Below are 57671 nucleotides of genomic sequence, written 5' to 3'. Positions count from 1 at the left end.
CCTCTGGAATACTTCCTTCCAAGAATACAGGAGTTACACAAGTATTGGTATCTCCTATATTAAAACCTCTTGATCTGAGTCCATTCTGCAAAGCATGCACATTATCCCAAAGCTTTTGCTTAAGTTCAGGCATAGTTTGTAACATTTCCAAGCGCTTAAGTCCTCCTTTTACATAAATCATAGGAAGAGACTTAGCAAACATTTGAGAACGTAAGTTATACTTAAGGTACTCTATAATTTCCTTATCGCCTGCTACAAAAGCACCAATACCTGCCATGGATTTAGCAAAAGTAGAGAAATATAGGTCTATCTGATCCTGTACCCCCTGTTCTTCTCCTGTTCCTGCCCCTGTCTTCCCAAGTGTACCAAACCCATGAGCATCATCCACTAAGAGGCGAAAACCATATTTCTCCTTATAAGAAAGGATTTCCTTCAGTTTCCCTTGCTGACCACGCATTCCAAATACGCCCTCAGTGATAACCAAAATCCCACCTCCTGTAGTTTCAGCTAGGCGCTTAGCACGTATAATATTCTTCTCAAAGCTCTCTATATCATTATGTTGATAAGTAAATCTTTTTCCAAAATGCAAGCGTACCCCATCTATAATGCAGGCATGTGAATCCACATCATATACAATAATATCATTCTTAGTAACCAAAGCATCAATGATAGAAACCATTCCTTGGTAACCAAAATTAAGCAAATAAGAAGCTTCCTTTTGAACAAATTTTGCCAAGCGGCCCTCTAACTCCTCATGCAGGGTAGTATGACCACTCATCATACGAGCTCCCATAGGATAAGCAGCTCCATAGTCAGCTGCAGTCTGAGCATCTACCTTGCGCACCTCAGGATGGTTCGCCAGTCCTAAGTAGTCATTAAGGCTCCAGTTCAGGATTTCTTTCCCCTGAAACTTCATGTGAGGCCCTAACTCCCCTTCTAATTTTGGGAATACATAGTACCCTTCGGCATGTGATGCCCATCTCCCGATGTTTCCTTTGTTAGTCCTTATGTGTTCAAATAAATCTTTCATAATGTTCCTTTTTTAAAAACGATGCAAATGTACAAAATAAATATCAATTATCAAGGCTTATTTCCCTATCATTCATTATTGAATTGTGTAGACGATCTTTGAGTATTGAGCCACTCGAAAAGCTCCCAAAGGATTCTTATTAGGATCTGTTGTATTTACAACATTCCCTCTTACCCGATTAGGAATAGTAAAGAGCCCCGCATTATCCGCTGAGTTATTGGAAAGAACGCGGATAAAATCCTTATACCTTTTAGAAACCCTAAAAAGGGTAATTTCCACCGTGTCCCCTTTCTTGAATTTTTCATCTCCTTTGGAGATTCTACTGACAATTTGGGTAAAAAAGTGCCCATCTGCAAAATAGCGCCCATCAAAGCCATATAAGCGAATTACCCCATCGGAGGAGGCTTTTATACGCAATACAAAGTTATTTTCTTCCAATGGATTGGCATCAAAGCGCAAGTGTAATATAATCTCATCATGGGTAAAACCTCCATCATTCGTTTGCGTTATATTACTATTGGAGAGCTGTGGGACTTCTCTTATTATATCAGAGGATTCATATTGTTTCCCTTCATAAAGGATGGAAAGGGTATACTTCCTTCCCAATACAGGAGAAAAATTACGATTCTGATAGACTCCTTGCTCCCTTTCCGGAAAGGAAAAGGTATTTCCTTGGTCATCTGAGACAGAAACTCTCGCCCCTGTTGCTCCTTCTGGAGTTTGATTACTATAATAAGGTGAGGTGTAGGAGAGATTAATTGTTTGTATCTTACCCTCAGTTCCTTTTTCCCAATCAATATTGGCATCCACAACCAACTCCTTTTCTTGAGTATCCAAGTCCAATTCTATTACTTTCTCACAGGAAGAAAAAATAAAAAGAAAAGGCAATATTTTAGAGGTAAAAATAAGTTTTTTCATATCAAAAAGTAAAATTATATGTGATACTTGGAACAATACCAAAGAGGGAGAGCTTAACGGCTTCGCTCTGGTGTGTATCCCTGTTATTTGTGAAATAGATAGAGGCTGCATTATAGCGATTATAGAGGTTATACACCCCAAATACCCATTCTGATTTCCATTTCCTTTCAGGGTGAGGCGTATAAGAAAGGGATACATCTAACCGATGATATGCAGGCAAACGATAAGCATTACGCGTACTATAGTTAGAGATATAGACACCAAAATATTTGTATTTCCCTACAGGAAAATTTCCAGGAATACCCGATTGTAAGGTGAATACAGCGCTGGCATTCCATTTCTTATTGAAGGTATAAGTCCCTGTTAAGGATAAGTTATGAGGCTTATCATAAGCGGTAGCATACCATTGACCATTATTGATTCCTGTTTCCTGTGCCTTCCTTCCTGGGGTCTGTTGTTCAGATCTTGAATAAGTATAGGAGAGCCAACCGGTAAGCTTACCTGTATTCTTCCTTAAGAGTAATTCCCAACCATAAGCACGAGTATGACCTGCAAGTACCTCTCGTTCAATGGATTCATTAGCGATAAGATTCGCTCCATCTATATAATCCAACCGGTTTTTGACCGTCTTGTAAAAGACTTCTGTCTCTAAGCTATAGACTCCCTTCTTGAAGTTGGTGGCATAACCTAAGGCAAATTGGTCAGAATACTGAGGTTTTAGGAAAGAATCACTTGGCGCCCATACATCCAAAGGGGTAGGTGAAGAAGTGTTGGATATCAGGTGTATATACTGTGCCATACGTGCATAACTGGCTTTTATAGAACGATTGTCATCAAAGGCATAAGCCATACTTATGCGGGGTTCAAGGTGGGTAAATACATCTATAATCTCACCCCTCTTATAAGTTCTTTTTCCTATAGGAGTCGCTCGTTCATATATACGTTGTTGCGCATTGAAGATAACAGCTTCATCATTAATGTACTTATCCACCGTACGTTTCCCTAAATGATAAAAAGAACTCCACCTAAGTCCATAGGAGAAGGTCATATTATGACTGAGTTTGTGTTCCACATCTCCATAAATACCCATTTCTAAGGCATACTTATGAGCAAGCGCATTATAGCGAATGGTAGAATCCCCTATAGGAGTAATCTTTCCTGGATTGAAGTCATAATAAGTCCCTTGAACACCATAACTAAACTTCATTCTATCCGATAGATAATGCTTAAAGTCATACAAAAGGTTAAAGTTCCTTATCCATGAGTCCCATTGGAATCCTGAAATATCCACATTGAGCCCATAATAGTAATCACTATATATCAAGGAAAGATTAGAAAAGAGTTGGTCAGAGAAAAGATGATTCCACCTAAGATTCACCAACGCATTCCCATAATTATTCTTGATTACCTGATCCAAATCAAAAACATCCCTCCCAAAATATCCAGAAAGGTATAGGCTATTCTGTTCATCAATCTTATAATTGAGTTTAGTATTAAGGTCATAGAAATAAGCAGAATTATTATTATCGGTAAGTTTCAAGAATAGATGTGCATAGGAAGCTCGCCCTCCTACAAGGAAAGAGGCTCGTTCTTTTACAATAGGTCCTTCGGCAAGTAAGCGAGAGGAGAGTACTCCTATTCCTCCTGTAGTATGGAATTGGGTATTATTACCATCTTTCTGATATACATCCAACACGGACGAGATGCGACCACCATAACGGGCAGGTATTCCTCCTTTGTAGAGCTTCATATCACGAATCGCATCTGCATTATAAATACTTAAAAAGCCAAAGAGATGCGAAGCATTAAAAATGGTCGCCTGATCCAGCATAACAAGGTTCTGGTCTGCAGCACCTCCTCGTACATTGAATCCTGAAGAGGCTTCTCCCGCATTACTTATCCCAGGAAGTTGTTGAAGGGATTTGATAATATCTACCTCCCCTACCAGTACAGGAAGCCTCTTAATAGTTTGTATAGGAATGCTTGCTACACTCATCTGAGGAGAGCGAATTTCTGTTTTAGCGGTGGTCGGTGCAGAAATCTCTATTCCTTCCAATGAGATATCCTCCTGTGAAAGCTTATAGTTTCGGCGTTGGTTGGCTTTTAAGGAAATGGTCTCCTCTATAGTCCTAAAGCCTAAGTATTCTATAGAAAGCGTATAATTACCCTTTGGAAGCGTAAGCGAATAAAATCCATAAGCATTCGTGGTTGTTCCCATTTGGGTGCCCTTTATGATAAGATTTACACCCAATAGCTTCTCCCCGCTACTGGCATCGGTAATAGTGCCACTCAGTGTATATTTTCCTTGTCCCAATAAAGAAGAAAAGTTTAAGATACACAAAAAAAATAAAAGGCGACTTGACATTAGTAAATATTATTAGTGTGAGACTGCAAAGATAAACAAAACTTAATAAACAAAAGAAGTTTCTATATTTTTTTGTCTGCTATTTTTAAGGAAGATTCTATTTCTATAATCTCTCTTTTTAAGTTATTCCTAAAAGGAATACGAATGCTCCAAAAATAAAAAGGACTTACCACCACAGCAGACAAAATGAATTTAACATAAAAAACATGCAAGGAGAGTGCCTTCATAGCCCAAATGAACTTAGAAGAACACAAGATAGTACAAGGTATGGAGGCTGCCCTGTAATGACAAGAAAAGACACTGACAGAGCATAAGAATCTTAGCGAGAGGTCTGATAAGAACCTAAGTTAAAGTTCTGCTCTATGAGGCGCTCGCCATTCTCATTGGTGATAAGCAAGTCTTTAATACGTATTAAGTGCTTATACTTAACCGTTCCTGCTACAGTATCAACAATCTTTCGAGTGGCTATACTCACTGTACCTCCTTGTGCCTGTACCTCAGAGAGCACCTTAGGAGATACCGATGGAGGAGATGTACAGAAATAAGTATTATTAGGAGCATTATCAAAAGTACGATATAATAAGGTATAACCATTTCCTATGTTACCTGAAATAGAATCTACTTTATTGGAAAGTGTTCCATTAGGAAATTTCAAGATGAGAGCTTCTTTTCCTTGAGTTTTATATACAAAAGTCGTGGTAGTATCCCCTGTACAGGAATAAAGTTCTGTTCCTTGAAAAGTAATACGCTCTACCGTATAGTTACCATCATTACATGCCATGAGTAAGGATATACACAGCCCTAAGAATAATAAATATGATTTCATACCAAAAAAATATGGGGCAAAAATACAAATAATAATGATTATTTCCTCTATGAATCATGATTATTTTTGAAAATTAATTCGTACATTTGCGCATAAAATTTTCATAGAATGAACTTAGACAAAAAAGTCTATTTTGATAATGCTGCTACCACTCCTATGCGTGCTGAAGTAAAGCAAGCAATGTGTGACGCTCTTTCTTTTTTTGGAAATCCTTCTTCTACCCATAACTTTGGACGTTCTTCAAAGGCTCTTATAGAGAAGGCTCGTAAGAATATCGCTAAGGAATTAGGAGTTACTGCCCCTGAAATTATTTTCACTTCCTGTGGGACAGAAGCCATTAATATGATCCTCAAAGGAGCGGTACGTGATCTGGGAATTACCCAGATTATCACCTCCCCGACGGAGCACCATGCTGTACTGAATACTGTCCAATCTATTGAAGACGAATACGGTATTCGTGTTTCTTTAGTAAGGCTCAATAGCAAAGGAACACCTGATATAGAACACCTAAATAGGCTCCTCTCTGAATTTCTCCCCGATGAGAAGGTCTTGGTATCCCTTATGCTGGTGAATAATGAAATAGGAAATATACTTCCAGTGACAAAAGTATGTGAAATATGCCAGAAATATAAGGCTTATTTCCATTGTGATGCAGTACAGGCAGTTGGACATTACCCTATTGATTTATCCTCTCTCCCTATTGATTTCATTTCAGCCTCTGCTCATAAGTTTTATGGACCCAAGGGAATAGGATTTGCTTTCATACGTAAGGGACTGCCTATCAAGTCTTTCCTCTTTGGTGGAGAACAAGAGCGAGGTAAGCGAGCAGGGACAGAGTGCATTCATAACATCGTAGGCATGGAAGAGGCTTTTTTGCTTGCTTACCAACATTTGGACAAGGAACGTACTTATATAGAAGGACTTAAAAAGTATTTTATAGAAAAAATCCGCCAGGAAATACCTTCAATCCGGTTCAATGGGCAGAGTGATAACCTTCAAGAAAGTGCCTATACAATCGTTAATCTTACTCTCCCAGTGGATGAAAAGAAGGCAGATGTATTACTCATTTTTTTGGATATGCGAGGCATTGCCTGTAGTAGGGGCAGTGCTTGCCAAAGTGGTAGTCCACAGGGTTCTCATGTACTCAGGGCAATACTCCCTGAAAAAGAATGGAATCATGCTCATATCCGCTTTTCCTTTTCTATCTTTAATACTATAGAAGAGATTGATTATACCATAGAAGTCCTTAAGGAATTTCTAAATAGTTAAGAATAAAATAATTTTTTTACTCACAACTAAATATACTGATTTTTTATCTTTTTACTCAAGTAGGACATGAATCTCAATAACTTATTCCGTATTGCATGGCGGGCTATTCTACTGAACAAAACCCGCACCTTACTTACTATGTTAGGTATTATCATTGGAGTAGGCTCTGTAATTACAATGCTTGCCATAGGAGAAGGCTCAAAAAAAAGCATCAAAGAAAGCATCTCCAAAATGGGGACTAATATGCTAAATATCCGACCTGGAGCAGGTAGGTTTGGAGGAGTGCGCATGAGCATGAGTGAGATGCAATCCTTGAAAATGACGGATTACTTAGCTCTAAAGAATGAGGCAAAACTCCTCAAGTATATAACCCCTGTTGTTAGCGGAAACGGACAATCTATTGCTGGTGCCAATAACTGGCCTACCTCCATCTATGGAGTGAATCCAGAATACTTATCCATACGTGAATGGAGTGTGGCGGAAGGAGCTATGTTTGGTCAAGATGAAATAGATAACCTTTCCAAAGTAGCCATAATAGGAAAAACTATCCAGAAAAACCTCTTTCCCGACGGAGATTCCCCCATCGGTCAGACCATTCGTTTTAAGAATATCCCCTTCAAAATCATTGGTATTTTAACGCCTAAGGGAGAAAGTAACTTCGGACAAGATCAAGATGATATTATTATAGCACCTTATACTACAGTACAAAAGCGAGTATTGGCACAAACTTACTTGCAATCCATTGTGGCTTCTGTAATTAATGAATCTGAATCCGAAAATGCAGTCAATGAAGTCAAGACAATCCTTGAACGTACCCATAATATTGCCGCTGACCAAGAAAATGATTTCAACGTATTCTCTCAACAAGAGTTAATTTCTACCTTTTCCTCTACCTCTGAAATGCTTACAGTGCTATTGGTAGCTATCGCAAGTATCTCCCTAATTGTGGGAGGAATAGGCATTATGAATATTATGTATGTATCCGTAAAGGAACGTACCAAGGAAATAGGCTTGCGCATGGCAATAGGAGCCAAAGGAAAAGATATTTTGGCGCAGTTTTTGATAGAGTCTGTACTGATTAGTATTACAGGAGGGGTCGTAGGGGTATTCATAGGATTACTAGCTACTTATATAGTGAATACTTTTATAGGCTGGCCTGTAAGTATTACTTTTTATTCTATTGTGATTTCGTTCTTGGTATGTACTATTACAGGAATATTCTTCGGGTGGTATCCTGCTCGTAAGGCTGCCGATTTAGAGCCAATTACAGCCCTTAGATATGAATAATAATGACTCATGACAAAAGACTTAAATATTGATTAACTATTGATAATTAACCATAAAAAACGTGGATTTAGATACTTATAAAAAAATATTTTCAGAAGAAGATGCCGTAGGTTGGGATGTCATTGATGAGGTTGTGGATGCCCTTTACCCCAATCAGGAACCCACACACTACGCCCCCGACTTTCCTGCATCGCTGGGAGGTGATTCTTACTTGGACGGGATAAGTGTCTATCAGAGTGATAAGCAAGAACCTCATTTCCATTTTGTTACTTATGGATTTTCCAATTTGTATTATGATGAGAAATCTGCAGGAGGCGACTATAGTGGCTTTGGCTTTGAACTTACCTTCCGCCTAAAGAAAACAGGCGATAAGAATGTAACTTGGGCAATAAATTTCTTACAAAATATAGCCAAGTATGTCTTTACTTCTGGAAATTACTTTGAGCCTTATCATGTATTCCCTGCCAATAGTCCTATACGCTTAGACTATAATACAGAGCTCATAGCAGTAGCTTTTGTCCTTGACCCTGAATTAGGGGAAATAGAAACTCCTCATGGTACTGTACAATTCCTACAAGCGGTAGGTATTACCTCACAGGAATTCCAAATGCTTAAGAAGGATTTTTCCATAGGAAAAGTAGAAGAGCTTATGGGACACCTCAGAAAAGACAACCCGTTGCTCATCACTGATTTAGATAGGAAGTAATCAGGAGTGATCAACAACTAACGAACTATATTAAAAAACAATTAATAATTAAAAGAAGTGGATTTAGCTACTTATTACAAACAACACCCCGAAGAACGATATGAAAATATCTGTCGTATGGGTGAAATCCTTAGCCAAGTGGAGCAGACACTCTCTAAAGCAGAAGCACTCCTAGAGGAATGGAAAGCGCTTCAGTCAGACTTTGACTCCTTAGTCTCTTATTATGATAGTGAACTATGGCGAAATGATTATTTTGATAGCAATGCAGGAAAAATTCCTGAAGATGTCCCCCAATGGGTACTTACTCAGGATGCTATCTTTGATGCTATTGGCGACCAATTCCACATAGCTGATGCTTATCAAGAACTTTTACAAACCATAGAAAAGAAAAAATGGAAATCTTAAACCAAAATATAATGAAATTTAAATTATTTGTACTTATGCTAGGAATGACTCTTATGCAATCCTGTGGCAATCAACTCTCTAAAACTTCTGAAGAAGTTTTAAATGGACATTGGGAAGCTACCCAGATCAAGGGAAATGCAATTTCTGATAAGGTAACCCCTCCAACCCTTGATATTGATATAGAAGATCATAAAATATCTGGCAATGACTCTTGTAATGGTTATATGGGAGCTATCCAGAAAATTACTGATAAGGATTTTCTATTGGGAGGAGTAGCGGGAACACTCATGTATTGTGAACACATAGAAGTTGCTGATGCCTTTAATCAAGCTTTAAAGGAAGTAGCTACCTATAAAGTAGAGGAAGGAGAACTTCATTTGTTCTCTCAACAAGGAGAAAAACTCCTATCCTTCAAAAAGAATGACAAACAATAGGAGCAAGAAAATCATAATCCCATACCCTTTGACTAACATTAACGATTATGAAATTTCTATTTTTTTCAGCTTTTATAGTCCTCTCCTTGCCTATTATGGCACAGGAGAAGCCTATTTTTACCCAAGCTAAAATAAAACAAGCTACTGTATATTTTACAGGAGTAGACCTCACCCATACGGCTTCGGCAAATATTCCTAAGGGAACTAGTGAATTGGTAATTAAAAACGTTGCCAATTCTCTCTCGGAAGAAACTATACGCGTGATGGCTCCCTCCAATGTAACAGTACTCTCAGCACAATTCACTTCCCGCTATCTGGATGAATATGAGCATGAAAAAAACACTCCTGCTCTAAAGCGTGTACAGGATAGCCTTGCTCTATTGGAAAAACAACTTAAAAAGCTGAATAACCAACGTTATACAGAGGAAAAAACCATCCGACTCTTGGATGATAATGATGCACTCAAAGGAAAACAAGACGGTACCTCTATTGCTGATATTCCTAAAGTAACTGACTATTATACCACCAAACGTATAGAATTACTCAATAGTATAGATGTTATCAAGGAAAAAGAAGAGCAACTTACCAAGGCAATTACTAAGCTCAATGCTAAGCTGGATATTAATACCTCCAAGCAAGAGAAACTTTCTAATGGAAAAATTATCCTTCAGTTAATGTCCCCTGTAGCTCAAAAAGCAGATTTCCAAGTAAGCTATATCTCCAACCGTGCCACTTGGCATCCGTTCTATGAACTCCGTGCTGAAAAACTCTCAGCTCCTATTCATCTCCTTTACAAAGGACAAATATCTCAGAGAACAGGAATAGACTGGAAAGGAGTGAAACTCACCCTCTCCAGTGGAAACCCAAACAAGAGTAACCAATTCCCTATTCTCCAATCATGGTACTTATACTTTGGAAGAGCTAATAAGGATGATAACATGGCAAGTAATAGAGCTCCTTTAGCAAAAGTGAGATCAGACGTTGCTGAAGTAACAAGCTTGGAAAGAGCCGATGTGGAAAAAATGGATTTGGCAGAATCCTCCGTTTCTGAATATGTAGAGATTGCTGAAAATCAACTGAATGTATCCTTTGATATAGATACGCCCTATGATATTCCTTCCAATGGCAAGGCGCATAGTGTCTCCTTACAGGAATTTGACTTAAAGGCAAACTATAAGTACTATACTGCTCCTCGCGTGGATAAGGAAGTGTATTTAGTAGCTGCCATAGAGGATTATTCCAAGTATAATCTCTTAGTAGGAGAAGCAAACATCGTATTTGAAGGCTTATATGTAGGGAAAACCTATATAGACCCTAACCAAACTTATCAGACACTCAATGTAACCATGGGGAACGATAGGAAAATTAGTGTAAAACGTGAGAAAATCACGGATAAGTCTCAAACAAAATTTATCTCAGGTAATAGAGAGCAGATATTCACTTATGATATTATATTACGCAATAATAAGAAAGAGAAAGCAGAACTTGTTCTCAAAGACCAATATCCTATTTCCACTGATAAATCAATAGAAGTAGAACTCTTAGAAAGTTCCAAAGCTTCTGTTGATGAGAAAACACATATCCTCACTTGGGAGGTATCTCTTAAGCCAAATGAGACAAAAACTTTTCGCCTAAGCTATAAAGTGAAATACCCCAAGGACAGATTTATTGGAAATCTTTAATTCTAAGTAAAAGAAAAAATAAGGAATCTATTTAATCTATTTAATATGGATTCCTTATTTTTTCCTCTTTAAGACATCTATAGAGCCTTTGATTAGGGTTTCCTTGTATCAAGGATAGCTCCTTCAATTCATCTTACTGAATACCTGCATGATTTACTTAATTATTATAGTCACTTCCCTATAGTTTCTTATCCAGGAAGTAGTAGCAAGAAACCTCTCTAAAATTCTCTATTTTATACAGATAACAACCTAACAATCTCTTCTTACCAGAACTTCAGAAAGAGAATCACAAAGGCACTTAAGAAGGTAGCCAAAAGAACCCCCTTTGCTCTTAAGTCATGCCCTAAGCGAATAAAAGCAAAAAAAGCCACAAGGTTCAGAATAGCCCCTAAACCAATAATAGCTCCCAGAGTTTTTTCTTCTAAGGCAAAAGTAAAAGTAGTTTCTATATCAACAGGAGAAAAAATCAACCACCAAAGAAATATACCTAAAACATTGGCTATAAGCCCCACTAAAAAACCGATACCGGTCTCTTTGTATTTATATTTTCTCATTGAAATTCCATGAATTAAGGTGTTCTACAGTAGGATAATGAGTAAGATCAGCATGTACAGGAACTACAGATATATAACCGTGATTTAGTGCCCAAATATCGGTATCAGTACCTTCATCTTCATTAATGAACTTACCTGTAAGCCAATAATAATCACGTCCATACGGATTGGTACGATGGTCAAATTCTTCTTCCCAGTGAGCTCGTGCCTGCCTACATACCCTTATTCCTTTAATATCCTTCTTAAGAAGTTTGGGAATATTAACATTCAGGACTACCCCTTGTGGAAGTCGCTTGCTAAGTACATTCAGGGCAATATCCTTTACAAAACTCGTACATTGGGAAAAATCTGCATCCCAATTTACATCCAACAAAGAAAAACCTATAGCAGGAATCCCATCAATCCCTGCTTCCACAGCGGCACTCATAGTACCTGAATAAATGACATTAATAGAAGAATTGGCACCGTGATTAATACCACTTACACACAGGTCAGGCTTACGGTTAAGTATCTCATGCTTGGCAATTTTCACACAATCCACAGGAGTTCCACTGCAACGATATTCCACTTGTGCACCACTATCTGTATGTACACGCTCACAAAACAAGGAAGAAGTGGTAGTAATAGCATGTCCCATACCACTCTGTGGAGCATCAGGAGCCACCACCACTACCTCTCCTCCTAAATCATTCATCACCTGTATAAGTGTACGGATACCAGGAGCGGTGATACCATCGTCATTGGTGATAAGTATTAAGGGCTTTTGCATATATTTTTCTAAAAACAGTGGTGCAAAAATACAAAATAATGATTAATGCCCAATGATTAATGATTATTTTTTTCTTTTCTTTCTTAAATTCAAAAAACAAAAGTCGTTTATTATAATCAAATAAAAATAGTTTATAAAAAAATTAACATTAGTAAGATAAAGTCGGATTGCTATTCATCCTTGAAAATGAAAAAATTAAGGTTAAGGTATTCTGATATTTATTCGTACGCTAAGTGTGATTAACTGTAATTCGGATGACTAATTCTTCTATAACTCATTGAATCTTTATAATAACTAATACTCCCTCGCTCAATAGAGTGAAGGAGTTTTTAGTGCCAATGTATTATAGAGTTTGCTAAAATTTAGTCATTAACCATTGCTCATTAATCATTCTGTTGGTTCCAGTCTATTTTTCTGGAAGCATACATCACGGTTGCCAAAATAACAAAGAGCCCTATACTCCCTACCAATAAAGCATAATTTTCCATCTGAATAATCACATAAATAAACCCATATAAGGCAGCTAAAGAAATACAGATAAAAGTGGGGAATTTCTTATTCTTTAGAATAGCCACCGAATACAAGCTAATAAGCCCTACCGTCATCACTGAAGAAATAAAATAAGCCAAACTAAAACTGCTGTGCTCTGTAATGGAGATAAGCAAAGTATAGAAAAGCACTAGCGCCAAACCTATCATAGTATATTGAAAGATATGAATTTTTATTTTACTAATACTCTGTATCAAAAAGAATATCAAGAAGGTAAGTCCTATCACTAAGAAGCCATACTTTACTGCTCGCTCATTCTGTTGATACTCATCTACAGGAATGATAAAGTTCACATCAAAGGTATAATCCCCTATATTAGGTAAACCTTCAAAGGATTGTTGCGAAAAGGGACGATTCAGATGCAATACTCGCCATGAAGCGGTAAAGCCCTCAGGCGTAATCTGCTTATCATAAGGAAGAAAATCTCCCGTAAAACTCGGATTTGCCCAATTAGAGGAAATAGTACTTTCGGTCGTCTTCCCTATAGGAACAATCGCTATTCTCTTACTCCCATCATATTCAATAGTAAGACTGAAAGAGGAATCAGAGAGGACTTCTTTCAGATTAATAAAACCCGTTTCCAAGGAAGCCATCTCATTGGCTTGATAGCCATCTTTTTCATCATAAATATAATCCTGCTCTACCTTCTGTTCATATACAGGCTCAAAAGGATAATCCTTTCCCGCAAGATGTATAAAAACCCCATTCTTAATGCTAGAAAGATTGGTGGTACGAATGATAATGGTAGCTTTTTCCCACTCTATATCATCCTCCAAGATTCCCTTAGGAGAAAAATCAGGAGTTACATACTTACCTGTAAAAGCCATCGTAGAGGTAAATACCACTGACTCATAATTATTACGCTTTTTCACCTCTGTTTTTACCTCAGAGGTGTTCTTAAGTACCTCAGGAAAGAAATAAGCATACTTCCTACTGAAAGATGTTCTTTTTGCAGAATGGTATTCCTTATAGGGTACCTTCAGCACAGGACCATAGAAAAAAACAAAGCCTCCCCATTTGCTATCTATTTCTCGGATCACTTCACGTTGTCGGTATTTCCGTTCGGAAACTAATTCCTTGACAAAGAACAAAGGAATAAGCAAAAGTAATGTCAGTACACCTATCAGCAACATCCGAAAGGTATTGGATTGCAACAGCGTTGCAAAGGTTGATTTCTGTGTTGTCATTATTATAAAAATTTAAGAATTACAGAGTTATAGGGTTTTAGTTGTTTAGGTTTTTTAGTAAGATTTGTCATTAGTTTCTTACTATTTATTTCAAAAAGTGCTTTGCGTTTCAAAGTATTTATACAAAAAGAAGTCTTTTATTTTTCTTTTTTGTCTTCGGTTTGATTCCTAATAATTTTTTCAAGAGCATCCAGATGAGCTTGAAAAGCTTCTCTTCCTTTTTGGGTAGCTTTATATCGAGTATTCGTTTTCCTACCTACGAACATTTTTTCTACAACAATATATTCCTCATTCTCAAGAGCACGGGTATGACTTGCCAAGTTACCATCGGTAACTCCAAGCAACTCCTTGAGAGTGTTAAAATCAGCACTCTCATTGACCATCAGTACTGACATGATTGCCAAGCGAATACGATGATCAAAAGCCTTATTGATATGTGCTAAAAGAGACTTCAATTTATGGGGTCTTAACTAATTCCTTTTTGGTTTGATATAGAAATTTTTATCACTTAAGATATTGGTAATCATGTATTTTCCTTGACCGTTTTTCTTTAATTGAAGATCTACACAAGTCTTCTTTTTATCTTCGCTAAATAGAACGAAGCACACTTTATAGATATTGCCTTCTATGTGAGTGATTTTTAAGCTATTGTTGAGTGTTTTTGCCTCATAGTCCTGTCCTTGTATAAAAGGATCATACCCTGGTGAATTGTCTTCACCTGGTGGGGAGGGAGGGAATACTTTGTGGTACAATTCTTTAGAGAGATATTTTTTAAAAAGAGGCTCTTTGTCATCTAAGACCTCATCATATATTACTTTGTAAAACTCTTTTAAAGTAACGATAGCCTTTTGCGTATCATTATCTTTATTTTGAGCTTTTAACATGGTTATTCCCATAAGGAATAATAGTGTTATGATAAAAAATTTTGTCTTCATGATATATTGTATTATCCGTCTAACCCCATATGAGTGATTTCTTTCTCTTCAAATTCTATTATTAGCAAGTGGTCAGTGTAAATATCTGCTGCTTCTACATTGGTAAAGATACCTTTTTCCCCTACTTCTACTCTCATACGATATACTTCTAGGGTGTCATACCAATTATCGTCGGCTTTAGGAAAAATATCACAGTCTTCAAATTCATTGTTAAAGCTATTGATAATAACTTCTTTAGCGGTAGCGAACCATTCTAAGTATTCTTTTATTTTCGGAAAACATTCTTCAAAGGTAATTTTGGCATAGATAAATAACTCAAATCTGTTACCTTCTAACTCTTTATTAAAAACGAGTATTTTTTCACGCTGCATCTTATACTGATGTCCGAAAGTTGTTTCTTCTTTTAGAGAAAAATCCTCTTTCTCAAAAGGTTTTTGCTCTCGTTTGACTCTCAATTTTCGAATATCCTTGATACAAAAAATATTTTTATGCGTTTTGGCTTTATCTTCCAAAACTAATAGTTTGCTTTTCTCTTTATAATTGGTTGGGTCAGCAATGCGAGAGAAAGTCTCATAAGCCGATAGATGGTATCCTAATAAAGTGTAAGTATCAGTAAGGATATGCTCCTCTTCTTTGGTGCGTTCTTCTTTGGCTTGCAAGTCGTACAATAAGTCATAAAGAGCTATCGCTCCTTCATGATAGTCCGCTGCTTTACGAAAAGCATTAGAAGCATCAATATAGCGCTTTAAAACTTCTGTCATTACTTTATTTCTTTCTATTACGTTCGTATTTGAAGTGCATAATACCTCCATAAAGGATATGACATACTCCGAATCCCAAGACCCAAAATAGCAATCCATAGCCTGAAAATTGTACAGCTAACAAGCCCAATGCAATTTCGGTAATACCAAGGTAATGTACATCACCAAAGGTGTATTTACTCACATTCACACACGCCAATCCGTAGAAAATAAGCGTCATAGGAGAAAGTAACCCATAGTGACCATTCTTAATGAGTAGGACACAGAGTATCCCTCCGGTAAGCAAGGGAAGAGCAAAGTTATATAAGGCACGCTTGGAGGTAATATTGATAAGTTTATCACCATTACACTTCGCCTTATAAGCTGAAAACAAATAAGCAGTAACTATGGAAGCTAAAAGAACTGCTAAAGCAATCCCCATAAGAAGCTTGAAGGTATAACTCTCAATAGTTACATAGGCTTGATGCTGATAGTGATCTTCCAAGATATCAAAAGCTAAACCTGCACCAATGAGTGCATACACCCCTGCCAGAACTCCTGAGAGTCCACTAAGAGATAGAAATAGAGATGATCTACGCATCATCTGCCGTATTTCCTTTAGATCATCTAAGTATTTATGCTTCTCCATAAGAAAGTACTTTGAGATGCAAAGTAACGAAATATTATTGAAACTACCAAATGTTTACAATTTTTTTTAATAAGAAAAGGCTACCCTTTTCGGACAGCCTCTTTTCTTTAGTGACCTCGACAGGATTCAAACCTGTAACCTTCTGAGCCGTAATCAGATGCGCTATTCAGTTGCGCCACGAGGCCAATCATTATTACGAGTGCAAAGGTACAACTTTTTTTTAAGTCTGCAAGGATTTTCTTATTTAATTTTATACAAAAATAATTGATATGATAACCTATTCATTTCTAAAAAGTTATGCTCGAATTATCCTTGCTCCTATTGCTTGTAGACGTTCTTCTATACATTCATAACCACGATCTATCTGTTCAATATTATGAATGGTGGAAGTCCCCTTAGCTGAAAGAGCCGCAATAAGCAACGCTATTCCTGCTCGAATATCAGGAGAGGTCATCGTTGTAGCTCGCAATCGTGATCTGAAATCATTTCCTATCACCACTGCTCTATGAGGATCACACAGAATAATCTTTGCTCCCATATCTATTAGTTTGTCCACAAAGAACAACCTACTTTCAAACATTTTCTGATGTATAAGTACCTCTCCTCTTGCCTGAATAGCGGTAACTAAAATAATACTGAGCAAGTCAGGAGTAAATCCTGGCCAAGGAGCATCATATACCGTTAGGATTGAACCATCTATAAAACTTTGTATCTCATACCCATCCGTATGTGCAGGAATATAGATATCATCTTCTCTTCTTTCAAGAGATATCCCCAATCGTTCAAATACAGAAGGAATCAATCCCAAGTGTTCCCAACCCACTTCTTTGATTGTAAGTTCACTCTGTGTCATAGCTGCCATCCCTATCCAACTTCCTATCTCTATCATATCAGGCAAAATTCGGTGAGTACAACCTCTCAACTTTTTTACTCCTTTAATAGTAAGTAGGTTGGAGCCTATCCCTTCTATTTCTGCACCCATCCGATTAAGCATACGGCACACTTGTTGTAGGTATGGCTCACAAGCCGCATTATATAGTGTAGTGGTACCTTCTGCCAAAGAAGCTGCCATGACTATATTGGCTGTTCCTGTTACAGAAGCTTCATCCAGCAGAATATAGTTTCCCCTAAGTCCCTCTGGAGCATTTACCGTATAATAGTGCTTCTCCTGTGAATAAGTGAAGGTAGCTCCTAATTTTACAAAACCATCAAAGTGAGTATCCAATCTTCGACGTCCTATTTTATCTCCTCCTGGCTTGGGAATACCTCCATAACCAAAACGTGCTAAAAGGGGACCTAAGATAAGTATTGAGCCTCGTAAGCTTTGGCTTTGTTGGGCAAACTCAGCAGTGGAGAGATAATCCATGTTAATCTCATCTGCTTGGAAAGAGTAAGATCCTTTTGCCAACTTCTGAATCTTTACTCCTAAATTCTCCAGCAATCCTATAAGCTTATTCACATCCAATATATCAGGAATATTGTGAATAGTCACTTTCTCATCGGTGAGCAATACCAAGCAAAGTACTTGTAGGGCTTCATTTTTTGCTCCTTGTGGGGTAATACTCCCACTCAGAGAATGCCCTCCTTCTATTTTAAAACTTTCCATAAATATAGTAGTTAGTGTGTTTTTATATTAATGTATACAAGTTCCAATATTGTCATGGCTAAATAGTAATTGAAACCTCTTAACAACCTATGATAATATCTATTATAAGTCCTTTGAATTATTTTCTTCCTTTTCCCTTCCCATAGGTTGTATTTTTCTTTGTCATGGGATTATTATTCTTTTTCTGATAATGAGTTGGCTTACTGTTAAGGTTCTCTTCCGAAGTAGCCAAATCTATCTTCCCATCACTAAGTTCATACAAATGCTCAAAAATCACATGATCCTCCACTCCTTCTTTATTCCAGGTAAGGAAACATTTCTTCATGTGATTGGCTATAGAAAATTTTAAGGCAGTCTTAAGTTCTCCTTCTTCCCAACTATTACATACTTGTATCATCTTCAGTATGTTATTCCCATAGAATCGATACTTGAGACGATGCTGAGGAAGGGGTAATTTTTCAGGATGAGGCGTGGTGGACTCTCTCGTAGGTTTCTCAAAAGGAGAATCTACATCTATCTGAAAATTGGACATCTTAAAAAGTTGATCCCAAAGCTTATGTTGAAAATCTGGCACATCTCTTAGGTGTGGATTCATATTTCCCATCACAGCAATGATCCCCTTAGCAGTATTATTCCGTTGAGTTCGATCGGTTATCTTCATCGCTTTCTCCACCATTTTCTGAATATGCCTTCCATATTCAGGAATAATAAGCTCATTACGTTCAGTATTATATTCTAAAACTTCTTGTTCCACGTTAGTAAATTATAAAGTCAATTAATAATTATTTTTTTGTATTTTTGTACCCGAATTTACAGATATGCAATATACTCTTCAGCAGTTAGATGCTCTTGCTAAAACTTTTTCCGAAAAAGTACTCCCTCTCTCTCACAATGTCATTCTTTTTCAGGGAGCTATGGGAGTAGGTAAAACCACTTTCATCAAAGCCCTCTGCAGGCACTTAGGTGTTACAGAAAGGGTGAACAGTCCTACTTTTTCCTTAGTAAATGAATACCAAGGAGAGGAAAGAAAAATCTTCCATTTTGACCTCTATCGTATTGAACAAGAACAGGAAGCCCTTGATTTTGGCATAGAGGAATATTGGCAGGAGAATAACTGGTGTTTCATAGAATGGGCGGAGCGCATTCCTTCCCTCCTCCCCGATCAATACACAGAGGTCTTATTCACCTTTATTGATGAAAATACTCGAGAAATTACTATAATACAGCATAATTAATACCTTATTATAATATGAGCTTACTCAAGCGCTTTGGTTTCTTTTTCTTTGGACTTGCCTTAGGCAGTATCATCGTTATGTTTTTCTTTCAGCGTAAAGGAACTGAATTCTGCTATTTACCTAATTGCCGAGTACTAAAGAATTTACGGTCTAAACCCTTAACTATATCACCAGAGGTACAATCCCAAGGATATACTATGGAATCTCTCTCCCCTATCTTCAAAGAAGGAAATGTAGATTTTTCACGTAGTGATACCCAATCTGCTTGTCGTACCTATATAATTCAAGGGAAAGACACCCAACAATCCTCTCTGGAAATAACAGTAGAGAATTGTACTGAAAAAGCCACCGTTAAATCTGTCACTCTTATAAAGTGATGTTAACTTTCTTTTCTTATTTTTTGTCCTATTTCCCACATGACAATACCAGCACTCACGGAAATATTCAAAGAATGCTTCGTTCCATATTGGGGAATCTCTATTGCCTTTCCACATAAGGAGACAACCTCTTGTTGTACTCCCTCCACTTCATTACCAAAGATAAGTGCATATTTCTTCCCTTTCTCTGGAAGAAAATCAGATAAACTTTGCGCTCCTTCTACTTGCTCTATCGCAATAGTCTCCACTTGAGATTGATGCAGTTCCTTTAACAGCTGGAGAATATCCTTTTCATACGCCCATGTTACACTTTCAGTAGCTCCTAAAGCTGTCTTATGAATATCCTTATGAGGAGGACAAGCTGTAATTCCACACAGATAAATCTTTTCTATTCTAAAAGCATCTGCTGTCCTAAAAACAGAACCTATATTATTGAGGCTTCGCACATTATCCAACACTATAATAACAGGTATCTTTTCTGCCTGTCTATATTGATCTATACTCAAGCGGTGTAACTCCTCATTGGTTAGCTTCCTCATATCTTTCAAAAACGATAAACCAATTCCAACTTATGGTCTTTCAAAACCTCTTTAGCGCGTTGGTAATCAGGAGTAAATCCTAAAATATAGCCTCCCCCTCCTGATCCGCAGAGTTTCAAATAATAATCTCCTGAATCAATTCCTTGTTGCCAAAGTGTATGGAACTGTTGAGGTATCATGGGCTTAAAATGATTAAGTACTACCCTAGATAGTTTCTTCACATTCCCTATCAAAGATTTAAAATTACCTTGTAGAAAATTATCTATACAAGCATCTGTATATTTAGCAAATTGTGTTTTGAGCATCTTCCTAAATCCCTCATTCTTCATCTTCTCCATAAATATTTCTACCATAGGAGCCGTCTCCCCTATCATTCCACTATCCAAGAGAAACACAGCTCCTTTTCCTTGTTCAAAGGGGGAAGGAATTCCAGTAGTTTCTATTAAATTGGCTGAATTAATCAGTATAGGAATACTCAAATAACTGTTTAAGGGGTCTAATCCTGAGGATTTCCCATGAAAGAAGGATTCCATCAAAGAAAATATTTCCTTTAACTTTAAAAGCAAATCACGTGTGAGGTGCTGTGATGTCTCTATCTTATCTATGGAATAGGTATCATAAATAGCAGCTACCAAAGCGCCACTACTCCCTACTCCATATCCTTGAGGAATACTACTATCAAAGTACATTCCCTCTTCTATATCCTTTTCCATACGTTCAATATCAAAATGAACAATGGCTTTCTCCTCTTGAGAAATTCTCTTAAGGTACTCAAAATAAATCTGTAGAGATTTGTTAGAGTCCTGTTGCTGCTTATTTTGTTCTTTTATTGAAATTTTCTTTAGTGTTCCATTATAGGAATTATAAGGGATAGCAAGTCCCTTAGAGTCTTTTATAATTCCATACTCTCCAAATAAAAGTATTTTTGAGTAGAAAAATGTTGAATTCATTGAGGTTAAAAATAGTGTATTCAAAGGGCAAAGGTACAAAAAAAGTGAAAAGAAAAACTAAAAAAGTGAAAAGTTTTTCTATCTTCTTTAGCTTTAACTTTTATCTTTCATTTTTTTACTATTTAATTAGTAGGTTGTTTCAAAATATTTACCTATTTTTGCCCTCTGGAATGCATTATGCTAAATGAATCTCATGAAAAAAATATACATTTTTTCCTTAATTTACTTATTTCCCCTCTTAGGAATTTCACAGGTAAAACACAATATATCAGATACTTTACACAAGAATCCAAATCGTACTAACTCAAGACTCACTTCCAAAGACAGCCTTTCTTTAGGGAACCTTCGCGAGGGACTCCTTCAACTAAAAGACAATAATAAGGCATTAAACTATGATAAAAAATGGTTAGAGGAACTCTCTAATAATTCTCTCTATCCAATGATGCAAAATGACATTCAGAATAATCCTGAAGGAAATGTTGTTTATGACGAGCTCCCCACAGAAGTCCTTAAGGAACGCTTAGCCAAATTAGACCAAAAAACACCTTTTCACATAGAGTATAATCCTATCTTAGAAAATGTTATTAAGAACTTTCTAAAAAACCGACGAAGTTCCCTCCAGAGGCTTATGAATATCAGCCAATATTATTTCCCTATGTTCGAGAGAGAACTTGTTAAATACCAAATTCCTAAGGAAATCAAATATTTAGCTATTGTGGAATCGGCAATGAATCCCAAGGCTACTTCCAGAATGGGAGCTAAGGGGCTTTGGCAATTCATGTACTACACAGGAAAAATATATGGATTAGAGGTCAACAACTATGTGGATGAGCGCTCTCATCCTGAATTATCTACTCAAGCAGCTGCTCAATATCTCAAAAAACTTTATAGTGTTTTCAATGATTGGAACTTAGTATTAGCTGCCTATAACTCTGGACCTGGTAATGTTACTAAGGCTATGCGCCGCTCAGGAGGAAAAACTAATTATTGGAATCTGCGTCCCTATCTCCCTAACGAAACTGCAGGTTATGTGCCCGCCTTCTTAGCAACTCTATACATTTTTGAATATGCCAAAGAACATGGCTTTCAAGTAGATAAAAAAACTAATGTATTTTTTGAGACAGACACAGTTCAAGTAAAACGACATATCTCCTTTAAGGATATAGGAGATATTGTCGGAATGAGTGAACAAGAAATAGAGTTCTTCAACCCTGCTTATTCTCTTAATATTGTCCCTTATATAGAGGGGAAAAAATATGGAGTACGGCTCCCTGTAGAGGCTATTGGTATCTTCGTTAATAATGAAGACCTTATCTACGCTTACCTTGATCAGGAGGATTCCAAGCGAGAAAAAATTCTTCCAAAGGTTGTTACTGCCGAACAAGCACGTGCTAATAATCGTATCACTCATAAAGTAAGAAAAGGAGAGACCTTGGGACGTATTGCCTCTCGCTATGGAGTAACCGTCAGCCAACTAAAAAAATGGAATAAGCTAAGAAGTAACTCCCTGAAAGTGGGACAACGGATAGTAATACATAAGTAAGTTAAAAATATTTCTATAAGAGCTAAAAGATGATATAATTATCGTTTAGCTCTTCTCTTTTTATTTTTTTAATATTATTTTATTTTTTCTTGAATTAACCCTTAAAATGTTGTAACTTTGCACCCTTGACTTTATCCTATAAAGGATAGCCTTACTTTAAGGCTCTGATATACACTATAGAACATTATGATTTTTCTTAATTAAACCATTACCTCATGAAGAATATTCAATACTATGACAGCATTTTGGATTTGATAGGAAATACCCCTCTCATCTCCCTGCAAAAGATCGCTTCTCCTATGAAGGGACACTTCTTTGCCAAACTTGAAGCCTTTAATCCTGGACATTCTGCCAAGGATCGTACTGCCCTCTACATCATTAATGATGCTGAAAAGAGAGGGTTACTTGCTCCTGGAGGGGTAATTGTTGAAACTACTTCTGGTAATACAGGCTATAGCCTTGCCATGATTGCTGCTATTCGTGGCTATCGTTGTATACTTGCTATATCTGACAAATCCTCTCAGGATAAAATAGATATGCTCCGAGCCTTAGGGGCTGAAGTACATGTATGCCCCGCATCTGTACCGGCTGATGACCCTCGTTCCTACTATGAAGTAGCAAAACGTATCCATAAAGAAACACCTAACTCTATTTATATCAACCAGTACTTCAATCCTTTAAATATTGAGGCTCATTATCAATCCACAGGAAAAGAAATTTGGGAACAAACCTCTGGACAAATTACTCATGTGGTAGTTTGTAGCGGTACAGGAGGGACTCTCTCTGGTATTGCTCGTTACCTGAAGGAGAAAAACCCTGAAGTAAAAGTACTTGGAGTAGATGCTGAAGGTTCACTTATTAAAAAATATTTTGATACTGGAGAAGTAGACAAAAATGAACTCCATCCTTATTATATTGAAGGATTAGGTAAAAACCTCATCCCTGGTGCCCTTGATACAAAGGTTATTGACCATTTCGTGAAGGTAAATGACGTAGAAAGTGCCTTAGCGGCACGCTATATTTCTCAGCATACAGGTATTTTCTGTGGCTATACTTCAGGAGCTGCTTGGGTAGCTACTCAAAAGTATGCACAAGAGGGACTATTCTCCCCTGATAGTATTGTTGTGATTGTTTTCCCTGACCATGGCTCTCGATATATGAATAAAATTTATAACCAAACATGGTTAAAAGAAAAACTAAATATTAATGATTAATGATGAATTTTTCTTATACACAGGAGCAAGAAGTAATTGCTCAAACAGTTCATTCCTTTGCTAAACAATATATATTACCCTATCGCAGTGAATGGGACAGAACACAGACTTTTCCTATAGATGTATTTCGAAAAGCAGGAGAATTAGGCTTTATGGGGATACTTGTTCCTGAAGAATTTGGAGGCTCCGGACTGGGATATCATGAATATATTACCATTGTTGATGCCATTTCCCAAACAGACCCTTCTATAGGACTTTCTATAGCAGCTCATAATTCATTGTGTGTAAATCATATACTAACTTTCGCTAATAAAGAACAAAAAAGACGTTGGCTTCCTAAATTGGCTTCAGGAGAACATATAGGTGCTTGGGGAATTACAGAACACAATACCGGATCTGATGCTGGTGGTATGTATACTACAGCTATCAAAAAAGGAGATATGTGGGTACTCAATGGAACAAAGAACTTTATTACTCATGCCATTAGTGCTAATGTAGTAGTTGTTATTGCTCGCACAGGGGAAAAGGGAGATAAGCATGGAATGACCGCCTTTGTTGTAGAAAGAGGAACCAAAGGGTTTTCAAATGGAAAGAAAATAAGCAAACTTGGTATGCGTGCAAGTGAAACAGCAGAACTCATTTTTCAGGATTGCCTTATCCCTGATGAAAACAGATTAGGCGAAATAGGAGAGGGTTTCATACAGGCTATGAAAGTACTTGATGGAGGTCGTATTTCTATTGGAGCACTTTCCTTAGGAACTGCTAAGGGTGCTGTTAATGCTGCTATCAAATATGCTAAAGAACGTACTCAATTTGGTAAGCCTATCATTTCTTTCCAGGCAATTGGATTTAAGTTAGCAGAACTCTCCACTGAAATAGAAGCCGCAGAACTTATGTTACATAAGGCAGCACATTTAAAAGAAACACACCAAAAAGTAACCCAGCAGGCGGCTATGGCAAAACTCTATGCTTCCGAACTCTGTGTAAAAGCATCCAATGAAGCAATACAAATACATGGTGGCTATGGTTACACAACGGATTATCCTGTAGAGAAATTCTATCGTGATGCTAAACTCTGTACTATTGGAGAAGGAACTTCTGAAATCCTAAAGTTAGTTATCAGTAGAAACCTATAGCATTAGAGAAAATAAAGCCACGCAAGTGCTTAGGATCAGTTACACAGTAAGAGAGGCTGTCCAAAAAGTTTTTTGGACAGCCTCTCTTATTTTATATTATAGTTTACTTTAAAAAGTCCAAGTTAGCACCTTTTTTTTGTAATGCTTCATTCTCTCTTGCCAAATCATAAGCCGTCTCTCCCAATGATGTCGTAAGCCCTTTATCAGCCCCGTGAGTTACTAAATATTCAAGAATTGTTGTATCTTTAGCTACCATTGCAGCCTTTATTAAAGGAGTCTCTCCATCCTTATTTTGGCTATTAATATCTCCTCCAAAAGAGAGTACTTTCTCTAATAATTCCTTATTCCCCTTAACTACTGCCAAATGTAAAGGAGTATCCCCCTCCGTATTGGGAGCTTGTAAAGAAACCAGATACTGCTTTAAAAGAGTTACCTTTTTATCAAAATCAATCTCATTATCCTTCTTACGAGGATTATAACTATCAAGCAAGGCTTCTATTACATTTGTTCCTTTTTTACTAATTACTCTTGTATCAGCTCCTTGTTCTAAAAGGAAATTAACTATATTATTGTCGCTACGCTGTAGCGCTATGAGCAAGGCTGTCTCTCCTTTTTTATTTGCCTGGTTAATATGTCCTTTACTTTTATAAAGAGCTCTTACTATGTCCAGATTGCGTCCATAACATGCATTCATAAGGGCTGTATTACCATTCTTATCTATTATATCAATCATAGCTCCTTTGCCTATAAGATATTTTATAGAAGGTAAGTCCTGCCTTCGTGCCAAGTAGTGAAGAGCATTAGCTCCTTTAGAATCAAAGGCATTGGCTGATATTTTTTGATTTTCTACCAAATACTTATAGAGCTCTATGGGATTATTAGGCTGTCGCACCATCCCTTCAGCTGCCATAGGAAGAGCCTGATAAGTAGGCTTTACTTTTTTACGTAGCACTTTAAGTAGGTGTATATTTCCTCCCTTAGCAGCATAGTCAAAAAGTGTAGCTCCACTATTGCTAACTTCTTTGATTTTCATTCCTTTCCCTAAAAAATATTGAGTAAGTTCTAATCTCTCATTATCAAAAGGGATTACTTTCATAAGGAGCGTCTCCCCTTGGTCATATTTTGTCTTAGGACTTATCCCTGCTTTGAAAAAGGCATCATATACCTTAGGATTCGTTACTCCAAAAAGGGCTGCAAAGGTAATGGGTATATTTCCTTTAGTGTCTTTAGCATACAAATCACTTCCTTTTTGAATAAGATAATGCATCAGCTCGACATTCCCTGCACTTGCTGCCCAGAAAAGGTAGGTACGTCCATCATGTGTGGCTTTAGTTATGCTATTACCTGGCTGTTCTATCAGATAGATTGCTGTTGCAGTAGGTACTTTACCTAATATAGCCAATGTAGGTGCATCAAAAGCTCTTTCATTAAGCTCAGAAGGACTATTCCCTTTGGCTATTTCTGCTTTTACTTGATCTACTGTAGTATTTTGAGTCCAGAAATCACGACTCAAAAAAATATTTGTTCGCTGTCCAAAGGCAGGTAAAAAAGCTATAAACACTACTCCTAAAAGTATCTTTCTCATACAATTTTCCATATTTTTTAAATGATGCAAATATAAGAAATAATTAGAGCGTTTCTAAATAAAGTTGCTGAAAATATTTGTTAAAGATTAGAATTCAGGTTTTATCCCAAAGCGAATACCAAAATAAGGATTACTTACTCCATTGAGGTCATTAAAACTACTTCTCCAGATAAAATCCACTCGAATAGGACGGAAATTACCTATCCCTATATTCTCTATCCCGAAACCATATTCCCAATAGAGTTTCTCAGGAGCATTATAGTAGATGTTAGAGGCACTAACCCCTCTATTTTCCTCTCGTAAGGTTCCGTAAGCCACTCGTGCCAAGAGCAAACTTCGCCATTTAGTCTTTTTAATTAGCGGTAATCTATTCAGCAAAAAACCATTAAAATGATGTTCTGCATATACATTAATATAAGCATCTGTCACAAAATCATAATAATCCAAAAGTTGGAAAGTACGATTGAATTCCCTACGAGAAGTAGCGTAGGTTTGATTAGCCGGAGTAGGAGTCAATAGTGGAAGAGGCACCTCTCCAAACACCTTACCAGCTTCTACTACAGTATGAAGAATACCTATACCCCAGAGAGGCTGTGGATAATGGATCATACCTTCCAAACGAGAATAGTCAAATTGACTATTACGTATCCCTGAGAACCCCTGTGTATACTTTAATCGGAAAGTAGAAAAGATATTTTTCCCATAGAACTGCTCTACACCATAACCATATACATTACGTTTTGGGGTATAAGTAAGAGCTAAAGAGGCATTGGCATCAGAATATTTATCAAAGATTCCTCCTTCAGAAGCATGATAACCAATAGAAAAATGTGCAGGATCTGCCGATTTCATCTGCTGATAGGTTCCCGATAGAGTGATATGCAAATTACTCTTAAACAATCCTATATCAGCAACTCCTTGAATACGTTTATTACGAGTAAGATAATAGTTCTCTCCACGAGCAAAGAGAAAGTTAGAGGCATTGCGAAGGTCTAATTGTGCATCATCTCTTTGAAGAATACTTCCCAACTGTAAATAATCATCTTGGTAAAGCCCTCCTATCATTATTCTCGGCTTATGGAAGAATAAGTATTTGGCACTAATTCCATACTTAAACTTTTTGTCCAGAGTACCATAAGCACCATAAAGATAGGTGCGGAATCGGTCATCATTGCTTACAAAACTTCTGAATCCGAAACGAAAACGATTACGTTCTACATCATTATTGGTAAAAGATTCCCACAGAGAACCAAATTGTACATATTGTCCTATAGGAATATAACCTGAGGTTATAATATTCAAGGCATCGGAAATTCCTTTAATTCGTCTATTATTACCTACCCTGCGTATAAGGTTCTGTGTTTTCGTCATTAGAGAATCGCCTCCTGAGAGTCTCTCCCAATAAGTTTCAGGTTGGGCAAACTGATTGGATTTGATTTTCTCCACTGAGGCTAAATAGAAAGATTCCTCTTTAGGAACATTTAACAGATAATCAGAATAAACAATACTCTTCTTTACATACATTCCTTTTTCCTCATCGGACTTAGTAAGGATTGTAAAATCCCCTTCATAATAATCCTTTTTAGGAAGTACTAAGGTATCATTCACCCATTGAAATTCCTTTTCTATGGATAAGTCCCTTACAAAATTCAGGGAGGCTTCCTTAATTGTGTACATTTGTATAGAAGTAATAGCGTATGTCTTGCTATCTACTGTAAAGTTCCCTTTGAAAAGCAAATCTTGGTCTTGTTTCGGGAAAAAATAAATAGAATATAACTTACGATTATCCTTTTCTATACTATCATTCAACACATAGGCATATACTCCATATCCATATTCAGAAAGTGGACTCACGAAGGATTTGTCCAACAGATAAAAAGAATTATCATATACATCAAATTCCCTAAAATTACGCGTAAATCGTTCCAAACCAAAGCCCGTTTGTACAACTCCTTGTGTACGCTCCGCCTCTACATCAGTACGTTGCAAGTTATGTTCATTGTCTCCATACACTTGAGAAACTTCTTCCTTGAGATACATAGGCATAGAAAAGTATTGCTTATATTTTTTCTCAGAAAGAATATTACGTACCTCTTGATATTCCGATTGCAATGCCCTCTTAAGAAAAACAGAGTCCAAATTATTAAGTCCCAACTCTACCGTTTCATAACGCTTATACTGATAGGATTTCGCCTGAGTAAGCGTATTTCTATGCTTATTTGCCCATATTTTCTGTAGAATTGGATAGGCGGGGTTCTCTTTCTTAGAAAGATTTTTCTTAGGTTTTTCTACGATCACTACAGGAGCTAATTCTTCCCCCATAATAAGCACAATCTTCATACGGGTATTATCATTCCCCTTAAGTTTTATTTCCCTAGTAGTAAATCCTACTGATGAAACCTCAAGAGTTGTGTAATTCTTCTGAGAATACAGAGAGAATTTTCCATTCTCATCACAAGCTGTCCCTATATGAGTATTCTTAAAAAGTACATTGGCAAAAGGAACCGGTTCTCCTTGTTCATCAATCACCTGTCCCGAAACACGTGTTTGGGCTATAGTAAGTACGTACCCTCCAAGAAATAAGAAGAGGGTTAGAATAAATACATTTTTTTTTAGCGGCATAATATTTTTCTATTAATAAGAGAGATAATCAAAATATATTTCTTTAAAAAATATATTAATTTATCAGTATTTAATACAATTATAGAGAGCAAAGATAATAAAAAAATCAATAATAGATATACTTATAAGGATAATTTTTTAAGTGATTCTTCTATTGGCGTGTAAGAGAACGGGATTGCTTGGAGTATCTTTGTTCCATCATAGCATGTCCTTTGTTGTAGTGTTTGTAGCATCTTAGAAGATAATTGTCTTCTCTTACCAAAAAAAGAAAGAAAGGCATCAATATAGGAAAGTCCTCGTAAGGCAGTCCTATTCAACAAACGCTTTTTAGGTAATGTAGGGTGTAACTGTTGTAACTTATCAAAGAATTCTCTATAAAGCAAATTCTCTCCATTAAGAATGAATCCCTCATTCTCAATAGAAGATTCTACAAGTAGTCGCATAGCATGTGCTACATCAGATGCGGTAACAAAACCTGTCCCACCTTCGGTCACATAGGGCAACCGACAAAGTTTCTTTACATTCATAGCTGGATGTTGCTCCACTCCTACACCTATAATTACCGACGGATATACTACTATGGCAGGCAGTCCTTCCTGTATGCCTCTCCATACTTCCATCTCAGCACTATACTTACTAAGAGCATATTCTCGCCCCTTCTCCCTCTGGGGTTCCTGCTCTGTTTGTTCCGTAACAATGGAGCCCTTTTTAGGGGTAAAAGTAGCTATACTACTTACATAGCAAAGTTTCTTGACTCCTTTTTCTAAGGCTACATTCACTACATTAGTTGTTCCTTCCACGTGACTTCTAAAGAGTTCCTGGGTATCTTTTGGGTCAAAGGACACCTTCCCTGCACAGTGATACAGTTGTGTTGTCCCTTTCAAGGCTTCTGTAAGGGCAGGAATATCTAATACATCTGCCTGTATCCATTCTATTCTCTTTATCAAAGAAATAGCTGATGGACAATAAGTCTGGAATATACGTTGTAATAATGAAGTGTCTTTATTCTTTCGGTACAAAGCTCTTATAGGAGAAGTAGTATGAGAGAGCAGTTCGTAAAGCAGATGTGCTCCTAATAAGCCTGTAGCCCCTGTTACCACTATCATAGAAGTACATATTTGGTAAATATTTCCTTTTCAGATACTCCTTCAAAAATCTCAAAAAGAAGTTTCTGCAAATCTATTATTTGTACAGTGGTGAACACACATAGGTATTTCCCTCCACAGAAGGTAAGTATCTCAATTCCTGGCTGAGAATAACCAAAATGTGAGGTAAGGTCAATAGCCTGCACTTTACCACGAAACTCCAAAAGTTCACAAAAACGAAACTCTAGGGTCTGTTCAGGCATTTCTACATAAAACCTCCGATCATTGGTTTTTTGATAAATACGATAATATTTTGAAATTCCTATGGTTTTCACAAGGGCAAAAATAAATCATTTTTTTTGAATACTAAAAATAAGTTATCAACATTTATATTAAAGAGTTATAGCTTATAATGACCTTTCAGCAATTTTTCAAAACACTTGCTAGGTAATACCTTCTTCAAAACAATAGAGAACCTTTCTAAGAATTTCCCTTTTACATAATGTACTTTAGGATGTCTCTTACAGATGATTCTATAAATTGTTTTTGCCAAAATCTCCGGAGCCTGTCCTTTATCTACATCCTCATTCATTAAAGGGAGAGCTTGCACATATTGTTTATAAGGGGAATTCTCAAAAGCTGGCGTATGGAAGCGTCGAGAAGCTATATCGGTAGCTACATCACCTGGAGCTAAGGTGCAGAATTCAATTCCAAACTGCTGAGTTTCCATACGTAGTGTTTCTGTAAGTAAGGACAGGGCTCCCTTGCTGGCAGAATACCCTCCTCTGAAAGGTAAGCCCATATAGGCTGCCACCGAAGTAATATTAATAATAAGTCCTTTCCTTTGGGCTCGCATAGTAGGAAGTATTGTCTGAATGGTGCGTATAGCTCCAAAAAAATTCGTCTGAAAAGCATTCTCTAAAGCCTCAATAGGGGTCTCTTCTATAGCTCCTGTAATACCTACCCCTGCATTATTAATAAGAATATCTATATGACCTTCTTTCTCCAAGATATAAGCCACTCCTGCCCTTACTGAGTCCTCCTGTCTCACATCCATTGCTAGCAAAACAAAGGTTTTAGGAGTCTCCTTAGGTTGCCTTGCCGCACCATACACTATATAGCCCTTGCTTGCTAAATATTCTGCTGTAGCCTTTCCTATACCTGAGGAAGCTCCCGTGATAAGTACTACTTCTTTTTCCATTAATTTTATTGTATCTAAACGAGGACAAAAGTAATCTTTAAAAAGAAAATAGGCAAATTTTTTTCCTTTTTCTATTTCTTAATATGAAGAAAAAACGTAAATTTGTATCCTGTAAAACATAACTTTCGTAAATTATGAATCAATTTTTATCCCACCGCGCAAATAATATGACTCTCTCAGCTACCTTAGCGATGGCTGCAAGAGCCAGAGAACTTAAAGGACAAGGCAAAGACATTATCAGTCTTAGTTTAGGAGAACCTGATTTTGCTATTCCTGACTTTATAAAGGAAGCTGCTATTGAGGCTATTCATCAGAATTATAGCAAGTACTCCCCTGTAGATGGTTATATGGAGCTAAAGGAGGCTATCTGCGAAAAATTCAAAAAGGACAACCATCTTACTTATACACCTTCTCAGATAATCGTCTCCACTGGGGCAAAACAGTGTCTCTCTAATATAGCTTTAGTGATGCTTAATCCTGGTGATGAAGTAATTCTCCCTACCCCTTATTGGGTCAGTTATTCCGATATTACTAAGATTGCCGAGGGAGTCCCTGTGGAAATTCCTACTACTCTTGAGAGTCATTTCAAGATAACTCCTGAACAATTAGAAGCTGCTATTACCCCCCGCACTAAGATGGTATGGCTCAGTTCTCCAGGAAACCCAAGTGGAGCCATTTACTCTCGCCAAGAGTTAGAAGCCCTAGCTGAAGTGCTAAGAAGGCACCCCAATATCTTCTTCCTCTCTGATGAGATATATGAGCACATTAACTATATAGGGCAGCATACCTCTATGGCAGAAATAGAAGGGATGTATGAACGTACTATCACAGTAAACGGTCTCTCCAAAGCCTTTGCTATGCCTGGATGGCGTATGGGATATATGGGAGCTCCCCAGTGGATTATCAAAGCTTGTACCAAAATGCAAGGACAAATTACCAGTGGTGCTAATAGTATTGCCCAACGTGCTAGTATCGCAGCCCTGAAAGCACCCTTGAGCAATATACAATACATGATAGATGCCTATCGTCATCGCCGTGATGTGGTATATCAACTTCTTTGTAAGATAGAAGGATTCAAAACCAATATTCCTGACGGAGCCTTCTACTTCTTCCCTGATATTTCTTATTATTTCGGGAAAACCTTACGAGGCAAGACAATCCACAATGCGGGTGATCTTGCTCTTTACTTATTGGAAGAAGCCCATGTAGCCACTGTAACAGGAGAGGCTTTTGGAAATAGCCACTGCATCCGCCTTTCTTACGCCACCAGTGAGGAAGATCTTAGGGAAGCTCTTCGCCGCATTAAGGAAGCTGTAACCCTCTAAAATACAATATCATGAATGACATACAACATATTACACCCGAAGAAGCGTGGAAACTCACAAAGCAAGGTACTCTCCTTGTAGACGTGCGGGAAGCCAATGAAGTAGCTCAGAAGTGTTATAAAGTAAATCACTACCTGCATCTGCCTCTTTCCACCCTTACAGAGAACTTTGCTCAAATTCCCACTGATAAAACGGTAATTATTGCCTGTCATTCAGGGGGACGTAGTCAGAAGGCTATTGCTTTTCTCTTAGAACAAGGTTATAAGAAACTTCTGAACTTAGATGGAGGAATCCTCTCTTGGGAAAAAGCAGAATTACCTATTATATAATATAAGGGGCTATCCTTTCAGATAGCCCCTTATAATCTATTTGCGCTTAAATATCGTATAGCTATCCTCTATAAGATTAGTAAGACGAAGATGTGCCCCATTATCCTCTAATGCATAGTAATAATAGTGAAATTCACCATCTTTTTTTATCCTACTTTTCCCATTTTCTTTATCTTTTATATAATCATACTCATCAATTTGAGATTTACAATCTTGATTTTCTTTCCAATATTCATAATAAGTAAAGTGATCTTTTGTAATAATAACTTTTGACTGTTTATTACAACTATTAATAGGAGTTTCCACTTTTTTCCTTACTATCTTTATAGGGACCCATTCATCTACGATAGAAGTTCCTGTTCTTTCTCCTTCACTTTTACTGCAAGCAGTAGCTATCGCTACTAAACTTGCTAAGATTAAAAATTTTTTTTTCATTAATTATTAATTTTTGGTGCAAATGTAAAACAGAAAAACAAATTAATCTTAAGTTTTCTTCCAATTTAACAAGAATATAACTTTTTAATAAATTATCCCCCTCAAAATACACTAAAAAGTTAATAAAATCCGAATAAAATATTACAAAATAAATTCAGAAATCTCTTGCTTTATTTCAAAATAAAATCGTACTTTTGCAAAATCTTTGAGTTTTCACAAGGGGGAAGATATACCATAATAATATATGTATTACTAACCTATGCTATCTGTGCTCCTCCCCTTGACCTATAGCATAGTTAACTTTTTTTATCAGCAATGGCTGAAATCACTAAAGAACAACAAGAACAGTTGGACAATTTCAACTGGACTAAGTATGAACAGGGTATTGACCAAGTAGACCAAGACAAATTAGACGAATTCGAACGTTTAGTTAAGGATAACTTCGTAGATACCCAAACCGATGAGCTCGTAATGGGTACTGTAACTCACCTTACTGACCGTGAAGCAATCATTGACATCAATGCCAAGAGCGAAGGAGTTATCTCCCTTAATGAATTCCGCTACAATCCCTCTCTAAAAGTAGGAGATAAAGTAGAAGTACTTGTGGATGTACGTGAGGACAAAACAGGGCAGCTCGTTCTTTCTCACAAAAAAGCTCGTACTATCAAAGCATGGGACAGAGTCAATGCTGCCTTTGAAAGTGGAGAAATTGTTAATGGTTTTGTAAAATGTAGAACCAAAGGAGGTATGATTGTAGATGTATTCGGTATAGAGGCTTTCCTTCCTGGCTCTCAAATAGATGTGAAACCTATCCGCGACTACGACCAGTTTGTGAATAAAACTATGGAATTCAAAGTGGTAAAAATCAACCATGAATTCAAGAACGTAGTAGTATCCCATAAGGCTCTTATTGAGGCAGATATAGAGGAACAAAAACGTGAAATCATAGGACAACTTGAAAAAGGACAAGTCCTTGAAGGGGTTGTGAAGAACATTACCTCTTACGGGGTATTTGTAGATCTTGGAGGAGTAGACGGTCTTATCCACATTACCGATCTTTCTTGGTCACGTATTAACCACCCTACTGAAGTATTAGAACTTGATCAGAAAATTAATGTGGTTATCCTTGATTTTGATGACAATAAGTCACGTATCCAATTAGGGTTGAAACAACTACAAAAACATCCTTGGGAAGCTCTTCCTGCTGACCTCAAAGTAGGAGATAAAGTAAAAGGTAAGGTTGTAGTCATTGCTGATTACGGAGCCTTTGTAGAAGTAGCCGATGGGGTAGAGGGACTCATCCATGTCTCTGAAATGTCATGGAGTACTCACCTTCGCTCTGCACAAGATTTCGTAAATATAGGAGATGAAGTAGAAGCCGTTATCCTTACTTTGGACAGAGACGAGAGAAAAATGTCCTTAGGTATTAAGCAACTAACTGTAGATCCATGGACAGATATTACAGCTAAATATCCTGTAGGTTCACGCCATATAGGTACCGTACGTAACTTTACCAACTTTGGTGTATTTGTAGAATTAGAAGAGGGTATTGATGGGCTTGTTTACATCTCTGACCTTTCTTGGACTAAAAAGATTAAACATCCATCCGAATTCTGCTCTGTAGGAGATAAAATGGAAGTCGTAGTCCTTGAACTTGATGTAAATACACGCAAGCTTGCCTTAGGACACAAACAATTGGAACCTAATCCTTGGGACAAATATGAAACTGAATTCGCTGTAGGTACCATCCACCAAGGTACTATCTCTAAAATTACCGACAAAGGAGCTACCGTTCCTTTCAATGAAGATATTGTAGCTTTTGTTCCTTCTCGTCATTTGGAAACCGAAAGTGGTAAGAAGTTAGGTAAAGGAGAAACGGCTGATTTCAAAATTATTGAATTCAGTAAAGAATTCAAACGTGTAGTAGCTTCCCATACTGCGATCTTCAAAGAAGAAGAAGAAAAAAATGTAAAAGAAGCTGCAGCGCAACCTACTCAACAAGTAGAAAAATCCACTTTGGGGGACTTGGATGTACTCCAAGAGCTCAAAGATAAAATGGAAAAAGAACAATAGTGGTTTAGTTTTTTTCATAATTTTTGTTTTAGGGTACTACTTTGTTCAAAGGTAGTACCTTTTTTACTTTTTTAAATCTATTTTTTATGAAATCTATTCGTATTAATGAATATCTAGTATTCTTATATCGCATTTTTTTAATCTATTTCTTTTATACTATTGCTCGTGGATTATTCATTTACTTTAACCATGGCATGATGGGAGATTATAGTACTCTCAAACTCTTGTTTTATGGTTTGGCTTTTGATAATTGCGCCATAATGTATCTCAATCTGATCTTTATATTAATGAGTTTATTGCCTTTATGGGTAAATACATATCCCCAATTTCAAAAAATCATCTTTTGGGTATATTTTATTCCTAATATAATAGGCTATGCCTCCAATTTTATAGATATGGCCTACTATCCTTTTAGCAAATCACGGCTTACCTCAGCATCATTTGCAGTAATAGAGCATGAACAGAACAAAACTAACTTATTTTTCACCTTCTTAATGGACTATTGGTATCTGTTCTTGGGCTTCTTCTTATTAATTGCAATTTGGATATTCCTTTATACCCGCGTGAAGGTTAATCAAACTCCTATTCTGAGAAAAACACCTTATTATAGCTGGTCTACCTTGTTCTTTTTAGGTTTTGGCACTTTAATAATGATGGCTATCCGTGGAGGAGGTTTCACTACAGATACACGTCCTATTAATATGTTGGATGCCAGTCGCCATGTAAATATCACAGCTCAAGCTGACGCTATCCTCAATACTCCCTTTTGCCTTATTCGTAGCATAGGAAAGAACAAAGGATTTAGAGAATATCAGTTTGTAGATGAACAATATATCAATAAAAATATAAAACCAATCAAACAGTATGATCGAGAAGTAACTAACAAACCTAATATAGTTCTTTTTATCTTAGAAAGCTTTGGAAAAGAATATTGGGGATGCATGAATACCAAAACTCATATTCCTAACTTTAAGTCCTATACACCTTTTTTGGACTCCTTAGCACAACATTCTTTTGTAGTAGATAATGCCTATTGTACAGGAAGACAATCCATTCATGGCATGTCCTCCATGCTAGCTGGTATTCCCTCCTTTCAAGTGGCTTATACTTCTTCTCCTTATGTGAAGCAACCTACTCAATCCTTAGTCTCTATTGCTAAGGAGATGGGGTATGATACATCCTTTTTCCATTCTGCTCCTAACGGTTCTATGGGCTTTTTAGGCTTCTCTAATATCTTAGGTTTTGACCATTATTATGGAAAAACAGAATATAATAATGACGATGACGATGATGGTCATTGGGGAATTTGGGATGAACCTTTCTTTCAATATATGTGCCGCATTTATTCTGAGAAAAAACAACCTTTTTTAGGAAATATATTTACTCTTTCCTCACACCACCCTTTCCAAATTCCTAAGAAGTATGAAGGAAAATTTGATAAAGGAAACTTACAGATTCACCAATGTATTGGTTATACGGATTATGCTCTCAAACAATTCTTTGCTTGTGCCAAAAAACAACCTTGGTATCAAAACACAATCTTTGTCTTTGTTAATGATCATCCTAATCAGACCTATTATGACCTATACAAACAGCCGATTACCAATATGGGGGCTGCCATTATGTTTTTCAGCCCTAATTCTAATTTAGTTCCTACAAAAGTTTTTTCTGAAATTTCTCAGCAAATTGATATCTATCCTTCATTAGTGGATCTAATGGGTTATCACAAACCTTTCCGTTCATGGGGACGTAGTCTCTTTGCAAACAAAGCAGATGAAACGCCTCGTGCCTTTATCTCCGATGCTACAATGTATCAGATGATGCAAGGTAATTATATTTATATTCTTGATGAAAACGGAAAGGTAAACGGCATTTATCATCAAGCGGACGGAGCCTTGAAGAATAACCTCTTAGGCAAAGAAGATAATGCTGAAATTCAAAAAGGAATCAAAGACCTTAAAGCCTTTGTACAGGATTATATGGATAGGATTATCCATCATAAATTAGATCCTGAAAAATAATTAATAATCAATAGATTATAAATAAAGAGTTAATAATTTTGTGCTTATATTTTTATTTTGTAAATTTGTCGCCAAATAGATAATTTCTTATGGGAACTAGTACAGAAAATCAAGAAATAGTAAAAAAAGTTTTTACCAAATATTTGGAAGAACATGCTCACAGGAAAACCCCTGAACGTTACGCTGTCCTTCAGGAAATCTATGATAGTGACGAACATTTTGATATTGAGTCCCTCTATATCAAAATGAAAAACAAGAATTATCGTGTAAGTCGTGCTACTCTTTATAATACCATAGAAATTCTCTTGGATTGTGGGCTGGTACGTCGCCACCAATTCGGGCAAAACCAAGCCCACTACGAGAAGTCATATTTTGACCGCCAGCACGACCATGTAATCCTAACCGATACAGGGGAAGTAGTGGAGTTCTGCGACCCTCGTATACAAGCTATCAAGCAAACTATAGAAGAAGTGTTTGATATAAAGATAGATAACCATTCCCTTTATTTCTATGGTACTCGTAACAAAAAAGAAAATACTAACGATTCTCAAAAATAATCAATCATGGCAATAGACTTGCTCCTTGGTCTCCAATGGGGAGATGAAGGAAAAGGAAAAATTGTAGATGTCCTTACTCCTAAATATGACATTATAGCACGTTTTCAAGGAGGTCCCAATGCTGGTCATACTCTTGAATTCGAAGGAATTAAGCATGTTCTGCATACGATTCCTTCAGGGATCTTCCACCCTAATGTAATCAATGTTATAGGAAATGGTGTCGTTATTGACCCTATTATTCTCAAAAGAGAGATAGAGGCACTAACTCCTTTTCATATTAATATCAAGGAGCGCCTACTCATTTCTCGTAAAGCTCATATCATTCTCCCAACACATCGGTTATTAGACAAAGCCTCTGAGCTTTCCAAAGGGAAGTCTAAGATAGGTTCTACCCTTAAAGGCATAGGTCCTTGTTACATGGATAAAACAGGTCGCAATGGATTAAGAATAGGCGATTTGGAAAACGCAGACTTCCCTAACTTATACCATAAGTTAACGCAGAAGCATTTGGCTATGATTGATTTCTATGGAGTAACTTTGGATTATAACTTAAAAGAACTAGAAGAAGAATTCTTTGAGGCTATCAACCTTATCAAAACTCTTACATTTATTGATAGTGAGGATTTCTTCTATCATGCTCAGAAACAAGGTAAGAAAATTCTTGCAGAAGGAGCACAAGGTTCTATGTTGGATATTGATTTTGGTACCTATCCCTTTGTTACTTCCTCCAATACTACAGCATCAGGTGCCTGTACAGGACTCGGGATTGCCCCTAATCAAATCAAAAATGTCATGGGTATTTTTAAAGCTTATACTACCCGTGTAGGTAGTGGTTCTTTCCCTACTGAACTCTTTGGCGAAACTGGTGATAAAATTGCTCAAATAGGCAGAGAGGTTGGTGCTACCACCGGAAGAAAACGACGATGTGGCTGGCTGGATTTGGTGGCTCTTCGTTATGCCATCCACCTAAGTGGTGTTACTCAACTAATGATGATGAAAGCAGATGTACTCAATGGTTTTGACTCGTTAAAAATTTGTACCGCTTACCATTACAAAGGAGAGACTATCCACCACTTTCCTTATGGAACAGAAACAGAAAATATTGAGCCTATCTATACAGAACTCAAAGGATGGCATAAGGACTTATCTGATATAAAAAATGTCGATGACCTCCCTAATGAACTTATGGATTATATCCGTTTTATTGAGAAAGAAACAGAAGTTCCTGTTACTTTAGTTTCTGTAGGAGCTGATAGAAAGCAGACTCTTTTATTCTAAAAATAATAACTCTTACCGAATGAAATATTTTTACAATCCTTTCTTTTCCCTATGCGGAATCCTTTTACTTATCTCTGCCTGCAATACTGATGGAGATATTAATTCTATTGATGGAAATATTCTGGGAGAAACAAACTTCACCCCAAAAAAAGATTCTATTCCTTTAGAATTTAACAACATAAAGGTAAAAGCTATTCAAACTAATGGCTTGAATAACTATTTATTGGGACAAATTACTCAAAATAGCTTAGGAACTACCAATATTTCTCTCATAAGTCAGGTACTTCTTTCTAGTACTGCTCCTTCTTTTGGAGAAAAATCCTCAAGTGCAGAATCCTCTTCCTTTAATGAAAATGAAACTGTAGAAAAAGTGTATTTATATCTCCCTTTTTTATCTAAGGAAAAAACAAAAAAGGATCCTAATAATAGTAATAAAAATATTAAGACCTATACTTTAGATTCCATTTATGGAAATAAAAATGCCCGATTTACTCTTAAAGTAGAAGAACTCAACTACCATCTGAGTGATACAGACAGTAACCTAGAGAGCAAGATATACTACTCTAACTTATCTGTTCCTACTTCCAATACTTTAGCTGAGGTTACTGTACAAGGATTTAGTGATCAGGCTATCGTTCGTCATCAGTTTGATGACCCTACCACTAAAGAAGATGAATCCAAAAAGGAAAAAGATAAGCTCGCTCCTGGTATCCGCATAGAGCTATCACCCTCTATTTTCCAAACATATCTACTAAACAATGAAGGTAGTAATGTTCTAAGGAGTAATGATAGCTTTAGAAATTTATTAAAAGGAATCGTAATCTCCTCCTCTAACTTTTCAGCAGATTTACTGGGTCTTATCAACTTAAAAAATGCTAAAATAGAGGTCATTTACACCTATCTTTTCAAAAAAGATGGAAAAGATTTTACAAAAAGAAAATCCTACGAACTTAACCTTACTGGAGGCATCTCCTTCAACAAATATAATGTAACTAATGAATCTCTTACTTTATCCCAAGATATTCTCTACCTTAAGGGAGGACAAGGATATGTGGCTGAAGTGAGCATTCCTGAAAATAATACCGTTTTCAAAATGCTTAAGGAGAAAAAACCTATTATTAATCAGGCTGATTTATATCTCTATGTAGATAAAGCAAATGTAAATATAGCTCAACTCCCTTCTTATGTACTTGCCTATAATGCTGACAAAGGTATAATTTTATCTGATTATAGAAATGATTTAGCCAATAAAATATCCTCTGATTATATTTCTATAGGGAAACTTAAGAAAGATGCAAAAGGAAATTACTTTTATTTGGTTCGTATCACTGATCATCTTACCAATATTATTAAAAATAATGCAGAAAATATAAAGATAGGATTGGCTGTTTCCACTCACTTAGCAGTAGCTTCCAGAACAACCCTTTCTGCTATGAATAATAAAAAGTACCAGGATACAAGTAATCAAGTAAGGAATACAGTTCTTGGAGATGCTGAAAATACGTTATATACAGCGATCTATGGAAATAGTTCCAATGTTCCAGAGGCGAAGAAGCTTAAACTTAAAGTATATTATACTTTAGCAAAATAACTAATCTAACCTATTGATTATTTTGTAATTATTCTCTTTAAGGTACTTCAACAATTTTTCTAAAACATGAAGAGTTCGTTCTGAGGTATCATGCATAAGAATAATATTTCCATGAGATAATTTAGATAGAACTCGGCTTAATAGCCGAGTTTCGTCTTTTATTACTGTATCTAGAGAACGTATATCCCATCCTACAGCCTTTTTCCCTGTAAGCTTTATAGCTCGTGCTATATGAGGATTTGTTACTCCATAAGGAGGACGAAAAAAGCAAGTAGTAATTTCAAATTTTTTTAAAATTTCATCTGTTTTTTGAATTTCCTCTACCATAGTAGCTGTGGGTGCAAAACAATTCTTAGGAGAATGAGAATAGGTATGATTTCCTATCAAGTGCCCCTCTTTCTTAATACGCCGTAGCGTATCAGGATATTTTTCTATTCGTTGACCTATACAAAAGAAAATAGCTTTCACCTCATACTCCTTTAACAAATCTAAAAAGCGTGGTGTAAGCTCAGTAATACCATCATCAAAGGAAAGAGCTATTACTTTTTTAGGTCTACCCTTCAAATGGTAGATAGTTGAAACAAAGTAAGATAACCGGATATCAAAGATACCCCAAAATAACAACCCTATAAACACTATACTTATTATAAGGTAGTAAACCCAAGAAAAATGCCATAGATAGCCTACTACCAAAGATAGCAATAAAAAAAGGCAGTTATATTGGTGTTTGTTCATCTCTAATAACAATCTGCTAAAAGTTGTTTATTCGCCTTATAATATTCTGATGAAAATTCAGTTAAGGTATCTATCCACTGGATAACATCTTTGTACATATTCATTGATCCACATATCATAATAATACCTTCTTTTTCAAGAGCAGCCCTAACAAATTCTGCATTTTTCTTAAGCAAATCTGTCACATATCCTCCCTCTTCTTCTCTTGAGTAGATAAAATGATACTCCTTGAGCTTTCCCTTCTGTACCTGCTTCTCAAAGAAATCTCTATAATAAGCAACGGCTTCATCATTATATCGGAATCCTACATACAGGTGAATAGAAGTATGTTTATTTTCTTCAATCATTCCTAAATAAGGAGCTATTCCAGTACCATTAGCAACTAATATTATAGTCCTGTTTTTAATCTTCTTCGGAAAATGAAATGAAGGATTTGGGACGATACGTGCTTGTATATTCTCTCCTTTTTGCAAGTTATAGAGATAATTAGAACCTAATCCATAAGGATGAAGTTTTACGGTAAGCTGTATCTTCCCTGCTACTTTACCTATAGAATACAAGCGTTCTTTCTTACCATCGGGATATATAGCTAATAAATCTCCTGAAGTATACTTCTCAGGAGAATACAAACGCAAAGAAAAGGTGCCTTCTTCCTCAAGAGATAAATCTGATTTTTCAAGTACCTTTACCTTATGAAGTATTGGTTCTTCTGCTTGATAGAAAGTAGTCAAGGTATCCAAAAGTATGCCTGTAGTTGCATTCCAATCGGTTACCCATTTCAAAAATTCCTCCACTGATTGATTATTCACTGTATGTAAGGGGAGTAATTCCTTTGCCCATGACTGCTCTTGAAGTATCTGCTGTACCTCTTTAGCAAATTGACAAAAGTCAGGATAAATATCGGAACCAAAACCTACTACCGAAAAAAATAGTTCTTTTTGAGAAATCATCCTTGCTTTGGGTAGAAACTTATCTGCATTAGAAGGAGCATTCCCTACGCCATAAGTAGAGGTAAATACTAATAAATGCGTTGCCTGTGAGTATTCTTGATAATGGTTTAATGGGGCAAGATAGGCTTTCTTCTCTAAGGAAATAAGTTGGGAAAATACTTTTTGCGCTAAGAAAAGAGTATTCCCACCCTCTGAACCATAAAGAATAATATATTCAGCCTCCTGAAATGTATAGAGATTATGGAACTTGACGGATTTCTTTCTTAAAGTAATAGCAAAGCCCGTATAGATAAAAAAGAGAATTCCTATACAAGAAAATACCAATATAGCTGCCCACCAAGCGCTTGTCCTACCTGTATGTAAGTCCTTGAAAAAACTTGCTAAGAGTTGTGCTTTAGGGTATTTTATCTCGCTAAGTATATTTCCTGTAAACTGGCTTACTATAAGCTCTCTGTCCTTGAGCTTTATCAAATAAGTATCTTCTGGAGTAGTATCAAAAGGAAACTCTACACTCACTACCTGATTAAGAGTAATTTGGTTAAATACAGCTATCTTTCTCACCTCCATAGGTTCTCCCCCATCATAGAATTCCTCTTCAGAGGTATCCACTGAATGCTTTACCTCTTCTTTCTGAATAAAGAAACGATTATACACCAAATAAGTACCTGTGAATCCTAATATCAATATAGGAATGAGCAACCATTTACCAAAAACTGTATGATAATATTGAGAAAAATTCCATTTTATCGTTCTTTTAAAGAAATTTCTAATTCCCTTTTGCTTTTGAAAAACAAGCATTAATCCTGAGAAAGCACTCAGTAGCAAAAAGAAAGCAACTATTCCCATTACCATACGTCCTATATTCTTCAGTTCTAAGGAACGATGTAAGGATATTATCCTCTTTATAAAAGAAGATTTATTTTCTATCTTCCCCAATATTTTCCCTGTTAAAGGGTCAATATGTGCATTAACTTCTTCTCCTTTTAGGTTAGTAGCCTTAATAGATGCAAATCCTCTGGGGTCAAAAGAAAGTGTATTTACTTCCAGATAAGCATCCTTTATCCCTGCCACAGACTGCGCTAAGGTTATCCTTCTAAGGTTATCTATTTTATAAGAAGGATATTGTCTGTCTATATTATTTATACCTATAATAATCCCTGTAAGAGAGGCTAAGACAAAGAATAAGGAGGCTATAATAGCCAATATCAGATGTATATAACGCCAACGCATATTATTAGTTTTGAGTCCATTTGCCAATAAACTATTAGCATTAATTATTTTTCTTACTTCTCACTCACATACTCGCACTCATCTGACTTCATTTTTCATTTAATAAAGTTGTGAGTATCCATAAGCTATAGCTTTTACTTATTACTTGACCTAAATCATTCCTCGTGCTTTAAGTTCCAAATACTTATTAATACTCTGTAAGGTAAGTTCCTGTGGAGCAGTAAGGATACACTGTATCCCGTGACGGATAAGTTCCTGAACAATAAGGCGCTTTTCAAAAGAAAATTTTTCTGCTATCACCTTATCATATACTTCCTGAATATTTTCTGAAGGCTTCTGCACCATCCTCTCTAATTCTGTATTTTGAAAGAAAATAACTACTAACAAATGCTTTTTAGCAATAGCTTTAAGAAAAGGTAACTGCCTATATAAGCTATTTCTCGTCTCAAAATTAGTATAAAGTAATAATAAACTCCTTTGTTTTATCGTATTATTAATATCTGAATAGAGCCTACTGAAATCTGTTTCTTGAAAATTGGTCTTAATACTATAGAGAGCCTCCATAATCCTCTCCATTTGAGAGGATTTTCGATCAGCCACTACCCTATCCTCCACTTTCTTAGAAAAAGTAAATACGCCTGCTTTATCTTGCTTTCTTAGGATAATATTGGTTAGCGCCAATGAAGTATTAATAGCATAATCCAGAAGAGATAAACCTTCAAAAGGCATTTGCATGCTACGCCCTTTATCTATAAGAGTATATACATTCTGGGACTTTTCATCTTGATACTGATTAACCATCAGTTGTCTTCGCTTGGAAGAGGCTTTCCAATTAATAGTTCGCATATCATCACCCTGTACATAATCACGGATATGCTCGAATTCCATAGTATGCCCTATCTTGCGGATCTTCTTCAATCCATAATCAAATAAACGCTGGGAAAAAGCAATAAGTTCAAATTTCTTCATTTGTATGAATGAAGGGTAGGTCGCTACCATCGCATTCTCACAAGAAATATATCGCTTCATCACTAGCTGCAAGGGAGTATATACAAAGGCATTGAGTTTCCCAAAACTATATTCTCCTCGTTCGGTAGGGCGGAGTTGGTATTGTAATACTTTTTCTTGTCCTCCTTTGAAGAACATTTTATACTGAAAATTACGTTTCTGAAACTGAAAAGGAATCTCATCTATCAGTTGTACATATATTGGGAATGGATAAAGACTTTTTATATTAACCTCTATCAGATTTTCATCACTATTAGAAAGCCTTTCAGGCAATATCCGCTGGGCTATAATCCCCCTCTTGATAGTAAATACAAAAAGAAAATCTAAGAAACATAATAGGATAAACACATACAATGCTCCTTGTGCTATGGGAAGGAGTTGCTCCCAAAAAAAAGCAAGCACGAAGAGTCCCATCAGGCATAATATCCAAATGAAAAATCCCGTATGTAGGTATAATTTTCTCATCGTGGAACGGCTACACTCTCTATGATTTGTTGGATAATTTGTTCTGTTTTGATACCTTCCATCTCTTTTTCAGGAGAAAGAATAACCCTATGTCCAAGTACTGGATAGGCAGCTTGTTTAATATCCTCTGGAGTTACAAAATCTCTTCCTACAAGAGCGGCAAATCCTTTGGATGCATTGAGCATTGCTAAAGAAGCACGTGGAGAAGCCCCTAAATAAAGGAAACTGTTTTCACGAGTATTTTGAGTAATTTTGGCGATATATTCTATTAATTGAGGTTCTATTAGAATATTTTTTACTAATCCTTGATAGCGTATTAAGCTTTCTCCATCAAGTACTTTCTCCACAGAGGTTGTTTTGTCCTGTGCTTTAGCTTCGTGCTCACGAGTAATTATCTGTATTTCATCTTCTAAAGAAGGATAATCAATTACTATCTTGAAAAGAAAACGGTCTAATTGTGCCTCTGGCAAGCGATAAGTACCCTCCTGTTCCACAGGGTTTTGGGTTGCTATTACTAAGAAAGGGGCTTGCATAGAAAAACGTATTCCGTCAATGGTAATTTGTCTCTCCTCCATTACCTCAAAAAGAGCCGCTTGGGTTTTGGCAGGAGCACGATTTATCTCATCTATTAGAATAAGATTAGAGAAAATAGGTCCCTTTTTGAATTCAAATTCCGATTTTTTTAGGTCAAATACCGAAGTTCCTAATACATCTGAAGGCATAAGATCAGGCGTGAACTGTATACGACTGAACCCAATATCTAAAGCCTTGGAAAGAAGCTTTACAGTAATAGTCTTGGCAATTCCTGGCACTCCTTCCAAAAGGATATGTCCATTACTAAGCAAAGCCACTAATAGATAGTCAATCATTCTTTCTTGTCCTACTATTACCTTTTTTAGCTGGGAACGCACCTGACTCATCTGACGTTGCAAATCATCAAGGTCAAGGCGAGAGGTAAATTCTAACTTACTTTCGTCCATAAGTATATTTTTAATTATTATAATTCCAAAATTCTCCTATCCATTTGTCAAGGTCTGTAAGGGTACTCTCATTGGCTTGATGGGTACTCTCAAACTGACTTATACAGGCAACTATCTTATCTACCAATTGTTTGTCTCTACCCGATTTGTTATGTAGTCGTTGAGCAAAAGCCTCATTAATTTCTTGTGTATCCAAGTAATATTTTCCTCTGACATTATCCAAGAAATAAGTAATCTTTTTTTGCACTAAGTCACTAGCATCCCCTTCCTGATAGTATAAAGAACTTACGCTTTGGGCAAATTCAATGGTAGTATTTTTCGGTTTCTCAATCACAGGGATTATCCGCTGTTGTCGTTTACCTTTGAAAATTAAGTAAAAGAGAAAGCCCAAGAGCATCAATCTCCAAGCCGTCATTAGGGCTGGCTGGCTCATAACAAAACTTAGAAACTCCGAACTGCTTGTACTCCCCAAGGAACTATCAAACCATATCGTTTTATTATCTTTAGGCAGATAAGAGAGGATGGTACTGGCATATTTACGTGCTTTAGGTTCTTCTTTTAAGTAATAATTAGTAAAAACAATGGGAGGACCTAAGTGAATAAAAAATTTCCCCCTTCCAAAGGGTACCTCTACAAAGTTTATTTTCTTTCTAATCTTTCCCTCATCTGAATAATATATGTATCCTAATGCCTTATCTCTATTTTTATCCAAGATGGTAAAGTAATCAATTCTATCAAAAGAATGGCGACCCTTCAAAGTAAGATCGACTCTTTCATTATAGGAAGAGGTTACCAATTGTACCTCTTGATCCTCTACATAATATGCTTCATCTGCTGCTATCCCTAAAGTATCATTCACATGATATGATGTATTCAAAAACAGTGCTTGGCTTCCTTGCTTAACCTCAGAAAGTATTTTCTCTAAAGATACTTCATCTATATCTTCTTCAGTAAAAATATAGTTATAAGTATCCTTTTTTTGATTCTTTATTAGATATTCATAAGGGGTATAGGACACCTTAGAAACTTCTTTTGTAAAAAAATGCTTCAACTCTTCTCCAAAGATATACAAGCCATAAGGTTGTTTGCTGCGTGCGTTATAAGTCATTCGCCAATCTACCTCTTTATCGTTGGAGAATACCATAAAAGCCATCACAACGACCACTAAGCCCAAAAGAATCAAATAATTACGTATTGACTTTCCCATTTATTTACTTTTTTGAGCATTTATATAACCCTGATAATCTGACTTTGCTTGTTGATATTGGGTGTCATTTATGGAGAATTCCCCATACCATATATAATTATACACCTTAGAGAGATACATAAAATTAGCTTTCTCCGTAGGATCTTGTATTTCACGTTCGTAATCGGAATTAGTTTTCCTTATATTCCATTCTATTCGTTTCCTATCCGAAAGCACTCTCAAAAGCCATAAATAATAAAGGCGAATACTTTGTCGAGTATCATTCTGTTTCTCTGCCTTTTGTATCAGTTCAGCAAAATCTACTTCATGAATGTGTTTTTCTATCTCTGAGAGAGGAATATCATCAAACTTTTCGGCACTTCTTGCAAGAAACCAGCGCCCTTTAGCCCTTAAAACCCAACGTATTATAAAAAATAGAGCCACTGTCAGAAGAAGTACTCCCAATATACGCACAAGGGTAAGCATCCCTACATCACCTCTATTTTTCCCATAAAGAAAATTAATAATCTTTTCTACTGCCCTTATGAATATTTTCCAGAGTCCTTCCAAAAAAGCCTCTCCTTTCTTGGATGTATCGGTATAATCAAAATCAGAAGAGTTATATTTTCGAGGAATATCATCAAAAGCTCTCAGAGGGACAGGCGCTTCATTGATAGGTATTTGATTAACCAAGCTGTCCTTGGTTTGTATTGCTTCTTGTTGTGCATAAAGAGGGACTCCTATACACAAAAGGTATAGGAGTAGTCCATATAATTTTATCTTTTTTCTATTAGTCCTCCACATTTTGCCCAATAAGGTCAATATCATCTGTTTGTTCGCCTTCTTTCTCACTAAAATAAATAAGTATTTGTAAAAAAGATTGCAAGTTCATAGTTACAAAAGCTACAATTATGACAAGAATAAACAATATGAAAAACAGAAGACCTGTTCCTATTCCGTAATCTGAACTTTCAAAACCTGTAACTCCTATAAAAACAAAGAAAATAACTATAGGGATAATAAGTCCTGCAAACATAAAGAGTCCTGTAATAAGGTTCATTATAGCTGTAGCTCCCCATTTGTCCCAAAAGTTAATTTTGAGTTGTTCTCCCACCTTATTAAGTGCTGCAAAATATCCCATTTTATCCTTTACATAGAGTAACATCGCCTGAGTTACATAAAGTGTAAATAGAATATTTAGAAATATAGAACCTAAAGTTCCTATAATAGGTATAAAATTTAGGATTGTTATCAATATCATATAAGGAATGCCAAGAACAAAAGCTGAAATGAAGCCAAACAAAAACATTCTAGCAATCATTCCTTTGATAATTTCAAAAAGCTCCTTAGCTGTAATCTCTGTCTCATTAGAACGTTTCTCTAATATCTGCGCATAAGCAATAGGGAAACATTGTACAAACAATGAGAGAACTACAAGCATAATCACTATAACAAGAAATACTAACATTACAGAAGAAAAGGCACCAAAAAAATCTCCTGTTACTGCCATTTTCTCCCCTATCAGAATAGTCATAAAAGTAGCTATAACTGCAATTGCAAGCAACAGAGCTCCATTGATAATTAAATAATTAACAAAAAAGTTCTTTGCATACATTCTGAAGAAAGACAAGGTATCATTTACCAAGGCATTAAAATTCCTTTTCTTATAGAAAATAAAATTACTCATAATTAAATTATTTTGATTTATAATGTTTTACTACTGGATATATCAGAAAATAATAGGTAATTACCGATAAGGTACCAAAAATAATAAGTATATTCAACCACAGAGGCATATCATAATAATACCGGGTGATAAACCCTTCTATAAAGCCAGCTGCTATAAAGAAGGGAACTGTTGCTAGAAGAATATAAAGTCCTTCACGAAAGGCTATTTTAAAGGAGAGTATACGTGAATATGTTTTCGGGAAAAGGATTCCTCCTGCTAAGATAAAACCTGCAGCAATCGCAATAATGATACTAAATATCTCCATTGCCCCATGCAACCACAATGCTCTAAGGCTCGCTCCAAGAGCTCCCTCTTGGTAACAAAAATACTGAAAAGCTCCCAAAATCACTGCATTCTGCAAGGCTATGTAAAAAGTCATCACTCCTGCACTGATTCCATAAAGAAAAGAGACGAAAGCCACACGTATATTGTTAAAAGTAATTCCTATAAAAGAACCCCAATTACTACCCGACTTATATACAGCCATAGGATCTCCTTTTTCTATATTCTCTAAAGTTCTATTCACATAAGTATCTCCCATAACATCTCTTACATAGCGAGGTTGATAATGGGCTGAAAGAGCTCCTATACAAGCAAAGAAGAAAAACAAAATAAAAGAGAAGTAAATTAACTTACGATACTTATACAAAAGCATCGGTACTTGGTCGGTGAAAAAAAATTTCAATCTATTTTTATCAATACGCTTGGTTTTGTAAATTTTTTGGTATATTTGCGTTACCAAAAAATTGAGATAAATAGTAGTGTTACTCTTTGGGTAATAGGTCTGTGCAAAGGACAAATCCCCCAATAGCTGGATATAATTATCTGCCATTTGGTCAGGGGAGATGTGCTGTCGTTCATTTAGAATGGATTCCACCTCCAACCATTTGTCCTTATTTTGCTTGATAAAGGCTACTTCTCTCATACAGGGTGCTAAATTAATAAAAAAATGTCAAAGATAGAAATAAAAACCACACAAAATATTTTACTTTTTTTTGAGCCCGCTTCCCTTGGAGAACGTATAGGAGCGTATCTCATTGATGCACTTATCATCATAGGCTATGGCTTCTTCATTAATAATATCATCTCAGAAATACTATTACTTTCCTCTATCCCCTTAGATAGGTGGTCAGGAAATGCCATATTCATAATACTTTTTTTTCCCGCTATTTTGTACCCTTTAATAACAGAATCTCTTATGCAAGGACAAACTGTGGGCAAGCGAATCCTGAAAATCAGAGTGCTAAAAATAGATGGTTACCAAGCCTCCTTTATAAATTTTTTCATTCGTTGGGTGTTTGGCTTTGTAGAATTGGCACTCTTTGGTGGTTCTATAGCGCTTATCAGTGTGATTGCCTCCAAACACTCTCAACGCTTAGGTGATTTTGCTGCTGGTACTGCCGTTATAACCGAGCGTAATAAGCTAAATATCTCTCATACTATCTTGGAGGAACTCACTTATGCTTACCAACCCCTGTTCACCCAAGCAGAAGTACTACTCTTCTCCGATAACGATGTACAGACTATAAAGAATTATCTTACTAATGCTTTAAAAAGTAAAAATGAAGAGATTCTTACCCGATTAGCAAATAAAATAACCGAAATATCTAAGCGTAAGAATACTACCCTTACCAAGCAGGCTGATTTCGTTGAACAGTTTCTAAAGGATTATAACTATTATACCATGGGGTGAAAAATTTAATGATTAAGAGTTAATTATTAGATTAAAAAGATTCTAAATAAAATTTGTAGTATTGAATTTTTATTTGTACTTTTGCCACCTATTCATCTATTAAATAATACCAAAATGAAAAAAACATTATTTTTAATGGCTTCTGTTGCCTTAATAGTTGCCTCCTGTGGAGATAACAAAAAAACAGAAGAATCTTCACAAACTACTGAACAACAGGCTACAACTACAGATACACCCGCTGCAAGCCAAAATACTGATGCGGTAACTGTAAACTTAGAAGGTACTGATCAAATGACCTTTAACCTTAAGGAAATCAAAGCTAAAGCAGGGCAAACCATCAACCTTACTCTTAAGCATGTAGGGCAAATGGACAAAAAGGTAATGGGACATAACTTCGTACTCCTTAAAAAAGGAACTGATGTAGCTGCCTTCGCAGAAGCAGCTATGGGAGCTGCCTCTACAGACTATATTCCTAACAATGGTGCAGATGTGATTGCCCATACAAAACTTCTTGGAGGTGGAGAGAGTGATTCTATCTCTTTCAAAGCTCCTGAACCAGGTACTTATGATTTCATCTGCTCTTTCCCTGGTCACTATGCTATGATGAAAGGAGTGCTTATAGTAGAATAAGTTTTTTACTCACTATTATTGTAAATACATTTTTAGAGAGGTTATCCGAAAGGGGTAACCTCTTTCTATTTTATCATTACTGAAAATATTTTCTCGCCTTGTATAGCTCCTTCCCAAATAGTCTCAGCCTCTATTTTATGGAATATAGGCGACAAAGGTATTACTACTATATCTCCCGTACGGAGGGTTATATACTCAGAAATATACCTTAGAGCAAAAGGTAGCTCTTGTAAGGTACAAGATAGAGGTCTCTCCAAAAAGGATATGCCTCTATTAGTGAAAGTAGCTAGGGGATCCTCTACCCTTAAAGAACTCAAAGACAAAAAAGTGCCTACCACCATAGAACTGTCAAAGGAGGTACTCTCTTCCCAAGGTTTACCTTGTGCAATAAGACTTTCCTGTTTATCATAAGCAATAAGGTTCAGTCCCAAAGAGATTTGTTCATAGTACTTATAAGCAAACTTCTCTGAGATACATTTGCCTTGCTTACTAATCTTTATCATAAGGACACACTGAGCCCTGAGGTCAGTAGTAAAGTCAGGAATATATAAGGGTAACTCCCTGTTATGTATTGCAGTATCAGGCTTTAAATAGAGTATAGGAGATTCACTAACAGAGGTTTGTGGTTGTATATATACTATTTTCACTAAAAAACTTTTTTTATCATTACAAAATCCGTACTTTTGCCTTTTATTATCAACTAATATGCGTATTATCTCAGGCTCTCACCGTGGCAAACAACTCATTGCTCCCAGAACACTCCCTGTACGTCCTACTACAGATTTTGCCAAAGAATCCCTTTTTAATATTCTAAATAACTATTATTATATGGATAGTATTAAGGTATTGGACTTATTTGCAGGGACAGGTAATATTAGCTATGAGTTTGGTAGCCGTGGTTGTCCAGATATCACCTGTATAGATAGCCATATAGGTTGCATACAGTATATCCAAAAAACAGCCCTCGCCCTCTCCTACCCTATTGAAGCTATTAAGAGCGATGTTTTCACTTACTTAGAACGCACCTTGAGTAAGTGGGATGTCATCTTTGCTGATCCTCCTTATGAAATGTCCTTAGAGGAACTTACTAGGCTTGTTTCTTTAGTTTTTGATAGAGCACTCCTATCCCCTGACGGAATTCTTATTATAGAGCATTCTGCCAAAGTCTCCATGGGAGAACAGCCTTATTTTGACCAAGAAAGGCGGTATGGAGGCACTACTTTTAGTTTTTTTGAACATAGCAAATCCTGAATAATTCTCCCTCTATTCTTCCCTTCATTCATTACTTTTTGTTCACCAAATAATTGAATGAAATCACAAGTCCTAAGTGCATGCCTTCATGCGTATTATTGAAGTAAATAGCATCCTCCACACAGCTAAGAGGGAAATTTAATCCTGTAAGGTAATCGGTATAGGTAGTAAAGAGTCCCTTCTGATAATCTTCTTCTAACTGCACTTGGGTACTTAGCAAATATTCCTTCAGAACTTCTACTTCCTCCTTAGTGGGAATATGTCCATCAGGTACGGTACCCTTGCGATAGGCTGCGATAAAATCATCCGGAACATACATAGGAAGTCCACTATTGTGGTAACAATACATCTGTTGGGTTACGATAGTGTGGGATATATTCCACAGTAAGTTATTACGAAATCCTTGAGGTATTATGGCTAATTGTTCTAAGGAAAAGCCTTCTAAATACTGCAAAAAACGCTCCCTGATACACTTATGCAAGGAAAAAACTGCTTTATCTAATTTTTTCATAATTGATTCAATTTTACAATAATTGCTTAATAATCAATGGAAAAGCTTGATATTCTAAGGTATGTACTTTCTCAGCAAGACTCTCCGGAGTATCCTCTGGAGTGATGGCAACCCGCTCCTGATAGATAATTGCTCCCTGATCATAATGTTCATTGACATAATGAATAGTAATTCCACTCTCCTTTTCTCCATGCTTGATAACCTCATGATGGACATGCATTCCATACATTCCCTTTCCTCCATACTTAGGCAATAAGGAAGGATGTATATTCACTATTTTATGAGGAAAGTTCTCTATAAGGTTAGTAGGAAATTTCCATAAGAATCCTGCTAAGACAATAAGGTCAGGTTGTTCTCTTTTTAGGAGTTCTAAAAGATAATTTGATTCATATAAGTCCTTCTTATCAAAGATCCTACAGGGTACTCCTAATCGCTTAGCACGACTGATAACCCCAGCTTGAGGATTATTAGTAAGGATAAGGGAAACCTCTGCTAGTTTATTTTCCTTAAAATAAGTAATGATACGCTCTGCATTGGAACCATTACCAGAGGCAAATATGATAAGTTTCTTCATATATAAAATTTCTGCAAAGTACGTATTTTTTTTTTTGATTTCCAAGAAAAAACAACATCTTTTTCTTACCTTTGCCCCACGAAAAGATAGATATGAAAAGAGCTATTTTTCCAGGATCTTTTGACCCTATTACTTTAGGACATTATGATATTATCTGTAGGGCTATGGAGCTCTTTGATGAAATCATTGTAGCGGTAGGAGAAAATGCCGATAAGCACTATATGTTCTCCACCGAACAGCGTATAGCCTTCATAAAAAAGGCTTTTTCTCATCAAGAGAAAGTAAAAGTACTCAGTTATCAAGGGCTTACCGTTGATTTTTGTAAGAGTATGGGTACTTCCTTCATTCTTAGAGGATTACGGAATCCTGCGGACTTTGAATTTGAGCGAGCTATTGCCCATACTAACCGTGATTTGGGCGGTGTGGAGACTATCTTTCTACTTACAGCCGTAAAAACCTCCCATATATCCTCCTCCATCGTTCGCGATGTAATTCGCAACCGAGGGGACTATACCCTTTTGGTTCCTGAAAGTGTGCGCATTGAAAATATTGAAGATTACTATATACACTCATGACTTATACAGAAACTCTGGATTGGCTATGGGCACACTTGCCTATGTATCAGGAAAAAGGACGTGCTGCTTTCCGTGGTAAGTTGGATAATATACTCTTATTATGTGATCACTTAGGCAATCCACAGGAAAAGTTTCCTACCATACATATTGCAGGTACCAATGGTAAAGGTTCCTCTTCCCACGCTATAGCATCAGTATTACAAGAGGCAGGATATAAAGTGGGGCTCTACACCTCACCTCACCTAAAGGATTTCCGTGAACGAATCAAAATCAATGGGGAGAATATTCCTCAAGAGGCAGTTACTCGCTTTGTAAAAGACAATAAAGACTTCATGGAGGGGGAAAACTTATCCTTCTTTGAGGTTACTGTAGGTATGGCTTTTGACTATTTTTCCCAACAAAAAGTGGACATTGCGGTCATAGAAGTAGGCTTAGGAGGACGATTGGATTCAACTAATATTATCACTCCTATAGTATCCCTTATCACCAATATTGGAAAAGACCACACTGAGATCTTGGGTAATACGCTCCCTGAAATTGCTAAGGAGAAAGCAGGAATTATTAAGCCTTATATTCCTGTAGTTATCAGTGAATATCATAAGGAAACTGCTCCTGTATTTGAACAAATCGCTAAAGAAAGAAAAGCCCCTATCTACTTTGCCAACACTCTTGAGACCTCTTATACTATGGACTTAAAGGGAGATTACCAAAGTAAAAATATCAAAGGTATTCTGCAAACCCTTAGAATCCTACAGGAAAAAGGATGGCATATAACAGAGGAAAATATCCAACAGGGACTCACTCATATTGTAAGAAATACGCACCTTATGGGACGCTGGCAAGTACTGGGAGATACCCCAAAGGTAGTGTGTGATACCGCTCACAATGCCGATGGCTTTACAGAGATATTCTCACAACTTGAGAAAGAAAAATATGCTACCCTCCACATGGTCATTGGCTTTGTAAAAGAAAAAGATTTAGAGGCTATTCTGCCATTATTCCCTAAAAATGCAGTTTATTACTTCTGTATGCCTAAGATAGACAGAGGACTTAATGCTGATATACTACAGAAAAAAGCCAAAACTTATAACCTTATAGGAGAAGCCTTTTCTACGGTAAGAGCAGCTTTTGAGCAAGCTTGTAAAGAGGCAGCGAAAGAAGATTTTATCTATGTGGGAGGGAGTACCTTTGTAGTGGCAGAAATAGTGTAAACAACCTTAGATTTTCTTGGTGGTGATAATCTTAACAGGACATGCTTTCTGAGCATTTTCACAGGCATCAAAAATACTATCGTCAAAGGATTTTAAAGTAAAAAAGCCTTTTTTTTCAGTAGAACGCAATAGAACGCTCTTACCATCCTTTTTGCTCATCTGAAACTGTTCCGGAGCCATCTCCACACAGTAATTACAGCCAATACACTTGTCTCTCTGCAGGGTTACTACTACCATAATCTTTCTTTGAACGCAAAAATACAAATTTAATGATTAATTGTTTATGGCTAATGATCAATTGTTAATAACTTTTATTCACATACCCAGATGCAAAATATTTGCTAGTTACATTCACTTATGTTACCCTTTTATTTTTTAGATTATGATTGAAATAAATGATACCCTCATCTCAGAGGAAATATTAGAGAATCACTTTGTTTGTAACCTTCAAGCATGCAAAGGAGTTTGTTGTGTAGAAGGGGATGCAGGAGCCCCCGTAGAAAAAGAAGAGGTAGAAATCCTTGAAAGAATCTATCATAAAGTAGCTCCATATCTGAGTGAACAAGGAAGAAAATCTATTGAAAAACAAGGAGTTGCTATTTGCAACTATCATGAAGAATGGGAAACCCCCTTAATTGAGGGGGGAGAATGCGCATACGTAGTACGTGATGATAAAGGCACTGTCCTTTGTGCAATAGAACAAGCCTACCGAGAAGGAAAAATAGATTGGAAAAAACCTATTTCCTGCCATCTATATCCTATTCGTTTGAAAGAATATACCTCCTTCACAGCCGTGAATTACGAACGTTGGAGTATCTGTAAGGATGCATGTATACTAGGGAGAGAACTACAGATTCCCATCTATCAATTCGTTAAAGAAGCGCTTATCCGCAAGTTTGGAGAGGAATGGTATGAGCAATTAGAAATAGCCAAGTCATTGATAAGTAAAAAGTAAAAAATATCCTCTTTGCTTAAACAACTTCACTCACACACCCAACTGTAGTCACTCGCTGGCTATACTCTTCATTTTTCACCCACTCACATACTCGCTCACGTGACTTTCCATGTTCTATGTACTTGCTTGACTATACTTTTACTTCTTAACTAAAATTTGGATCCCATTGTTCGGGATACTTAGGATTTTTATCTCTGTAATACTCCCTTATCTCGTCCATAATGCTTTCCTTAGAACGAGATTGCAACTCGGACAAAGGTATTGTTTTTCCTATATATATAATCTTCTTTTTGAAATCTCCTGAGCCTAACACTACAGGAACTTGAGCAGAGAGTGCCATATAATAGAAGCCCATACGCCATTTGCTTACTCTGGAACGCGTCCCCTCTGGAGTAACTACCAAACTAAAATCTTCCTTTTTATACAGTTCAGTTACAAATTCCACCAAATGATTCCGCTGAGAACGATCTATCCCTATACCTCCTAAAGCACGAATAAGTCCTCCATACCATGCCTTAGTATGAGCATCCTTAATAATAAGCTTTATAGGCTTTTCAAACTTCCAATAAGCCAAAATTCCTATGACAAATTCCCAGTTAGTTGTATGGGGTGCCACTACCAATATACAGCGGTTGAGGGTGTTCATATCTCCTTGTAACTCTACCTTCCATCCCATTAACCAAAGGAAAAAAGAACCTATCCATTTCTTCATTCTAGTAAATTTGAGTGCAAAAATACAAAATTTAATCATTCACTGCTTAAGTTTCATTAAAAAAATCTCCTTCAGCCTCTTCCACAGACAAGAAAAAATACTCTACAAAGCGCCCTAAGCTCCTCGCCTTAAACAAAAAAGCAGAGCACGAATCTCTTCATGCTCCGCTTTTGGTTTTTCTATTCTATATTATTATCGCTCTATTTCAAACGTCCTTCCCTCTCCTATCGGTAAAGAGTGAAGTGTCCCTTGAAGGTACGGTTGTCATC

Annotated in this window: 58 protein-coding genes and 1 tRNA gene (1 of these 59 running past the window's edge); 24 read left to right on the top strand and 35 right to left on the bottom strand. The window is 36.5% G+C overall.

The window, feature by feature from the left end:
* The 4 genes from VJJ03_RS01825 to VJJ03_RS01810 all read right to left on the bottom strand — a co-directional run.
* On the bottom strand, positions 1–1030 hold the 5' portion of the coding sequence (locus tag VJJ03_RS01825) for an aminotransferase class I/II-fold pyridoxal phosphate-dependent enzyme (RefSeq protein ID WP_323973469.1). 236 nt of this gene lie to the left of the window's left edge; only the first 1030 of its 1266 coding nucleotides appear in the window; its start codon is at positions 1028–1030; its stop codon lies off the left edge, out of view.
* A 75-nt stretch (positions 1031–1105) separates the two neighbouring features.
* The gene (locus VJJ03_RS01820; protein WP_040358101.1) at positions 1106–1948 is read right to left on the bottom strand and encodes a DUF4249 domain-containing protein; all 843 of its coding nucleotides are present in this window, start codon (positions 1946–1948) and stop codon (positions 1106–1108) included.
* Between the two features lies 1 nt (position 1949).
* Positions 1950–4313 (bottom strand): TonB-dependent receptor, encoded by a 2364-nt coding sequence (locus VJJ03_RS01815; protein WP_323973467.1) that lies wholly within the window; start codon positions 4311–4313, stop codon positions 1950–1952.
* A gap of 319 nt (positions 4314–4632) precedes the next feature.
* Positions 4633–5139 (bottom strand): hypothetical protein, encoded by a 507-nt coding sequence (locus tag VJJ03_RS01810; RefSeq protein ID WP_040358102.1) that lies wholly within the window; start codon positions 5137–5139, stop codon positions 4633–4635.
* 108 nt (positions 5140–5247) lie between these two features.
* On the opposite strand from VJJ03_RS01810, the gene VJJ03_RS01805 reads away from it, so the two are divergent.
* The 6 genes from VJJ03_RS01805 (at position 5248) to VJJ03_RS01780 (ending at position 10922) form a co-directional block, all read left to right on the top strand.
* Positions 5248–6408 carry a cysteine desulfurase family protein gene (locus tag VJJ03_RS01805; RefSeq protein ID WP_323973462.1) on the top strand — a complete coding sequence of 387 codons (1161 nt, stop codon included), beginning with the start codon at positions 5248–5250 and terminating at the stop codon, positions 6406–6408.
* Positions 6409–6474: 66 nt separating this feature from the next.
* Entirely contained in the window at positions 6475–7695 is a 1221-nt protein-coding gene (locus VJJ03_RS01800; RefSeq protein ID WP_009746509.1) for an ABC transporter permease, read from the top strand.
* A gap of 61 nt (positions 7696–7756) precedes the next feature.
* Positions 7757–8401 (top strand): suppressor of fused domain protein, encoded by a 645-nt coding sequence (locus VJJ03_RS01795; protein WP_323973460.1) that lies wholly within the window; start codon positions 7757–7759, stop codon positions 8399–8401.
* Between the two features lie 57 nt (positions 8402–8458).
* Positions 8459–8806 carry a DUF4298 domain-containing protein gene (locus tag VJJ03_RS01790; protein WP_323973458.1) on the top strand — a complete coding sequence of 116 codons (348 nt, stop codon included), beginning with the start codon at positions 8459–8461 and terminating at the stop codon, positions 8804–8806.
* 11 nt (positions 8807–8817) lie between these two features.
* Complete coding sequence (locus tag VJJ03_RS01785; RefSeq protein ID WP_162859678.1) at positions 8818–9240, top strand: META domain-containing protein; 423 nt, start codon at positions 8818–8820, stop codon at positions 9238–9240.
* A 47-nt stretch (positions 9241–9287) separates the two neighbouring features.
* On the top strand, positions 9288–10922 hold the full coding sequence (locus VJJ03_RS01780; protein WP_323973455.1) for a mucoidy inhibitor MuiA family protein: 1635 nt from the start codon (positions 9288–9290) through the stop codon (positions 10920–10922).
* A gap of 263 nt (positions 10923–11185) precedes the next feature.
* Here VJJ03_RS01780 and VJJ03_RS01775 read toward each other — a convergent pair whose 3' ends face one another.
* From VJJ03_RS01775 to VJJ03_RS01730, 10 genes are all read right to left on the bottom strand, one after another.
* Entirely contained in the window at positions 11186–11476 is a 291-nt protein-coding gene (locus VJJ03_RS01775; RefSeq protein WP_009746514.1) for a hypothetical protein, read from the bottom strand.
* Complete coding sequence (surE, locus tag VJJ03_RS01770; protein ID WP_009746515.1) at positions 11463–12245, bottom strand: 5'/3'-nucleotidase SurE; 783 nt, start codon at positions 12243–12245, stop codon at positions 11463–11465. Before surE ends, VJJ03_RS01775 begins: the two co-directional genes overlap by 14 nt.
* 383 nt (positions 12246–12628) lie before the next feature.
* Entirely contained in the window at positions 12629–13981 is a 1353-nt protein-coding gene (creD, locus tag VJJ03_RS01765) for a cell envelope integrity protein CreD (protein WP_416377839.1), read from the bottom strand.
* A 137-nt stretch (positions 13982–14118) separates the two neighbouring features.
* A complete protein-coding gene (locus VJJ03_RS01760; RefSeq protein WP_009746518.1) occupies positions 14119–14436 on the bottom strand; it encodes a winged helix-turn-helix domain-containing protein in 318 nt (105 codons plus the stop codon).
* Positions 14437–14451: 15 nt separating this feature from the next.
* Entirely contained in the window at positions 14452–14916 is a 465-nt protein-coding gene (locus VJJ03_RS01755; protein ID WP_009746519.1) for a DUF3828 domain-containing protein, read from the bottom strand.
* 11 nt (positions 14917–14927) lie between these two features.
* Positions 14928–15677 (bottom strand): hypothetical protein, encoded by a 750-nt coding sequence (locus VJJ03_RS01750; RefSeq protein WP_323973453.1) that lies wholly within the window; start codon positions 15675–15677, stop codon positions 14928–14930.
* Between the two features lie 4 nt (positions 15678–15681).
* Entirely contained in the window at positions 15682–16305 is a 624-nt protein-coding gene (locus tag VJJ03_RS01745) for a hypothetical protein (RefSeq protein WP_323973452.1), read from the bottom strand.
* 111 nt (positions 16306–16416) lie between these two features.
* Positions 16417–16490, bottom strand: a tRNA-Arg gene (locus VJJ03_RS01740).
* 110 nt (positions 16491–16600) lie between these two features.
* Positions 16601–17911 (bottom strand): UDP-N-acetylglucosamine 1-carboxyvinyltransferase, encoded by a 1311-nt coding sequence (gene murA / locus VJJ03_RS01735; RefSeq protein WP_323973450.1) that lies wholly within the window; start codon positions 17909–17911, stop codon positions 16601–16603.
* Between the two features lie 118 nt (positions 17912–18029).
* A complete protein-coding gene (locus VJJ03_RS01730; RefSeq protein WP_009746593.1) occupies positions 18030–18665 on the bottom strand; it encodes a DUF4290 domain-containing protein in 636 nt (211 codons plus the stop codon).
* A gap of 64 nt (positions 18666–18729) precedes the next feature.
* Between VJJ03_RS01730 and tsaE the strand changes: the two genes are divergently transcribed.
* A complete protein-coding gene (tsaE, locus tag VJJ03_RS01725) occupies positions 18730–19146 on the top strand; it encodes a tRNA (adenosine(37)-N6)-threonylcarbamoyltransferase complex ATPase subunit type 1 TsaE (RefSeq protein WP_323973447.1) in 417 nt (138 codons plus the stop codon).
* Between the two features lie 14 nt (positions 19147–19160).
* Positions 19161–19523, top strand: coding sequence for a hypothetical protein (locus tag VJJ03_RS01720; protein WP_009746595.1), 363 nt, complete (start codon positions 19161–19163; stop codon positions 19521–19523).
* 2 nt (positions 19524–19525) lie between these two features.
* On the opposite strand, the gene VJJ03_RS01715 is transcribed toward VJJ03_RS01720, so the two are convergent.
* A complete protein-coding gene (locus tag VJJ03_RS01715; protein WP_040358569.1) occupies positions 19526–20062 on the bottom strand; it encodes an RNA methyltransferase in 537 nt (178 codons plus the stop codon).
* Between the two features lie 5 nt (positions 20063–20067).
* On the bottom strand, positions 20068–21012 hold the full coding sequence (locus VJJ03_RS01710; protein WP_009746597.1) for a mevalonate kinase: 945 nt from the start codon (positions 21010–21012) through the stop codon (positions 20068–20070).
* A gap of 193 nt (positions 21013–21205) precedes the next feature.
* Here VJJ03_RS01710 and VJJ03_RS01705 point away from each other — a divergent pair, with 193 nt between their 5' ends.
* The 3 genes from VJJ03_RS01705 (at position 21206) to VJJ03_RS01695 (ending at position 24905) form a co-directional block, all read left to right on the top strand.
* Positions 21206–22555, top strand: coding sequence for a lytic transglycosylase domain-containing protein (locus tag VJJ03_RS01705; RefSeq protein ID WP_040358571.1), 1350 nt, complete (start codon positions 21206–21208; stop codon positions 22553–22555).
* 215 nt (positions 22556–22770) lie between these two features.
* Positions 22771–23769 carry a cysteine synthase family protein gene (locus VJJ03_RS01700; RefSeq protein WP_323973444.1) on the top strand — a complete coding sequence of 333 codons (999 nt, stop codon included), beginning with the start codon at positions 22771–22773 and terminating at the stop codon, positions 23767–23769.
* Positions 23770–23771: 2 nt separating this feature from the next.
* Entirely contained in the window at positions 23772–24905 is a 1134-nt protein-coding gene (locus tag VJJ03_RS01695; RefSeq protein WP_323973632.1) for an acyl-CoA dehydrogenase family protein, read from the top strand.
* Between the two features lie 103 nt (positions 24906–25008).
* On the opposite strand, the gene VJJ03_RS01690 is transcribed toward VJJ03_RS01695, so the two are convergent.
* The 5 genes from VJJ03_RS01690 to VJJ03_RS01670 all read right to left on the bottom strand — a co-directional run bounded on the left by VJJ03_RS01690 (position 25009) and on the right by VJJ03_RS01670 (position 31398).
* Positions 25009–26490, bottom strand: coding sequence for an ankyrin repeat domain-containing protein (locus VJJ03_RS01690; protein WP_323973442.1), 1482 nt, complete (start codon positions 26488–26490; stop codon positions 25009–25011).
* Between the two features lie 87 nt (positions 26491–26577).
* Positions 26578–29112, bottom strand: a complete 2535-nt coding sequence (locus VJJ03_RS01685; RefSeq protein WP_323973440.1) for a DUF5686 and carboxypeptidase-like regulatory domain-containing protein — start codon at positions 29110–29112, stop codon at positions 26578–26580.
* Positions 29113–29234: 122 nt separating this feature from the next.
* Positions 29235–30218 (bottom strand): NAD-dependent epimerase/dehydratase family protein, encoded by a 984-nt coding sequence (locus tag VJJ03_RS01680; protein ID WP_323973438.1) that lies wholly within the window; start codon positions 30216–30218, stop codon positions 29235–29237.
* On the bottom strand, positions 30215–30532 hold the full coding sequence (locus VJJ03_RS01675; protein ID WP_323973436.1) for a hypothetical protein: 318 nt from the start codon (positions 30530–30532) through the stop codon (positions 30215–30217). Before VJJ03_RS01675 ends, VJJ03_RS01680 begins: the two co-directional genes overlap by 4 nt.
* A gap of 65 nt (positions 30533–30597) precedes the next feature.
* The gene (locus VJJ03_RS01670) at positions 30598–31398 is read right to left on the bottom strand and encodes an SDR family oxidoreductase (RefSeq protein ID WP_323973434.1); all 801 of its coding nucleotides are present in this window, start codon (positions 31396–31398) and stop codon (positions 30598–30600) included.
* A gap of 134 nt (positions 31399–31532) precedes the next feature.
* Here VJJ03_RS01670 and VJJ03_RS01665 point away from each other — a divergent pair, with 134 nt between their 5' ends.
* Together VJJ03_RS01665 and VJJ03_RS01660 are read left to right on the top strand one after the other, a co-directional pair.
* The gene (locus VJJ03_RS01665; protein ID WP_040358106.1) at positions 31533–32723 is read left to right on the top strand and encodes a pyridoxal phosphate-dependent aminotransferase; all 1191 of its coding nucleotides are present in this window, start codon (positions 31533–31535) and stop codon (positions 32721–32723) included.
* A gap of 11 nt (positions 32724–32734) precedes the next feature.
* The gene (locus VJJ03_RS01660) at positions 32735–33052 is read left to right on the top strand and encodes a rhodanese-like domain-containing protein (RefSeq protein ID WP_323973432.1); all 318 of its coding nucleotides are present in this window, start codon (positions 32735–32737) and stop codon (positions 33050–33052) included.
* Between the two features lie 36 nt (positions 33053–33088).
* Here VJJ03_RS01660 and VJJ03_RS01655 read toward each other — a convergent pair whose 3' ends face one another.
* Entirely contained in the window at positions 33089–33487 is a 399-nt protein-coding gene (locus VJJ03_RS01655) for a hypothetical protein (RefSeq protein ID WP_323973430.1), read from the bottom strand.
* A 315-nt stretch (positions 33488–33802) separates the two neighbouring features.
* Here VJJ03_RS01655 and rpsA point away from each other — a divergent pair, with 315 nt between their 5' ends.
* The 5 genes from rpsA (at position 33803) to VJJ03_RS01630 (ending at position 41007) form a co-directional block, all read left to right on the top strand.
* Complete coding sequence (gene rpsA / locus VJJ03_RS01650; RefSeq protein WP_323973428.1) at positions 33803–35560, top strand: 30S ribosomal protein S1; 1758 nt, start codon at positions 33803–33805, stop codon at positions 35558–35560.
* A 95-nt stretch (positions 35561–35655) separates the two neighbouring features.
* On the top strand, positions 35656–37581 hold the full coding sequence (locus VJJ03_RS01645; RefSeq protein WP_173301512.1) for an LTA synthase family protein: 1926 nt from the start codon (positions 35656–35658) through the stop codon (positions 37579–37581).
* An 89-nt stretch (positions 37582–37670) separates the two neighbouring features.
* Positions 37671–38138: a Fur family transcriptional regulator gene (locus VJJ03_RS01640; protein WP_009746611.1), complete on the top strand. Its 468-nt coding sequence runs from the start codon at positions 37671–37673 to the stop codon at positions 38136–38138.
* Between the two features lie 6 nt (positions 38139–38144).
* Entirely contained in the window at positions 38145–39416 is a 1272-nt protein-coding gene (locus VJJ03_RS01635; protein ID WP_323973426.1) for an adenylosuccinate synthase, read from the top strand.
* A gap of 19 nt (positions 39417–39435) precedes the next feature.
* On the top strand, positions 39436–41007 hold the full coding sequence (locus tag VJJ03_RS01630; RefSeq protein ID WP_009746613.1) for a DUF4270 domain-containing protein: 1572 nt from the start codon (positions 39436–39438) through the stop codon (positions 41005–41007).
* On the opposite strand, the gene VJJ03_RS01625 is transcribed toward VJJ03_RS01630, so the two are convergent.
* From VJJ03_RS01625 to VJJ03_RS01590, 8 genes are all read right to left on the bottom strand, one after another.
* Positions 41008–41742, bottom strand: coding sequence for a polysaccharide deacetylase family protein (locus tag VJJ03_RS01625; RefSeq protein WP_040358107.1), 735 nt, complete (start codon positions 41740–41742; stop codon positions 41008–41010).
* Positions 41743–41744: 2 nt separating this feature from the next.
* Positions 41745–43922, bottom strand: coding sequence for a PepSY domain-containing protein (locus VJJ03_RS01620; RefSeq protein ID WP_323973424.1), 2178 nt, complete (start codon positions 43920–43922; stop codon positions 41745–41747).
* A 150-nt stretch (positions 43923–44072) separates the two neighbouring features.
* Positions 44073–45395 (bottom strand): DUF58 domain-containing protein, encoded by a 1323-nt coding sequence (locus tag VJJ03_RS01615; RefSeq protein ID WP_323973422.1) that lies wholly within the window; start codon positions 45393–45395, stop codon positions 44073–44075.
* The gene (locus tag VJJ03_RS01610; protein ID WP_323973420.1) at positions 45392–46375 is read right to left on the bottom strand and encodes a MoxR family ATPase; all 984 of its coding nucleotides are present in this window, start codon (positions 46373–46375) and stop codon (positions 45392–45394) included. Before VJJ03_RS01610 ends, VJJ03_RS01615 begins: the two co-directional genes overlap by 4 nt.
* Positions 46376–46385: 10 nt before the next feature.
* The gene (locus tag VJJ03_RS01605; RefSeq protein WP_323973418.1) at positions 46386–47582 is read right to left on the bottom strand and encodes a hypothetical protein; all 1197 of its coding nucleotides are present in this window, start codon (positions 47580–47582) and stop codon (positions 46386–46388) included.
* Positions 47583–48389, bottom strand: coding sequence for a DUF4129 domain-containing protein (locus VJJ03_RS01600; protein ID WP_323973416.1), 807 nt, complete (start codon positions 48387–48389; stop codon positions 47583–47585). It abuts the gene before it with no gap.
* On the bottom strand, positions 48352–49248 hold the full coding sequence (locus tag VJJ03_RS01595) for a hypothetical protein (RefSeq protein WP_009746620.1): 897 nt from the start codon (positions 49246–49248) through the stop codon (positions 48352–48354). The genes VJJ03_RS01600 and VJJ03_RS01595 overlap by 38 nt, the downstream gene beginning before the upstream one ends.
* 7 nt (positions 49249–49255) lie before the next feature.
* A complete protein-coding gene (locus VJJ03_RS01590) occupies positions 49256–50215 on the bottom strand; it encodes a stage II sporulation protein M (protein WP_009746621.1) in 960 nt (319 codons plus the stop codon).
* A gap of 24 nt (positions 50216–50239) precedes the next feature.
* Here VJJ03_RS01590 and VJJ03_RS01585 point away from each other — a divergent pair, with 24 nt between their 5' ends.
* Positions 50240–50983 (top strand): RDD family protein, encoded by a 744-nt coding sequence (locus VJJ03_RS01585; RefSeq protein ID WP_323973414.1) that lies wholly within the window; start codon positions 50240–50242, stop codon positions 50981–50983.
* 114 nt (positions 50984–51097) lie between these two features.
* Entirely contained in the window at positions 51098–51613 is a 516-nt protein-coding gene (gene azu / locus VJJ03_RS01580; RefSeq protein WP_323973412.1) for an azurin, read from the top strand.
* 65 nt (positions 51614–51678) lie between these two features.
* Here the strand turns inward: azu and VJJ03_RS01575 are convergent, their stop codons facing one another.
* The gene (locus tag VJJ03_RS01575; RefSeq protein WP_323973410.1) at positions 51679–52260 is read right to left on the bottom strand and encodes a fumarylacetoacetate hydrolase family protein; all 582 of its coding nucleotides are present in this window, start codon (positions 52258–52260) and stop codon (positions 51679–51681) included.
* 58 nt (positions 52261–52318) lie between these two features.
* Between VJJ03_RS01575 and VJJ03_RS01570 the strand changes: the two genes are divergently transcribed.
* Positions 52319–52864, top strand: coding sequence for an RsmD family RNA methyltransferase (locus VJJ03_RS01570; RefSeq protein ID WP_323973408.1), 546 nt, complete (start codon positions 52319–52321; stop codon positions 52862–52864).
* A gap of 31 nt (positions 52865–52895) precedes the next feature.
* Here VJJ03_RS01570 and VJJ03_RS01565 read toward each other — a convergent pair whose 3' ends face one another.
* Together VJJ03_RS01565 and purN are read right to left on the bottom strand one after the other, a co-directional pair.
* Positions 52896–53375, bottom strand: a complete 480-nt coding sequence (locus tag VJJ03_RS01565) for a DinB family protein (protein WP_009746626.1) — start codon at positions 53373–53375, stop codon at positions 52896–52898.
* Between the two features lie 13 nt (positions 53376–53388).
* Positions 53389–53949, bottom strand: a complete 561-nt coding sequence (gene purN, locus VJJ03_RS01560) for a phosphoribosylglycinamide formyltransferase (RefSeq protein ID WP_323973406.1) — start codon at positions 53947–53949, stop codon at positions 53389–53391.
* Between the two features lie 92 nt (positions 53950–54041).
* Here purN and coaD point away from each other — a divergent pair, with 92 nt between their 5' ends.
* Positions 54042–54524, top strand: a complete 483-nt coding sequence (coaD, locus tag VJJ03_RS01555; protein WP_009746628.1) for a pantetheine-phosphate adenylyltransferase — start codon at positions 54042–54044, stop codon at positions 54522–54524.
* Positions 54521–55735, top strand: a complete 1215-nt coding sequence (locus tag VJJ03_RS01550; RefSeq protein WP_323973404.1) for a folylpolyglutamate synthase/dihydrofolate synthase family protein — start codon at positions 54521–54523, stop codon at positions 55733–55735. Before coaD ends, VJJ03_RS01550 begins: the two co-directional genes overlap by 4 nt.
* 6 nt (positions 55736–55741) lie before the next feature.
* Here the strand turns inward: VJJ03_RS01550 and VJJ03_RS01545 are convergent, their stop codons facing one another.
* Entirely contained in the window at positions 55742–55972 is a 231-nt protein-coding gene (locus VJJ03_RS01545) for a ferredoxin (protein ID WP_009746630.1), read from the bottom strand.
* 145 nt (positions 55973–56117) lie between these two features.
* Between VJJ03_RS01545 and VJJ03_RS01540 the strand changes: the two genes are divergently transcribed.
* The gene (locus tag VJJ03_RS01540; protein ID WP_323973402.1) at positions 56118–56690 is read left to right on the top strand and encodes a DUF3109 family protein; all 573 of its coding nucleotides are present in this window, start codon (positions 56118–56120) and stop codon (positions 56688–56690) included.
* A gap of 145 nt (positions 56691–56835) precedes the next feature.
* On the opposite strand, the gene VJJ03_RS01535 is transcribed toward VJJ03_RS01540, so the two are convergent.
* Positions 56836–57402 (bottom strand): 1-acyl-sn-glycerol-3-phosphate acyltransferase, encoded by a 567-nt coding sequence (locus tag VJJ03_RS01535; RefSeq protein ID WP_040358108.1) that lies wholly within the window; start codon positions 57400–57402, stop codon positions 56836–56838.
* Between the last annotated feature and the right edge of the window lie 269 nt (positions 57403–57671).

The organism is Capnocytophaga sp. G2 (genome assembly GCF_035282625.1).
In the GTDB taxonomy this organism is placed as follows: Bacteria; Bacteroidota; Bacteroidia; order Flavobacteriales; family Flavobacteriaceae; genus Capnocytophaga.
The sequence above is the reverse complement of the archived record's forward strand: the minus strand, read 5'-3'. Positions and strand labels throughout refer to the sequence as shown.

What these genes read in the sequence shown, in the direction of transcription:
- VJJ03_RS01705 (WP_040358571.1), top strand. Translation starts at nt 21,206, where the DNA reads ATGAAAAAAATATACATTTTTTCCTTAATTTACTTATTTCCCCTCTTA.
- VJJ03_RS01720 (WP_009746595.1), top strand. Translation starts at nt 19,161, where the DNA reads ATGAGCTTACTCAAGCGCTTTGGTTTCTTTTTCTTTGGACTTGCCTTA.
- VJJ03_RS01565 (WP_009746626.1), bottom strand. Translation starts at nt 53,375, where the DNA reads ATGAAAAAATTAGATAAAGCAGTTTTTTCCTTGCATAAGTGTATCAGG.
- VJJ03_RS01625 (WP_040358107.1), bottom strand. Translation starts at nt 41,742, where the DNA reads ATGAACAAACACCAATATAACTGCCTTTTTTTATTGCTATCTTTGGTA.
- VJJ03_RS01570 (WP_323973408.1), top strand. Translation starts at nt 52,319, where the DNA reads ATGCGTATTATCTCAGGCTCTCACCGTGGCAAACAACTCATTGCTCCC.
- VJJ03_RS01595 (WP_009746620.1), bottom strand. Translation starts at nt 49,248, where the DNA reads ATGAGTAATTTTATTTTCTATAAGAAAAGGAATTTTAATGCCTTGGTA.
- VJJ03_RS01780 (WP_323973455.1), top strand. Translation starts at nt 9,288, where the DNA reads ATGAAATTTCTATTTTTTTCAGCTTTTATAGTCCTCTCCTTGCCTATT.
- VJJ03_RS01545 (WP_009746630.1), bottom strand. Translation starts at nt 55,972, where the DNA reads ATGGTAGTAGTAACCCTGCAGAGAGACAAGTGTATTGGCTGTAATTAC.
- VJJ03_RS01685 (WP_323973440.1), bottom strand. Translation starts at nt 29,112, where the DNA reads ATGCCGCTAAAAAAAAATGTATTTATTCTAACCCTCTTCTTATTTCTT.
- VJJ03_RS01805 (WP_323973462.1), top strand. Translation starts at nt 5,248, where the DNA reads ATGAACTTAGACAAAAAAGTCTATTTTGATAATGCTGCTACCACTCCT.
- surE (WP_009746515.1), bottom strand. Translation starts at nt 12,245, where the DNA reads ATGCAAAAGCCCTTAATACTTATCACCAATGACGATGGTATCACCGCT.
- VJJ03_RS01750 (WP_323973453.1), bottom strand. Translation starts at nt 15,677, where the DNA reads ATGACAGAAGTTTTAAAGCGCTATATTGATGCTTCTAATGCTTTTCGT.
- VJJ03_RS01640 (WP_009746611.1), top strand. Translation starts at nt 37,671, where the DNA reads ATGGGAACTAGTACAGAAAATCAAGAAATAGTAAAAAAAGTTTTTACC.
- VJJ03_RS01715 (WP_040358569.1), bottom strand. Translation starts at nt 20,062, where the DNA reads ATGAGGAAGCTAACCAATGAGGAGTTACACCGCTTGAGTATAGATCAA.
- VJJ03_RS01700 (WP_323973444.1), top strand. Translation starts at nt 22,771, where the DNA reads ATGAAGAATATTCAATACTATGACAGCATTTTGGATTTGATAGGAAAT.
- VJJ03_RS01785 (WP_162859678.1), top strand. Translation starts at nt 8,818, where the DNA reads ATGAAATTTAAATTATTTGTACTTATGCTAGGAATGACTCTTATGCAA.
- VJJ03_RS01540 (WP_323973402.1), top strand. Translation starts at nt 56,118, where the DNA reads ATGATTGAAATAAATGATACCCTCATCTCAGAGGAAATATTAGAGAAT.
- azu (WP_323973412.1), top strand. Translation starts at nt 51,098, where the DNA reads ATGAAAAAAACATTATTTTTAATGGCTTCTGTTGCCTTAATAGTTGCC.
- VJJ03_RS01660 (WP_323973432.1), top strand. Translation starts at nt 32,735, where the DNA reads ATGAATGACATACAACATATTACACCCGAAGAAGCGTGGAAACTCACA.
- VJJ03_RS01655 (WP_323973430.1), bottom strand. Translation starts at nt 33,487, where the DNA reads ATGAAAAAAAAATTTTTAATCTTAGCAAGTTTAGTAGCGATAGCTACT.
- VJJ03_RS01600 (WP_323973416.1), bottom strand. Translation starts at nt 48,389, where the DNA reads ATGATATTGACCTTATTGGGCAAAATGTGGAGGACTAATAGAAAAAAG.
- VJJ03_RS01710 (WP_009746597.1), bottom strand. Translation starts at nt 21,012, where the DNA reads ATGAATTCAACATTTTTCTACTCAAAAATACTTTTATTTGGAGAGTAT.
- VJJ03_RS01610 (WP_323973420.1), bottom strand. Translation starts at nt 46,375, where the DNA reads ATGGACGAAAGTAAGTTAGAATTTACCTCTCGCCTTGACCTTGATGAT.
- VJJ03_RS01630 (WP_009746613.1), top strand. Translation starts at nt 39,436, where the DNA reads ATGAAATATTTTTACAATCCTTTCTTTTCCCTATGCGGAATCCTTTTA.
- rpsA (WP_323973428.1), top strand. Translation starts at nt 33,803, where the DNA reads ATGGCTGAAATCACTAAAGAACAACAAGAACAGTTGGACAATTTCAAC.
- VJJ03_RS01620 (WP_323973424.1), bottom strand. Translation starts at nt 43,922, where the DNA reads ATGCGTTGGCGTTATATACATCTGATATTGGCTATTATAGCCTCCTTA.
- VJJ03_RS01535 (WP_040358108.1), bottom strand. Translation starts at nt 57,402, where the DNA reads ATGAAGAAATGGATAGGTTCTTTTTTCCTTTGGTTAATGGGATGGAAG.
- VJJ03_RS01585 (WP_323973414.1), top strand. Translation starts at nt 50,240, where the DNA reads ATGTCAAAGATAGAAATAAAAACCACACAAAATATTTTACTTTTTTTT.
- VJJ03_RS01815 (WP_323973467.1), bottom strand. Translation starts at nt 4,313, where the DNA reads ATGTCAAGTCGCCTTTTATTTTTTTTGTGTATCTTAAACTTTTCTTCT.
- VJJ03_RS01605 (WP_323973418.1), bottom strand. Translation starts at nt 47,582, where the DNA reads ATGGGAAAGTCAATACGTAATTATTTGATTCTTTTGGGCTTAGTGGTC.
- VJJ03_RS01755 (WP_009746519.1), bottom strand. Translation starts at nt 14,916, where the DNA reads ATGAAGACAAAATTTTTTATCATAACACTATTATTCCTTATGGGAATA.
- creD (WP_416377839.1), bottom strand. Translation starts at nt 13,981, where the DNA reads ATGACAACACAGAAATCAACCTTTGCAACGCTGTTGCAATCCAATACC.
- VJJ03_RS01775 (WP_009746514.1), bottom strand. Translation starts at nt 11,476, where the DNA reads ATGAGAAAATATAAATACAAAGAGACCGGTATCGGTTTTTTAGTGGGG.
- VJJ03_RS01820 (WP_040358101.1), bottom strand. Translation starts at nt 1,948, where the DNA reads ATGAAAAAACTTATTTTTACCTCTAAAATATTGCCTTTTCTTTTTATT.
- VJJ03_RS01690 (WP_323973442.1), bottom strand. Translation starts at nt 26,490, where the DNA reads ATGAGAAAGATACTTTTAGGAGTAGTGTTTATAGCTTTTTTACCTGCC.
- VJJ03_RS01550 (WP_323973404.1), top strand. Translation starts at nt 54,521, where the DNA reads ATGACTTATACAGAAACTCTGGATTGGCTATGGGCACACTTGCCTATG.
- VJJ03_RS01635 (WP_323973426.1), top strand. Translation starts at nt 38,145, where the DNA reads ATGGCAATAGACTTGCTCCTTGGTCTCCAATGGGGAGATGAAGGAAAA.
- tsaE (WP_323973447.1), top strand. Translation starts at nt 18,730, where the DNA reads ATGCAATATACTCTTCAGCAGTTAGATGCTCTTGCTAAAACTTTTTCC.
- murA (WP_323973450.1), bottom strand. Translation starts at nt 17,911, where the DNA reads ATGGAAAGTTTTAAAATAGAAGGAGGGCATTCTCTGAGTGGGAGTATT.
- purN (WP_323973406.1), bottom strand. Translation starts at nt 53,949, where the DNA reads ATGAAGAAACTTATCATATTTGCCTCTGGTAATGGTTCCAATGCAGAG.
- VJJ03_RS01695 (WP_323973632.1), top strand. Translation starts at nt 23,772, where the DNA reads ATGAATTTTTCTTATACACAGGAGCAAGAAGTAATTGCTCAAACAGTT.
- VJJ03_RS01745 (WP_323973452.1), bottom strand. Translation starts at nt 16,305, where the DNA reads ATGGAGAAGCATAAATACTTAGATGATCTAAAGGAAATACGGCAGATG.
- VJJ03_RS01615 (WP_323973422.1), bottom strand. Translation starts at nt 45,395, where the DNA reads ATGAGAAAATTATACCTACATACGGGATTTTTCATTTGGATATTATGC.
- VJJ03_RS01590 (WP_009746621.1), bottom strand. Translation starts at nt 50,215, where the DNA reads ATGAGAGAAGTAGCCTTTATCAAGCAAAATAAGGACAAATGGTTGGAG.
- VJJ03_RS01670 (WP_323973434.1), bottom strand. Translation starts at nt 31,398, where the DNA reads ATGGAAAAAGAAGTAGTACTTATCACGGGAGCTTCCTCAGGTATAGGA.
- VJJ03_RS01665 (WP_040358106.1), top strand. Translation starts at nt 31,533, where the DNA reads ATGAATCAATTTTTATCCCACCGCGCAAATAATATGACTCTCTCAGCT.
- VJJ03_RS01680 (WP_323973438.1), bottom strand. Translation starts at nt 30,218, where the DNA reads ATGATAGTGGTAACAGGGGCTACAGGCTTATTAGGAGCACATCTGCTT.
- VJJ03_RS01810 (WP_040358102.1), bottom strand. Translation starts at nt 5,139, where the DNA reads ATGAAATCATATTTATTATTCTTAGGGCTGTGTATATCCTTACTCATG.
- VJJ03_RS01800 (WP_009746509.1), top strand. Translation starts at nt 6,475, where the DNA reads ATGAATCTCAATAACTTATTCCGTATTGCATGGCGGGCTATTCTACTG.
- coaD (WP_009746628.1), top strand. Translation starts at nt 54,042, where the DNA reads ATGAAAAGAGCTATTTTTCCAGGATCTTTTGACCCTATTACTTTAGGA.